This is a genomic window from Rhodococcus sp. O3 (genome assembly GCF_048897285.1).
Lineage (GTDB): Bacteria > Actinomycetota > Actinomycetes > Mycobacteriales > Mycobacteriaceae > Rhodococcus.
Map to the genome: position 1 here is coordinate 57,672 of NZ_JBMBTE010000006.1, position 42,686 is coordinate 100,357.

General features: G+C 68.0%; 38 protein-coding genes (1 of these 38 only partly in view). 14 read left to right on the top strand and 24 right to left on the bottom strand.

Annotated elements, in window-relative coordinates; all coding sequences use genetic code 11:
* The 3 genes in view from ACN675_RS03755 to ACN675_RS03765 are tightly spaced (at most 37 nt apart) and all read left to right on the top strand, a layout consistent with a single transcriptional unit that may run on beyond the window.
* Nucleotides 1-1,931 carry the 3' portion of a DEAD/DEAH box helicase gene (locus ACN675_RS03755; RefSeq protein WP_420749573.1) on the top strand. It extends 574 nt beyond the left edge of the window, so the window shows 1,931 of its 2,505 coding nt (coding positions 575-2,505); its start codon lies beyond the left edge, outside the window; its stop codon occupies nucleotides 1,929-1,931.
* Between the two features lie 3 nt (nucleotides 1,932-1,934).
* The gene (locus tag ACN675_RS03760; protein ID WP_420749574.1) at nucleotides 1,935-3,395 is read left to right on the top strand and encodes an amidohydrolase family protein; all 1,461 of its coding nucleotides are present in this window, start codon (nucleotides 1,935-1,937) and stop codon (nucleotides 3,393-3,395) included.
* Nucleotides 3,396-3,432: 37 nt separating this feature from the next.
* Nucleotides 3,433-4,188, top strand: coding sequence for a LysR substrate-binding domain-containing protein (locus ACN675_RS03765; RefSeq protein ID WP_420749575.1), 756 nt, complete (start codon nucleotides 3,433-3,435; stop codon nucleotides 4,186-4,188).
* 25 nt (nucleotides 4,189-4,213) lie between these two features.
* Here ACN675_RS03765 and ACN675_RS03770 read toward each other — a convergent pair whose 3' ends face one another.
* The 9 genes from ACN675_RS03770 to ACN675_RS03810 form a co-directional block, all read right to left on the bottom strand.
* A complete protein-coding gene (locus ACN675_RS03770; RefSeq protein WP_420749610.1) occupies nucleotides 4,214-5,677 on the bottom strand; it encodes an MCE family protein in 1,464 nt (487 codons plus the stop codon).
* The gene (locus ACN675_RS03775) at nucleotides 5,677-6,810 is read right to left on the bottom strand and encodes an MCE family protein (RefSeq protein WP_420749576.1); all 1,134 of its coding nucleotides are present in this window, start codon (nucleotides 6,808-6,810) and stop codon (nucleotides 5,677-5,679) included. Before ACN675_RS03775 ends, ACN675_RS03770 begins: the two co-directional genes overlap by 1 nt.
* Nucleotides 6,807-8,069: an MCE family protein gene (locus ACN675_RS03780; protein ID WP_420749577.1), complete on the bottom strand. Its 1,263-nt coding sequence runs from the start codon at nucleotides 8,067-8,069 to the stop codon at nucleotides 6,807-6,809. Before ACN675_RS03780 ends, ACN675_RS03775 begins: the two co-directional genes overlap by 4 nt.
* Nucleotides 8,066-9,097 (bottom strand): MCE family protein, encoded by a 1,032-nt coding sequence (locus ACN675_RS03785; protein ID WP_420749578.1) that lies wholly within the window; start codon nucleotides 9,095-9,097, stop codon nucleotides 8,066-8,068. Before ACN675_RS03785 ends, ACN675_RS03780 begins: the two co-directional genes overlap by 4 nt.
* A 1-nt stretch (nucleotide 9,098) precedes the next feature.
* Nucleotides 9,099-10,121 carry an MCE family protein gene (locus ACN675_RS03790; protein WP_420749579.1) on the bottom strand — a complete coding sequence of 341 codons (1,023 nt, stop codon included), beginning with the start codon at nucleotides 10,119-10,121 and terminating at the stop codon, nucleotides 9,099-9,101.
* Nucleotides 10,118-11,371: an MCE family protein gene (locus tag ACN675_RS03795; RefSeq protein WP_420749580.1), complete on the bottom strand. Its 1,254-nt coding sequence runs from the start codon at nucleotides 11,369-11,371 to the stop codon at nucleotides 10,118-10,120. Before ACN675_RS03795 ends, ACN675_RS03790 begins: the two co-directional genes overlap by 4 nt.
* Before the next feature lie 10 nt (nucleotides 11,372-11,381).
* Nucleotides 11,382-12,227, bottom strand: a complete 846-nt coding sequence (locus ACN675_RS03800; RefSeq protein ID WP_420749581.1) for an MlaE family ABC transporter permease — start codon at nucleotides 12,225-12,227, stop codon at nucleotides 11,382-11,384.
* Between the two features lie 6 nt (nucleotides 12,228-12,233).
* Nucleotides 12,234-12,947, bottom strand: a complete 714-nt coding sequence (locus tag ACN675_RS03805; RefSeq protein WP_420749611.1) for an MlaE family ABC transporter permease — start codon at nucleotides 12,945-12,947, stop codon at nucleotides 12,234-12,236.
* Nucleotides 12,948-13,245: 298 nt separating this feature from the next.
* Nucleotides 13,246-13,851, bottom strand: coding sequence for a TetR/AcrR family transcriptional regulator (locus ACN675_RS03810; RefSeq protein WP_420749582.1), 606 nt, complete (start codon nucleotides 13,849-13,851; stop codon nucleotides 13,246-13,248).
* A 272-nt stretch (nucleotides 13,852-14,123) separates the two neighbouring features.
* On the opposite strand from ACN675_RS03810, the gene ACN675_RS03815 reads away from it, so the two are divergent.
* Nucleotides 14,124-15,326, top strand: a complete 1,203-nt coding sequence (locus tag ACN675_RS03815) for a cytochrome P450 (RefSeq protein WP_420749583.1) — start codon at nucleotides 14,124-14,126, stop codon at nucleotides 15,324-15,326.
* Nucleotides 15,327-15,390: 64 nt separating this feature from the next.
* On the opposite strand, the gene ACN675_RS03820 is transcribed toward ACN675_RS03815, so the two are convergent.
* The 6 genes from ACN675_RS03820 to ACN675_RS03845 form a co-directional block, all read right to left on the bottom strand.
* Entirely contained in the window at nucleotides 15,391-17,838 is a 2,448-nt protein-coding gene (locus ACN675_RS03820; protein WP_420749584.1) for a CoA transferase, read from the bottom strand.
* Nucleotides 17,839-17,889: 51 nt separating this feature from the next.
* A complete protein-coding gene (locus ACN675_RS03825) occupies nucleotides 17,890-19,059 on the bottom strand; it encodes an amidohydrolase family protein (RefSeq protein ID WP_420749585.1) in 1,170 nt (389 codons plus the stop codon).
* A 93-nt stretch (nucleotides 19,060-19,152) separates the two neighbouring features.
* The gene (locus tag ACN675_RS03830; protein ID WP_420749586.1) at nucleotides 19,153-20,394 is read right to left on the bottom strand and encodes a cytochrome P450; all 1,242 of its coding nucleotides are present in this window, start codon (nucleotides 20,392-20,394) and stop codon (nucleotides 19,153-19,155) included.
* A 25-nt stretch (nucleotides 20,395-20,419) separates the two neighbouring features.
* Nucleotides 20,420-20,614 (bottom strand): ferredoxin, encoded by a 195-nt coding sequence (locus tag ACN675_RS03835; protein WP_420749587.1) that lies wholly within the window; start codon nucleotides 20,612-20,614, stop codon nucleotides 20,420-20,422.
* A 52-nt stretch (nucleotides 20,615-20,666) separates the two neighbouring features.
* On the bottom strand, nucleotides 20,667-21,314 hold the full coding sequence (locus ACN675_RS03840) for a TetR/AcrR family transcriptional regulator (RefSeq protein ID WP_420749588.1): 648 nt from the start codon (nucleotides 21,312-21,314) through the stop codon (nucleotides 20,667-20,669).
* A 213-nt stretch (nucleotides 21,315-21,527) separates the two neighbouring features.
* Nucleotides 21,528-22,364 carry an SDR family NAD(P)-dependent oxidoreductase gene (locus ACN675_RS03845; RefSeq protein WP_420749589.1) on the bottom strand — a complete coding sequence of 279 codons (837 nt, stop codon included), beginning with the start codon at nucleotides 22,362-22,364 and terminating at the stop codon, nucleotides 21,528-21,530.
* 587 nt (nucleotides 22,365-22,951) lie between these two features.
* On the opposite strand from ACN675_RS03845, the gene ACN675_RS03850 reads away from it, so the two are divergent.
* From ACN675_RS03850 to ACN675_RS03860, 3 genes are read left to right on the top strand one after another with little or no spacing between them, the layout of a single operon-like run.
* Entirely contained in the window at nucleotides 22,952-23,812 is an 861-nt protein-coding gene (locus ACN675_RS03850; protein WP_420749590.1) for a mycofactocin-coupled SDR family oxidoreductase, read from the top strand.
* 58 nt (nucleotides 23,813-23,870) lie between these two features.
* Entirely contained in the window at nucleotides 23,871-24,062 is a 192-nt protein-coding gene (locus tag ACN675_RS03855) for a ferredoxin (RefSeq protein WP_420749591.1), read from the top strand.
* 55 nt (nucleotides 24,063-24,117) lie between these two features.
* On the top strand, nucleotides 24,118-25,491 hold the full coding sequence (locus tag ACN675_RS03860; RefSeq protein WP_420749592.1) for a cytochrome P450: 1,374 nt from the start codon (nucleotides 24,118-24,120) through the stop codon (nucleotides 25,489-25,491).
* Between the two features lie 142 nt (nucleotides 25,492-25,633).
* On the opposite strand, the gene ACN675_RS03865 is transcribed toward ACN675_RS03860, so the two are convergent.
* Nucleotides 25,634-26,236 (bottom strand): hypothetical protein, encoded by a 603-nt coding sequence (locus ACN675_RS03865; RefSeq protein ID WP_420749593.1) that lies wholly within the window; start codon nucleotides 26,234-26,236, stop codon nucleotides 25,634-25,636.
* Between the two features lie 881 nt (nucleotides 26,237-27,117).
* On the opposite strand from ACN675_RS03865, the gene ACN675_RS03870 reads away from it, so the two are divergent.
* Together ACN675_RS03870 and ACN675_RS03875 are read left to right on the top strand one after the other, a co-directional pair.
* A complete protein-coding gene (locus tag ACN675_RS03870; RefSeq protein WP_420749594.1) occupies nucleotides 27,118-27,798 on the top strand; it encodes a hypothetical protein in 681 nt (226 codons plus the stop codon).
* Nucleotides 27,795-28,340 carry a twin-arginine translocation pathway signal gene (locus tag ACN675_RS03875; RefSeq protein ID WP_420749595.1) on the top strand — a complete coding sequence of 182 codons (546 nt, stop codon included), beginning with the start codon at nucleotides 27,795-27,797 and terminating at the stop codon, nucleotides 28,338-28,340. The genes ACN675_RS03870 and ACN675_RS03875 overlap by 4 nt, the downstream gene beginning before the upstream one ends.
* A gap of 9 nt (nucleotides 28,341-28,349) precedes the next feature.
* Here ACN675_RS03875 and ACN675_RS03880 read toward each other — a convergent pair whose 3' ends face one another.
* Together ACN675_RS03880 and ACN675_RS03885 are read right to left on the bottom strand one after the other, a co-directional pair.
* The gene (locus ACN675_RS03880; RefSeq protein ID WP_420749596.1) at nucleotides 28,350-28,727 is read right to left on the bottom strand and encodes a VOC family protein; all 378 of its coding nucleotides are present in this window, start codon (nucleotides 28,725-28,727) and stop codon (nucleotides 28,350-28,352) included.
* Between the two features lie 67 nt (nucleotides 28,728-28,794).
* Nucleotides 28,795-29,715, bottom strand: a complete 921-nt coding sequence (locus ACN675_RS03885) for a hydrogen peroxide-inducible genes activator (RefSeq protein ID WP_420749597.1) — start codon at nucleotides 29,713-29,715, stop codon at nucleotides 28,795-28,797.
* A gap of 82 nt (nucleotides 29,716-29,797) precedes the next feature.
* Here ACN675_RS03885 and ACN675_RS03890 point away from each other — a divergent pair, with 82 nt between their 5' ends.
* Nucleotides 29,798-30,487 carry a PhzF family phenazine biosynthesis protein gene (locus ACN675_RS03890; RefSeq protein WP_420749598.1) on the top strand — a complete coding sequence of 230 codons (690 nt, stop codon included), beginning with the start codon at nucleotides 29,798-29,800 and terminating at the stop codon, nucleotides 30,485-30,487.
* Here ACN675_RS03890 and ACN675_RS03895 read toward each other — a convergent pair.
* On the bottom strand, nucleotides 30,467-31,156 hold the full coding sequence (locus ACN675_RS03895) for a hypothetical protein (RefSeq protein ID WP_420749599.1): 690 nt from the start codon (nucleotides 31,154-31,156) through the stop codon (nucleotides 30,467-30,469). The genes ACN675_RS03890 and ACN675_RS03895 overlap by 21 nt on opposite strands.
* Nucleotides 31,157-31,270: 114 nt before the next feature.
* Here ACN675_RS03895 and ACN675_RS03900 point away from each other — a divergent pair, with 114 nt between their 5' ends.
* Nucleotides 31,271-31,534 (top strand): hypothetical protein, encoded by a 264-nt coding sequence (locus tag ACN675_RS03900; RefSeq protein ID WP_420749600.1) that lies wholly within the window; start codon nucleotides 31,271-31,273, stop codon nucleotides 31,532-31,534.
* A 31-nt stretch (nucleotides 31,535-31,565) separates the two neighbouring features.
* Here the strand turns inward: ACN675_RS03900 and ACN675_RS03905 are convergent, their stop codons facing one another.
* A complete protein-coding gene (locus ACN675_RS03905) occupies nucleotides 31,566-32,759 on the bottom strand; it encodes an aspartate aminotransferase family protein (RefSeq protein ID WP_420749601.1) in 1,194 nt (397 codons plus the stop codon).
* Between the two features lie 128 nt (nucleotides 32,760-32,887).
* On the opposite strand from ACN675_RS03905, the gene ACN675_RS03910 reads away from it, so the two are divergent.
* The gene (locus ACN675_RS03910; protein ID WP_420749602.1) at nucleotides 32,888-33,850 is read left to right on the top strand and encodes a TIGR03621 family F420-dependent LLM class oxidoreductase; all 963 of its coding nucleotides are present in this window, start codon (nucleotides 32,888-32,890) and stop codon (nucleotides 33,848-33,850) included.
* 71 nt (nucleotides 33,851-33,921) lie between these two features.
* The gene (gene hrpA / locus ACN675_RS03915) at nucleotides 33,922-37,815 is read left to right on the top strand and encodes an ATP-dependent RNA helicase HrpA (RefSeq protein WP_420749603.1); all 3,894 of its coding nucleotides are present in this window, start codon (nucleotides 33,922-33,924) and stop codon (nucleotides 37,813-37,815) included.
* A 38-nt stretch (nucleotides 37,816-37,853) separates the two neighbouring features.
* Here the strand turns inward: hrpA and nrdR are convergent, their stop codons facing one another.
* Together nrdR and ACN675_RS03925 are read right to left on the bottom strand one after the other, a co-directional pair.
* Nucleotides 37,854-38,330, bottom strand: coding sequence for a transcriptional regulator NrdR (nrdR, locus tag ACN675_RS03920; protein WP_420749604.1), 477 nt, complete (start codon nucleotides 38,328-38,330; stop codon nucleotides 37,854-37,856).
* A gap of 183 nt (nucleotides 38,331-38,513) precedes the next feature.
* Entirely contained in the window at nucleotides 38,514-39,017 is a 504-nt protein-coding gene (locus ACN675_RS03925; protein WP_420749605.1) for a LysM peptidoglycan-binding domain-containing protein, read from the bottom strand.
* A gap of 272 nt (nucleotides 39,018-39,289) precedes the next feature.
* Here ACN675_RS03925 and lexA point away from each other — a divergent pair, with 272 nt between their 5' ends.
* Nucleotides 39,290-39,997, top strand: coding sequence for a transcriptional repressor LexA (gene lexA, locus ACN675_RS03930; protein ID WP_420749606.1), 708 nt, complete (start codon nucleotides 39,290-39,292; stop codon nucleotides 39,995-39,997).
* A 70-nt stretch (nucleotides 39,998-40,067) separates the two neighbouring features.
* Here lexA and ACN675_RS03935 read toward each other — a convergent pair whose 3' ends face one another.
* Entirely contained in the window at nucleotides 40,068-41,210 is a 1,143-nt protein-coding gene (locus ACN675_RS03935; protein ID WP_420749607.1) for an acyl-CoA dehydrogenase family protein, read from the bottom strand.
* A gap of 114 nt (nucleotides 41,211-41,324) precedes the next feature.
* A complete protein-coding gene (locus tag ACN675_RS03940) occupies nucleotides 41,325-42,617 on the bottom strand; it encodes a uracil-xanthine permease family protein (RefSeq protein ID WP_420749608.1) in 1,293 nt (430 codons plus the stop codon).
* Nucleotides 42,618-42,686: the final 69 nt, after the last annotated feature.

Sequence of the window (42,686 nt, forward strand, 5' to 3'; positions counted from 1 at the left end):
GCAGACCCACCACGGAGGTCTCCGGCGCCGAACGTCCGGTGCCGCTCACGTACTCGTATTCGCTCGCCCCGATCGGCGAGGCCATCGAGGAACTCGTCACCACGCATCAGGCTCCCGTCTACGTCGTGCATTTCACGCAGGCCGCGGCACTCGAACGCGCCCAGGCACTCATGAGCGTGAACATGTGCAGCAAGGAGGAAAAGGAGGCGATCGCCGAGGCCATCGGCGCGTTCCGTTTCTCGACGGGCTTCGGCAAGACGCTGTCACGGCTGGTGCGCCACGGCATCGGCGTCCACCACGCGGGAATGCTGCCGAAGTACCGGCGGCTCGTCGAGCGTCTCGCGCAGGACGGACTGCTCAAGGTGATCTGCGGGACCGACACCCTCGGTGTGGGGATCAACGTTCCGATCCGCACGGTCCTGCTCACGGGTCTGACCAAGTTCGACGGCACCCGCATGCGCCAGCTCAAGGCCCGCGAATTCCACCAGATCGCCGGACGCGCCGGACGCGCCGGGTTCGACACGATGGGCACGGTGGTCGTGCAGGCCCCCGAGCACGAGATCGAGAACCATCGTGCGCTCGCCAAGGCAGGCGACGATCCCAAGAAGAAGCGGAAGGTGCAGCGCAAGAAGGCACCCGAGGGTTTCGTGTCCTGGGGCGAGGCGACGTTCGAGAAGATCGTGGCCGCACCACCCGAGCCGATGGTCTCGCGGTTCCGCGTCACCAATTCGATGCTGCTCAACGTCATCGCCCGTCCCGGTAACTGCTTCGACGCGATGCGTCACCTGCTCGAGGACAACCACGAACCCCGCAAGGCGCAGCGACGGCACATCCTGCGCGCGATCGAGTTGTATCGGGGTCTGCTGCAGGCCGGGATCGTCGAACGCCTCGACGCCCCCGACGAGGACGGCCGCTGGGCGCGGCTGACCGTCGACCTGCAGCGGGATTTCGCGTTGAACCAGCCGCTGTCGCCGTTCGCGCTCGCCGTCCTCGAACTGCTCGACATGGAGTCCCCCACCTACGCGCTCGATGTCGTGTCGGTGATCGAGTCCACCCTCGACGACCCGCGGCAGATCCTGTTCGCGCAGCAGCACGCCGCGCGCGGCGAGGCGGTCGCGCAGATGAAGGCGGACGGGATCGAGTACGACGAGCGCATGGAGCTGCTCGAGGAGGTCACCTGGCCGAAGCCGCTCGCGGAGCTGCTCGAGCCGGCCTTCGAGACCTACCGGGCCGGACATCCCTGGGTGTCCGAGACGCCGCTGTCGCCGAAGTCGGTGGTGCGGGACATGGTCGAGAAGTCGATGACGTTCTCCGAACTCGTCTCGCACTACGGGCTCGCCCGCTCCGAAGGGCTGGTGCTGCGCTACCTCGCGGACGCGTACCGGGCGCTGCGCCAGACCGTGCCGGATTCGGCGCGCACCGAGGAACTCGAGGACCTCACCGAATGGCTCGGGGAATTGATCCGCCAGGTCGATTCGTCGCTGCTCGACGAGTGGGAGCAGCTCGCCAACCCCGCCGTCGAGGCGGACGACCAGCAGCTCGCCTTCGGTGCGGACACGCCGCGCCCGATCTCCGCGAACACCCGCGCGTTCAAGGTGATGGTGCGCAACGCGATGTTCAAGCGGGTGGAACTCGCGTCCCGGAAGCGGTGGGACGAGTTGGCCGAGCTCGGTGACGGACTCGAGGCCGAGGACTGGGCGGATCTGCTCGAGCTGTATTTCGACGAGTACGACGAGATCGGCACCGGACCGGACGCACGCGGTCCGGGGCTGTTCTCCGTCGTGCAGGAACCGACGCTGTGGCGGGTGCGGCAGACGCTCGCCGATCCCGCGGGCGATCACGGCTGGGCGCTGATCGGCGAGGTGAACCTGGCCGAGTCGGATGCTGCCGGTGAGGTGGTGTTCGACGAGTTCGAGATCGTCGAGGGCTGAGCGATGCTGCTTCGTCGGGCCCGCCTCGCTCCCGGTGCGGACCCGGTCGATCTGCCGATCCACGACGGCCGTGTCGCCGGCAGTGCCACCTACGACCACAGTGTCACCGACGACGGTGCCGGGGAGGTCGTCGATCTCGACGGCCGCCTGGTGCTGCCCGGGCTGTGGGACTCGCACGTGCATTTCGACCAGTGGGCGCTGTCGCAGGCCGCGCTGGATCTGCCGGGTGCGCGCTCGGCCGCGGAGGTGGTCGCGCTGTTCGCGACCCGTCTCGGGCAATCACAACCGGATGTGGTGGTGGCGCACGGGTTTCGGGACGGCTTGTGGCCGGACGAGCCGAACGCCGCGCTGCTCGACGCGATCGCACCGCACCGGCCGCTCGTCGCGGTCAGCGCCGACCTGCACAGTGCGTGGCTCAATACCGCTGCCCTGCAGTATTTCTCGCTCGCTCCGCATCCGACCGGCCTGCTGCGCGAAGCCGAATTCATGCCGCTGATGAACGAGATCCAGCGCGTCGACCCCGACGTGCTCGACCGGTGGGTGGACGATGCCGCCCGCGCGGTCGCCGCCCGCGGAGTGGTCGGGATCGTCGACTTCGAGATCGCGGACAACATCGCCGCGTGGTCGCGGCGCATCACGGCCGGGACCGACCGGCTGAGGGTGCGCTGCGGTATCTGGCCGCAGTGGCTCGACGCCGCGATCGACGCGGGCCGGCGCACCGGCCACGAGATCCCGGGCACCGGCGGACTGGCCACGGTCGGGCCGATGAAGGTGATCGTCGACGGGTCGCTCGGCACCCGCACCGCCTACTGCCACGATCCGTATCCCGGCGGCGACCACGGCGTGCTCACCGTGCCGCCCGACCAGCTCGCGCAGTGGATGACGCGGGCACGCGACCACGGCATCGATTCCGCGATCCACGCGATCGGCGACCGTGCCTGCGAACACGTGCTGGACTGCTTCGAGGCGACCGGGGCGCGCGGCAGCGTCGAGCACGCACAGCTGGTCGCCGACGCGGATTTCGCCCGCTTCGCGCAGCTCGGGGTGACCGCCGGCATTCAGCCCGCGCACGTGCACGACGACGCCGAGCTCGCCGATCGGTACTGGGCCGGTCGCACCGCCCGCGCGTTCCCGTACGGCACGCTGCTCGGCTCGGGCGCGACGCTCTCGCTCGGTTCGGACGCCCCGGTGGCGCGGCTCGATCCGTGGCTGACGCTGGCCGCCGCCGTCGACCGCACCCTCCCCGACGGGCGGGTGTGGCATCGGGAGCACGAGTTGCCGTGGCCGGTCGCGCTCGCCGCGTCCACCGGCGGCCGGGAGCGGGTCACGGTCGGAGATGTCGCCGACCTGGTGGTGCTGGACACGGACACGCTTCCTGCGACCGGCGCGGCACTCGCCGAGACCCCGGTGTGGGGCACGATGCTCGGCGGTCGCTGGACGCACGGGCCTCTGTCCGAGAACTGAACCCCAAGACGACAGATCCGACCGGTACCCTGACCGGGTGAGTGACGAGTCTCCGCAGGTGTTCCGGCTGGCCTATGTCCCGGGGGTCACCCCGGCGAAATGGGTACGGGTGTGGACCGAGCGGATGCCCGATATCCCGATCGAACTGGTGCCGGTCCCGTCCACGTCCGGTGCCGCCTGCGTGCGCGAGGACCAGGCGGATGCCGCGCTGCTGCGACTGCCGCTCGAACGCGACGGGCTGTCGGTGATCGGCCTCTACACCGAGGTCTCGGTCGTGGTGGTCCCGACCGAACATGCGATCGCGGCCGTCGAGGAGGTGTCGGTCGCCGACCTCGAGGAGGAGACCGTCCTGCATCCGCTCGACGACGTGCTGGACTGGGCGAAGCTTCCGGGCGAGGAGGCCTTCGAACGTCCGGAAACCACCGAGGGCGCGATCTCGCACGTCGCCTCCGAGGTCGGGGTTCTCGTCACCCCCCAGTCGCTGGCCCGGCTGCACCACCGCAAGGACCTGACGTACCGGCCGGTGGTGGACGCCCCGCAGTCCCAGGTCGGCCTCGTGTGGCTGACCGACCGGACCACCGATCTCGTCGAGGAGTTCGTCGGGATCGTGCGCGGCCGCACCGCGAACAGCTCGCGGGGACGGCAGGACGAACCGGACAAGAAGACGAAGCGCCGCGGGGAACGGCAGGGTTCACAGCCCCGAAAGGCCGTGGGCGACAAGAAGCCGAAGACGCGGCGCGGCAACGCCGGGCGCCCCAAGAGCGCCGGCCGGGTCCGGAAACGGCGCGGCTGAGCATCACCCGGCCCGACGACCACGTTCAGCGGGGCATCATGTCCTGCCACGTGGCCGGCTCGGCACCGGCGGCGAGATCACCCTGCCGGTACAACTGCCCGTCCGGACCGAAGTACCGTCCGGTGCGCGGATCGTACTGCGCCGAAGCAGGTTCCGATACCACTCCGCGCGCGCTCGGGATCGGCGGGAGCGCCGCCTCCGGCGCCACGAGGGACCCGTCGGGATGGTATCGCGAATCCTGTGGCAGCCCTTGCTCTTCCAGGTTCGGGTCGTACGGATAGGGACCGACGACCGGCTGCTCGGTCGTAAGCGGCACGAATTCCCGGTCGCTGTTGCACAATTCGGCGGTCGCGGCGCGCTTGTCGGGATTGTTGGCGCAGGGAATGTTGCGGGCGCCGCGGACGGCGATCTGCGAATCCTGTGGGAGCTTGCAGTACAGGTCCTCCGGGGTGTCGACAGTGTCGGTCTCGTACGGAGGTCGCCACTGCGACGGCGGCAGGAACCCGACCGTGCAGGCGGGCGGATCGGAGATGCCGCCGATCCTGAAGTCCCCGAGGCCCAGTCCCGAGGCGTTCCTCGACGGTTGCACGGCCTGGATCATCGACACCGCCGGCGGCAACAGCACGAGCAGCTGTTCGAGTCCCGCGTTGTAGGTCACGGCGAGTTGGCCGACGGTGGTGAGATTCGCCAGCAACACCGGCAGCGTCAGGTCGACCGTGTCGAACAGGGCAGCGGTTTCCCGAGCGAAGCCCGGGCCGGTCCGCAGTACCGTGCGCAGCTCCGGATCGTCGGATACGACCTGTCCGGTGACCCCCGCCAGGCTGCGCGTCCACACGTCGATCGCGTCGAGGCTCTGCACCTGTGAATCGAGCAGGGGCACGGTGTCCTCGATCAGCGTCCGGGCGCGGTCCGCGACACCGTTCGCGTCTGCCGCGAGCGTCGACGACGAATCCAGCAGTGAACCCAGGTCGTAGCCGACTGCGCCCACACCGGCATGCATCTCGTCGAGCAGGTCGTCGAGTTTGCCGGTCGGGATGCTCCCGACGAGCACACTGAGGTTGTCGAGCATCGGTCCGACGGGCTGGGGCACGATCGTGTCGGCCACCTCGATCGCGGCGCCGTCCTCGAGAAAGGGCGCTCCGTCGCTGCGCGGCCTCAGATCGACGTACTGCTCCCCCACCGCGGACACACTCCGAACGTGCGCTTCCAGGTCCGCCGGGATGTCGTGGTCGTCGTCGAGCGAGAGTGTCGCGCGCACTCCGCCCGGAGTCAGGCCGACGGCGGTGACTCTTCCGACCTCGACGCCGCGGTAGGTGACGTTCGCGAACCGGTAGAGGCCGCCGGCGGTCGGCAGGTCGACGGTGACCCGGATGCGGCCGACGCCGACGAGCGACTGGGCCTGGATGTAGACGAACGTCGTGACGAGCAGCCCGACGAGCCCGAGCACCGCGAACGCGACGAGCTGGAACCGGACGAAGCGCGACAGGATCATCGGGTGCCTCCCACCGCGGCCCCGAGCGGATCCCGGGTCGGCTGCGCATAACCCGGATCGCCGACCGCCGCCTGCACCACCGCATTCGGATCACCCCACGGGGTGCCCAGCAGCAGTTCGCGCTGGAGCCGGGGCACGGTGAGGTCGACCGTCGCGAACAGGTTCAGGTAGTCGCCGCGCACCGCCCGGTCGATCACGGACTGGCCGTACGGGTAGACCGTCGCGTACGCGAGGGCCTTGTCGAGATCGGCACCGACGTCGGCGAGGGCACGCAGCGTCGGTTCGAGGTGCTCGAGGTTCGTCACCAGATCCTGCCGGGTATCGGTGACGGCGACGGTCGCGGTGTCGCTGAATGTCCGGAGCCTGTCGAGCGCGGTGGTGAACGCCGGTCGTTCCTGCAGCAGTGTCTCGAGGGCGGCGGGCAGCCGGTCCAGTACGTCCGCGACCACGTCTCGCTGCCCGGACACGGTACCGGCGAGGCGCTCGAGCCCGTCGATGGTCTCGACGATGTCGGCGCGCTGGGTGTCGAGCGTGCCGACGAAGGTATCGAGCCGGATGAGCAGGTCGCGTGCCGCATCCTCGCGGCCGCCGAGCGCGTCGTTGAGGTTGGTGACGATGTCGCCGATCTGGCCGAGACCACCCCGGTTGAGCACCACCGCCGCGGCCGCGAGGGTGCGTTCCGTCGACGGGTAGGTGGCGGAGCGATCGAGGACGATCGTGGCACCGGGAGCCAGTCGTCCTTCGGGCGGTGAACCGGCCGGGGGGTTCAGCGCCAGGTGGCTCGATCCGAGCAGGCTGGTCTGCCCGACGGTCGCGACCGCGTTCGCGGGGACGGCGACGTCCTTCTCCACGGATACCTCGATGTCGGCGTGCCAGCCGTGGACTGTCATCCGGCCGACGCTGCCGACGACGACGTCGTCGATCATGACCGGCGAATTCGATTCGAGGGTGCCCACATCGGCCATCTCGACGGTGAAGGTGTACGAACCCTCCCCCCGGCCCGGTGTTCCCGGCAGTGGCAGCGAGTTCACCCCGTCCCACGTACAGCCGGACACCGTCGCCGCGACGACTGCGGCAGCCAGGAGCATCGCGGGCGTACATCGCGGGACGGCGGATGTTCGAGTTCTCATCGCGGCGTTCCTCCTCCGGGAAGCAACAGGTCGAGCAGGCTCGACGCGGGCGTCGCCGCCGGGGTGTGCGCGCCCCCGACCGCTGCAACGCCCCCGGCCTCCGGAATCAAGTGGGGTTCGGTGTAGATGAGGTTCTCGGGCCGCGCGGACGGTCCCTTCACCGGGTTGATCGGTGTCGGAAGATAGTTGAACGTCAGCTGATTCAGCAGCGGGCCGAGGTACCGGACGCACTTGTCCGCCGATTCCTGCGATGTCGAGTTCTCGACGGCGGCGATCCCGGCGCACACGAACTGGATCGGGTTCGAGAAGTTGTTGACGACGAAAACCCCTGCCTCGGTGGCGGTATCGGGATTGTAGATGTTGTAGAAGTTGGCCATGCTCGTCGGGAAGATGTGCAGCAACTGTTCGACGTCGTCCTTGTTGTCCACGAGGTTCTGTGTCACGCTCACCAGACGCTGGATCTGTTCGCCGGCACGGTCGCGGTTGTTCGCGACGAATCGCTGCACGTCGCCGACCGCGACGGACAGGTTCGTCACCGCCGCATCGAGGTCGGTGGTGTTGTCGTCGAGCACGCTGGTCAACGTGGCGAGCCGGTTCTCGAACCGGACGATCTGCACGTTGCTGTCCCGCAGTGTCGTCACGAACGTCTGCAACGCCGCGACGATGTCCGCGATGTCACCGCTGCCGTCGGCGAGAACCCTTCCGGCGCCGGACAGTTGCTCGATGGTGCTGCGGAGCTTGTCACCGTTGCCGGCGAGCGCGTCGGCGGTACTGTCGACGAATCGTCCCACCGCGCTGGACGAGAGGTCGCCGTCCGGGCCGAGTTCCGCCGCGAGGCGGGTGAGCTCGGTCTTGACCTCGTCCCACTCGACGGGAACCGCGGTGCGTTCGAGGGGGATCGTGGCGCCGTCGGCCATCGTCTCACCGGAGGTGCGGTAGGCCGGCGTCAACTGGACGTAGCGGGCCGCGACCAGGCTCTGGGCCACGATCACCGCACTCGCGGCCGCGGGTATCGGGACGCTCCGATCCACGGCCATCACGATCTCGGCGGTGGTACCGCGAGGCTCGATCGAGACGATGTGCCCCACCTCGACGCCCGCGACCCGCACCTGGTCGCCCTCGTAGATCGCGGTGGCGGTCGTGAATACCGCACGGATCGTTCTGGGGCCGAACAGCTCTCGGTACCCGATCGCGGAGGCGACGACGATACCGCAGACGAGAACGGCTGCGGCGAGCAGAACGATCGTGCGGCGTGTCATCGCGGCTCCTGACCGGGGACGGGGAACACGGCCGGCGGATCGACGCCGAGGGCCTGGTCGACGAACGGCTGGATCATGTGCCCGTCGACGAGGTTGGCGACGAACGCGTTGTAGAACGGGCCGCCGGAGACGGCCTCCCCCTGGGTCAGTGCGACCTTCGCCAGTCCGGGAAGCGCCGCGGCGATGTTGTCCCGGTTCTCCTCGAGCAGCGCCGCGACGGAGTTCAGCCGATCGAGCGTCGGGGCCAGTTCGGCTTCGTTGTCGGCGACCAGGCTCGACAACTGCTCGGACACCGCGGCGGTGTTCGCGAGCAGGTCCACGATCGCCTGCCGCCTGTCGGCGAGGACGGCGACCAGGGTGTTCGCGTCGAGGATCAGGGTGTTCACCTGCGCGCTGCGGTCGGCCAGGATGCCGGTGACATCGCGCGTCGCGGTGAGCAGGTCACGCAGAGACTCGTTGCGGTCGTTGAGCGAGCGCGACAGTTCCGTCAGTCCGTCGAAGGCCGGGCCCAACTGCGGTTCGATGCGCTCGAGGGTCGTGGACAGCAGATCCAGGGAGCGGTTCACCGCGTCGGTGTCGATGCCGGACACGTTCGTCGTCAGGTCCCCGACCGCATCGGTGAGCGAATACGGCGACGAGGTGCGGTCGGTGGGGATCACCTCGTTCGGGCGCAGCAGACCGGGCCCGTCCGACACCAGCGTCAGGATCCGTTTGCCGAGCAACGAGCCGGTCTTGATGTGGGCGACGGTGGCCGATCCCAGCCGCACCGACGAATCGACGGAGAACTCGACCAGCGCATCACCGTCGAGCAGCGACACCTTCGACACGGTACCGACCTCGACACCGGAGACGACGACGTCGTCGCCGGCTCGGAGCCCGCCGGCTTCGACGAAGGTCGCGCGGTACGGCAGCGTGGTCGCCGCCGTGATGAACGCCTGCGCCTGCAGCCCCACGAGCAGGATGCACGTGAGCAGGACGGTCCCGATGATGCCGTTCCGGATCAGGTTGGTGGATCGATAGCGCAGCATGTCAGGGAGCGCACCTTCCCGAGTCCTGTTCGATCCACGGCAACTGGACCGTCTCGCCGTTCTCGTCGGTCACCCGCACCGAGATGGCGCAGATGTAGTACTGGATGAAGTTTCCGTACGCGCCGACCCGCACGAGCTTGCGGAAGTTCTCGGGGGCCTTCTCCAGCGCGGAGTCGAGACGTTGCTTGTCGTCGTCGAGAAGTGGTGCCAGCCGCGCGAGTTCGTCGACGGTGCCCGCGAGCGGTGGCCGTGCCTGGGTGAGCAGGTCCGTCATCGACGCCGTGCCGGTGTCGAGGGCTTCGATCGCGGCACCGATGGGGTCGCGTTCCGCCGACAGTTCGCCGACGAGCCGTTCGAGGCGGTCGATCGTCGCGGCGAAATCGCCGCCACTGTCGGACAGCGTGGTCATCACCCGGTTCAGATTGTCGATCAGGCTCTGCACGATCTCGTTGTTCGCTGCGAGTTCGTTCGAGAAGGAGGACGTCCGTGCCAGCAGTGACTCCACGGTGCCTTCCTGGCCCTGCAGGATCTGCAGCAACGACGACGTGAGTGCGTTGACCTCGGTCGGATCGACGCTGTCGATGACGGGTTTGAATCCGCCGAGCAACAGGTCGAGATCCAGGGCCGGCGCGGTCTGCTCGACCGGGATCTCGGCGCCGGCGGGGAGAATCTGCGTCGACCCCGGCCCTTCCTGGAGCGCGAGATAGCGGTCCCCCACCAGGTTCAGGTACCGCACCGCCGCCGTCGTGCCGGTGGTGAGCACGAGGTCGCGGTCCGCGTCGAAGGTCACCGCGACCGAGTGGTCGTCGCGCAACGACACGTCGGCGACGGTGCCGACGCGGATACCGGCGATCCGCACCGGGTCGCCGGAGCGAAGACCCGACGAATCCTCGAACACTGCCGAATAGGTGGTCGTCGCACCGGTCCGGTACTCCCCGAAGACGAGGACGAGGAGGCCGGACAGCACCAGCATCACGACGGCGAAGGCCCCGAATCGGAGGATCGGGCCGTTGCGGCTGCTCATCGCGGCCCCCGGTCCGGTAGCGCGGGAAACAGATTCGGCAGGGCGGGAATCGGGTTCGGCAGGGCCGGGATGCCGAACGGTGTCGCCGGTGCCGGATCCGGTGCTGCCGGTCCGGCGACCCGCCCGAGCAGCGCCTCCGACAGACCCTCGACGGTGACCGCCTGTCGTCCGGAATCGAACGGGTCGGCACCGACGTCGGCGACGACGAACGGCGGACGGCCTTCGTACGGCACCGGCAGGACCGAACACTGGGGACCACCGGAGGCGGCGACCTTCGGCAGGTCTTCCGGATACCGGTACGGGTCGGTACCCCACAGGAAGTTCGCGGACAGCCCGAGCCCTTCCACGTCCACCGGTTTCGAATCGGCGAGGAAGGCCAGGCCCGTCAGGGAGCAGGTCAGCGCCTCGTTGTATTCGTCGGTGAGTGTCGTGGTCGGCACCAGCAGATCGAGCAGCGTCGTCAGCCCGTCCCGATTCTCGGCGAGAACGGGTTGTCCGGCGTCGGACAGCCCGATCATCCCGAGGAGGAAGGCGTCGAGATTGTGCTGTTCGTCGACGACGGTGTCGCCGATGGATGCGGCGTTCGCGCCGGTCGTGATCAGGTCGGGTGCGGTGTCCGCGTAGGTGGAAGCCACCGCCGGCGCCAGCGCGAGGTCCGTGGCCAGCGCGGGCAGCGCCGGTTCGATCGCGCCGAGAACGGAGTCGAGGTCGACGAGCATCTGCCCGAACCGGTCGCCGCGGCCGTTCATCGCGGCGGCGACCGCCCCGAGCGTCTCGTTCAGCTTCTCCGGCTGTATCCGGTCGAGGACGTTCACGAGTTGTTCGAAGACGGTGTTGATTTCGACGGTGACGTGCTCCGATTCGAGAACCCGACCCGCCTGCAGAGGTACCGGAGACGGGTTGTCCGGTGGGAGGAACTGCACGAATTTGGCTCCGAACACGGTGGTCGACGCGATGTCGACGGAGACGTTCGACGGGATCGCCGCCATCTGTGCAGGATCGAGCGCGAGGGCGATCTCGGCCAGGCCGTCGGGCCGGGCCGTCACGGAGTCCACCCTGCCGACCGTCACGTCGCGCATCTTCACCTTCGCGTCGGGATACATCACCAGTCCGGCGCGGGGCGAGAGCACGGTGATCCGCACACTGCCGGTGAAGCGGCCGTCGAACATGGCGGCCGCACCGGCGACGATGGTGGCGAGCACCGCGATCGCCGCGAGCCCGGCAAGGGGCCGGAGCACGTTCGGTCCCATTTCCACCTCGCTATCCGGACAGGTTGAAGTTGCCGTTGGCGCCGTAGACCGCCAGCGAGACGAGCAGGGTGACGGAGACGACCGCGATGAGCGACGTGCGCACCGCGTTACCGACGGCGGTGCCGACCCCCGAAGGTCCACCGGCGGCGAAGAACCCGAAGTACGTGTGTATCAACAGGATTGTCAACGCCATGAGGAACGCCTGCAGGAACGACCACAGCAGATCGATCGGATTCAGGAACGTCGCGAAGTAGTGGTCGTAGAGTCCGGCGGACTGACCGAGCAGGAACACGGTCGTGAATCGGCTCGCGAGGAACGAGGCGACCACGGCCAGTGCGTAGAGCGGGGTGATGGCGATCAGGCCTGCGACGATGCGCGTGCCGACGAGGTAGGCGATCGGTTCGATGCCCAGCGATTCGAGTGCGTCGATCTCCTCGTTGATCCGCATCGCACCGAGTTGTGCGGTGGCGCCGGCACCGAAGGTCGCGGCGAGACCGATCCCGGCGACGACCGGCGCGGAGATCCGCACGTTGATGAACGCGGCGAGGAAACCCGTGAGCGCTTCGATGCCGATGTTCCCGAGCGAGGCGTAGCCCTGCACCGCGAGGGTGCCGCCGGTCGCCAGGGTGAGAAATCCGACGATGACGACGGTCCCGCCGATCACCGCGAGAGTTCCTGCACCCATGCTGGTTTCGGCGATCAGCCGAAGGGTTTCCCGCCGGTAGCGCCAGGCCGCGACGGGGGCGCCGAGGAGAGCACGGACGTAGAAGATCGCGTGATCGCCGACCCGGCCGAGTCCGTCGACGGGACGCCGCAACAGGTTGACGGTGCGCGCGTACTCGGAACTCGGGGGCACGTGTCGTCACCTGGCCGTCAGTTGGATTCCGATGGCCGTCACCACGACGTTGACCACGAACAGTGCCATGAACGCGTACACCACCGTTTCGTTCACGGCGTTTCCCACCGCTTTCGCACCACCCGAGACCGTCAGCCCGCGATAGCACGCGACGAGTCCTGCGATGAGACCGAACAGCAGTGCCTTGACCGAGGAGATGATCACCTCGTCGATGCCGGTCAGCAGGGTGATTCCGGCGGCGAATGCCCCGGGGTTGACGTCCTGGACGAACACCGAGAAGGTGTAGCCGCCCATCACCCCGATGATGCAGACCAGTCCGTTGAGCAGCATCGCCACGAGACCGGATGCGAGCATCCGCGGTGTGACGAGGCGCTGGACGGGGTCGATTCCGAGAACCTCCATCGCGTCGATCTCCTCGCGGATCGTGCGCGAGCCGAGATCCGCGCACATCGCGGTCGCTCCCGCACCCGCGACGATCAGCACGGTGACCATCGGTCCGACCTGCGTGACCGCGCCGAATGCCGCACCCGCCCCGCTCAGGTCGGCGGCGCCGAGCTCGCGCAGGAGGATGTTGAGCGTGAAGCTCACGAGCACCGTGAACGGAATCGCCACGAGCAGCGTCGGCAGCAGCGACACCCGGACGACGAACCAGGACTGTTCCAGGAACTCTCGCGCTTGAAAAGGACTGCGGAACAAGAACTTCACCGCGTCGGCCGACATCGCGAACAGTCCCCCGACCGCACGAGCCGGTTCCGACCAGTCGCCCGAGAGGAGTCCGCGCACCCATCCGCCCGGCACAGGCCACTCCCGTGGCGCACCGGAGACACCCCGTCCCCAGGATGATTCTCTGATTTCGGATCGCATCGTTGCCCTATCTGCGAACGACATTCTCGCTTGTCGTAAAGCTTACAGTTGATTCGTCAGAACTCAAGGACCGAAGCTCCGCGAGTTGTGAGCAACGATTCTGGCGCACAACTGATCCCACGAACTGCACCGCTGCGGTGACGACGTTCGGCGCTCACTCCACCACGACCGCGACAAGATCCCGATCGAGCGAACGGGAGTACTCGGCGACGACGTCCCCGAGCGGGATCGTCCGATCGAGCAGCCACGAGATCTCCATTCCGTTGATGAACGCGATGATCTCGACCGCCCGCACCGACGCGTCGACGTCCTCCCGGTACCGGCCCGAACGCTGGTGGGAGCGGATCGTCTCGGCAACGATGTCGACGGACAGACGCCATCTGTCGAGCAGCCGACCGTGCAGGGGCGCGTCCGGCATCAGGTTCTCGACCAGCATCACCACGAACGTCCCCACCAACTCCGGCGACTCCTCGATGCGGCAGGCCGTCTTCCGGATCTCCTCGGCCAGATCCCCGGCCGGATCGGCGCGCGCGTGATCGTCCGCGTCACGTGCGTCGAGTACCGCGTTCAGCAGTTGCTCCTTCGACGAGAAGTGGTACAGCAGGCCGGCGGGGGTGACCCCCACCTCCTGCGCGATCTGCGCGAGCGTCGTACCGCGCCAGCCGTTGCGCGTGAGGATGCGCTGCGCGGCGGCGACGATCTGCAGCCGGCGATCCTCCCCCTTGGACAGGAGCGCGTCGTAGGACCTCGTGACCTGCACAGCACCCTCCCGGTCGATGGTCGGACCCACGGGGGATCACGGGAATGCCGCACTCCGAAAGCGCCGCATTCCGAAAACGTTGCCGTCTCGCACCTTTCGGGCCTCCCCGTCCCGATCCGGTGCTGGATGAGAACTCTACTCTCAGAATCAGAGAATAATGCTTGCATCGCAAGACTCGGGGCCCGACACTGGTAGCAGTCGATGAAATCGTTCCGACTGCAGTCCTGCCCAGCGCGCACGCGAATACGAATCCTCCGAAAGGTGGCAGACCTGTGACGACCAGCGCAGCCAGCGACATTCGATACGACCCGTACGACGTCGAGATCAATGCCGATCCCTACCCGATGTTCAAGCGTATCCGCGAACAAGCGCCCCTCTACTACAACGAAACCCACGATTTCTACGCGCTGAGCCGCTTCTCGGATGTGAATCAGGGCCTCGTCGACTACCAGACGTTCAGCTCCGCTCGCGGGGCCATTCTCGAACTCATCAAGGCGAACATCGCGATTCCGCCCGGCGTGCTGCTCTTCGAGGACCCTCCGATCCACGACATCCATCGAAAACTGCTGGCGCGGATGTTCACTCCGCGCAAGATCCAGGCTCTCGAGCCGAAGATCCGCCAGTTCTGCGCCGAGGCACTCGATCCTCACGTGGGATCGGGCCGCCTGGATTTCGTCGCCGATATCGGCGCACAGATGCCGATGCGGACGATCGGCATGCTTCTGGGCATCCCGGAGGAGGACCAGGAAGCGATCCGCGACTTCGCGAACGAGCAGATGCGGACCGAGGAAGGCGGAAGAATGAAGGCCGCGTCCGACGGCATGGTCAGCGGCGACATCTTCGGCGCCTACATCGACTGGCGCGCCGAGCATCCGTCGGACGACATCATGACCGAATTGCTCGAGGTCGAGTTCGAGGACGAGACCGGGACGGTTCGTCGGCTGACCCGGGACGAACTCCTGACCTACGTGAACGTCGTCTCCGGGGCCGGCAACGAAACCACGACGCGGCTCATCGGCTGGGCCGGCAAGGTACTCGCCGAGCACCCCGACCAGCGACGACAACTCGCCGAGGATCCGACGCTGATCCCCAAGGCCATCGAGGAACTGCTGCGGTTCGAGCCACCGGCACCGCACGTCGCGCGCTACGTGACCCGGGACGTCGAGTTCCACGGCACCAACGTTCCCGAAGGCAGCGTGATGATGTTCCTGATCGGCGCCGCAAATCGCGATCACCGCCAGTTCGGTCCCGACAGCGACGTTTTCGACATCCATCGCGAACCCCGCCAGCATCTGACCTTCAGTGTCGGCACGCATTTCTGTCTCGGTTCGGCACTGGCCCGGCTCGAGGGCCGGGTCGCACTCGAGGAGATCCTGAAGCGTTTCCCCGAGTGGGAGGTCGACGCGGCGAACGCCGCGCTGTCGCCGACGTCGACGGTGCGCGGCTGGGACACGCTGCCCACCATCGTTCCCTGACTGCGGACAGCGAAACGCCGCCGGTTCCGGCGGCGTTTCGTCGTCTCCGGGGTACATCGTCCCGTCACCACACCGGTGTGCGCCCGAGGACACCGTCGTCTTCGAGCGCGGCGATCTCCGCGTCGTCGAATCCGAGTTCGGCGAGGATCTCGTGATTGTGCTCGCCGAGCAGCGGTGCGCGGCGGGTGTGGAGGTCGGACGGTCCTTCGGAGAATCGCGCCGCCATCGTGCTGTACCGCGCCGTGCCGAAAACCGGATGGTCGAGTTCCTCGAAGAATCTCCGGTGCGCGAGCTGCGGTATCTCGCTCTGCCGGTGCGGTTGCATCACCTTCGCCACCGGCACACCGGCACCCCACAGCACCTCCACGATCTCGTCCGCCGTCCGGACCCGGCACCACCGCGCCAGCTGCTCGTCGAGAAGGTCGTGGTGGCGACGCCGTCCCTCGGCGGTGTCGAGTTCGGGATCCGCTGCCCATCCGGGATCGCCCAGCGCGGCACGCAGGAACGACCATTGTTCGTCGGTTTCGACCGCGACGGCCACCCAGCAGTCGGGTCGCCCGAACTCGTCGAGTTCCTCGGTCCGGTACAGGTTCTGTGGCGCCGCGACCGGACCGCGATTCCCGTCACGCTCGAGAAGCGTTCCGTACGCGGAGAACTCGATCACCTGCTCCGCGGCGATGTTCAGCGCCGCATCGACCATCGGTGCCTCCACCAGCGCGCCCTCACCGGTGCGGCGGCGTTGTTCGAGCGCCACGAGCAGCCCCACGAGTGCATGGACACCGGCGTTCGGATCGCCGACCGAGTACGGCTCGACCGGATTCTGATCGCGATGACCGGTCAGCCAGCTCAGGCCCGAACTGTCCTCGATGACGTAGGCGAACGCCGGGTTGTCGCGCCACGGACCGTCGAGCCCGAATCCCGGCATGCGGACCAGGATCGCGTCCGGACGCAACGTACGAACGGTGGCGAAATCCAGCCCGATCTGGTCGAGTACACGTGGGGTGTAGTTCTCGACGATCACATCGCACGTCGCGATCAGCCGGCGCAGCACCTCACGACCACGTTCGGAGCGGAAATCCAGGGCCAGGCTCCGCTTGCCGGTGTTCAGAGCGGCGAAGATCGGCGACTTCTCCCACCAGTCGTCCTCGGACACCGGCACTCCCGCGATCAGCCGGGTACCGTCCGGGCGCGAGGCCGATTCCAAGTGGACGACATCGGCGCCGAGCATCGTGAGGACGTGGGTGCAGGACGGTCCTGCCCAGAAACTCGTCATGTCCAGCACGCGCAGGCCGTCGAACGGCCGAACCGGGCCAGGGCCGGCCGAACCGGCGGCGCGGTTGTCCACCGGCCGTGGCGTCCCGACCCGCAGGCGACAGTCCCGCGTGTGTTCTCCGAGGGCGGGCGACGGTCGCGGTTCGGGCAGCGTGCCGGGCTCGATGCGGTACGGGCGAACCGGTTGGACGAAGTCTCCCCGGGGGTTGTCCGTGAACGTCCCCCGGACGCGGTAGTGATCGATTCCGGTGACGTTCTCCCCGTTGCCGACCGGACCGCTCGGAATCCGCAGGGCTGCGGCGAAGTCGAGGATCTCCTCGACGGGCCGCTCCGCGATCCACGCCCGGATCTCCGGGGCCATCTTGATGGCCTGTTCGGTGATGGACAGCGGTGATTCCTCGTCGATCCATTCCGGGTGCCCCACCATGACGCACAGATCGAACCACTGCTGCGCGGTTCCGCACCCCAGCGCGACCAGACCGTCCTGCGCGGTGGCCACCCCGGGTACGGTCAGCCGCCGCTCGGTGCGGAACGGGCGATCGAGTCCGTCGAAGAACGAGACCGGATGGTAGGTCAGGCAGAGGATCTGGGTCTCGAGCATGGACACGTCGACCAGTTCTCCGTCGCCGGTGAGCCGGGTGCGCGCCCGCGAGGCCAGCGCGGCCGCAGCGGCCGTCGCACCGGTCAGCCATTCCCCGATCCTGCCGCCGATGTGCACCGGTGCGCGGTCGGGAGCGCCGCGCCCGAGCCCGATGATCCCGCCGGACCACGCCTGGACGGTGAATTCGGTGGCCGGCCGGTTGCTCCACGGGCCGTCCAGACCGAACGGAGTGATCGCGGTGACGGTCAGGTGCGGATGCGCCTGCCGGAGCTGCTCGGGGCGCAGCGACGGGTGTTCGGCGACCGCCGATCCTCGTGACCACACCACCGCGTCCGCGGTCTCGAGCAGCGCGTGGACCGTGTCGAGGTCCTCCTCCAGGTCGGGATCCGCGACGACGCTGCGCTTGCCTCCTGCCAGGAACGCGAACAGCGCTCCGTCGCTGCCGGATTCGATCCGGGTACCGGAGGCGCTCCAGGTCCGCAACGGATCGCCGCCGGGTGGTTCGACCTTCACCACGTCGGCGCCGGCATCGGCCAGCATCTTCGTGCAGTAGGCACCGGCGATGCCCGTCGACAACTCCACCACGACGTGTCCGCTCAGCGGGGCCGAGCCGGCCCCGCCTCCATCGTTGCCGTCCACGAATCTCTCGGTCCTCCTCCGGTCTCGAAGCACTGGGCCGTTCGGGCACCGTCACAGACCGAGGAAATCGATCACGTTCCCGCTGACGATGCGGGCCGCGGCTTCCGGACCGACCGCCTCGACCACGGCGGCGAGGGACTTTTCCGAGTATCCGAACGTGCTCTCGTTGTGCGGATAGTCGGACGACCACATGATCTTGCCGATTCCGATCTCGTCGGCCATCGACAGTCCCAGCGGATCCACCATGAACGAGGCCCACATGTTCTCGTCCCAGTAGTGCCGGATGTCGTGTTCGACGGGACGGTCCAGCATGTGCCGGAACGAGGCGAGCAGGTGCTCGGCGTCCTGGATGGCGGCCGGCACCCAGTTGATCCCGCCTTCGAACCAGCCGATCCGCAGTGCCGGATGACGATCGATGATGCCGCTGAAGATGTACTTGGCGAACATCTCCCGGAACGGGGCGACGTTGTGCATCATGCCGACCGCGACGCTGTTGATCTCGCACGGGCTCGACAGCGGCGCTTCCCCGATGTGGTGCGAGAGCGGGACTCCGGACGCCTCGATCTCGTCCCAGACCGGGATCATCGCGGTGCTGCCGTAGTCGATCTGATTGCCGTCGTTGTCCTTGCCCGCCGAGAGTGGAAGCAGGAAGGTCTTCAGGCCGAGCGATTTCAGTTCGGCGAGCGTGCGCCGGGCACCGGCCGCGTCCCACCAGTTGATGAGTCCGACCCCGTAGAACCGGCCGTTCGACCGTTCCTGCAGTTCCGCGATGTACTCGTTGTATATCCGGAAGGACAGTTCGCGAACTTCCTTGTCCGGGTAGAACAACAGCGCGAGGAGTGCATTGGGGAAGGCGAGCTCGACATCGATGCCGTCCTCGCCGAGATCGCGAATCCGGGCTTCGAGGTTCGTACTTCCGGACCCGTCCAACGGGTCGTACTGCATGAGTACGTGACTGAAATCGCCCGGGAGGAACGACTTTCCCTTGCGCCCGAGCTGGTACGCGCCTTCCTCGTACCAGACGCGCGGTGCCCGGTCCTTCATTTCTTCCGGAAATCGCTCGAAGAAGATGTCGTCGGCGAGCGAGATGTGGTTGTCGGCCGAGAAGACCTTCGTCCCGGCGGGCAATCCCACCCCACCCGCGGCGTGACCGCGCCGGTCCTTCGGTGGACCGAATCCCTCGGGTGGATACAGCAACGAGCTCGCGTTCGGAACCGGCATCGTGACCCTCCGTTTCGGATCGATTGGTTCACACATTTCGCGACGCGACATCGGTGTGATGCCCGTCGAGGTTTCGTCGGACCGGACGGGTGGTCACCACGCGACCGGCAGAGAGTAGACGCCGAACGCCAGACGGTCGTGCTTGAACTCGACGTCCTCGAACGGAATCGCCAGGCGCAGAGTCGGAATACGGCGAAGCAGCGTGCTGTAGACGATCTGCAGCTCCGCCCGCGCGAGCTGCTGTCCGACGCACTGGTGCGGCCCGAACCCGAACCCGACGTGCATGCGAGCCGGCCGGTGCACATCCAGTTTCTCCGGTTCGGGGAATGCCTTTGCATCCCAGTTGGCCGGTGCGAGGTCGACGATGATGCCCTCCCCCGCGCGGATCGTCTCGCCGGCGATCTCGATGTCCTCGACCGCGACGCGGCGCTGACCGTTCTGGATGATGCTCAGGTAGCGCAGCAGTTCCTCGACCGCGTTGGCCAGGATCTTCTTGTCGTCGGTGTCGCGGACGACGGCGAGCTGCTCGGGGTTGCGCAGCAGCGCCAGGGTGCCGAGAGCGATCATGTTGGCGCTGGTTTCGTGCCCGGCGATGAGCAGACCGGTGCCGAGCTGCGCAGCCTCCTTCATGCTGATCTCCCCGGCCCGGACGCGTTCGCCCAGTTCGGACACGACATCCTCGGCGGGTTCGTCGATCTTCGACTCGATCAGCTTGATCAGGTATTTCGCCAGACCGGTCCGGCCTTCGGCGGCCTGCTCGGCGGTCGCGTACCGGTCGACGCCGATCGTGGCGTGTGCCTGGAAGAACTCGTGGTCCTCGTAGGGCACACCGAGCATCTCGCTGATGACCAGGGACGGAACCGGGAGCGCGAGGGCCGTGACGAGATCCGCGGGCCGAGGTCCGGCGAGGATCGCGTCGATGTGCTCGTCGGTGATCCGCTGGACTGCGGGGCGCAGCGCGTCGACCCGCTTGAGAGTGAACGGCTTGGTGAGCATCCGCCGGAAGCGCGTGTGTTCCTCCCCGTCGGAGGTGAACACCGAGCGCGGGCGCTTGTGCACCGTCGAGAGCATGCCCTCGTTCCAGTGCGGGAAGCCCGGCTTGCGGTCGTCGACGCTGACCCGCGGATCGGACATCAGCTCCTTGAGTTCGGCATAGCCGGTGACCAGCCACGGCGTGCTGCCGTCCCAGATGCGAACCCGGCTGAGCGGGCGCTGCGCGCCCATATCCAGCACCCGTGGCGGCGGCGCGAACGGACATTCCGCGGCCCGGTCCATGGGATACTCGGGAATGTCTGCGGCTGTGACGCTTTCGGGTCCTGCCAGCGTGTCGAACATCTCGCTCCTCGTGATCGGTCGTGGGTCATTCCTCGATGCGGATGGCCAGTGCGGGGCACATCGACGCGGCCTCGCGAACACCGCCGGCGAGGTCCTCCGAGGGGCTGTCGTCGAGGAGTACGACGATGCCGTCGTCCTCTCGCTGGTCGAACACCTCGTCGGCGTGCGCGACGCACTGCCCGGCGGCTATACATCTGTCCTGGTCCACGTAGACCTTCATGGCGTCTTCCTTCGTGGGTACGGATGTGGGCCGTGGTGCCCGAAACCGGAGGTCAGCCGGTAGTGACGGGTGCCAGCAACAGGCCGGTGATCGCGTCGATCAGGCTGGTGCCGGTCGCGGTCCAGTCGGAGCCGGTGCCGCCGTCCGCGAGCGTGCGCTCGAGCTGAGCGCTCGTGTGCACGATGAGCAGGCGGGCCATCGCGAAGCGTTCGCGGCGAACATCGGGCGGCAGGTCCGGCAACGACCGTTCCAGTCCCGCGATGATGGTCAGCAGCGACTGCGAAGTCAGCGACTCCTCCGAGACCACGTCGCGGAACGAGGGGTCGGGCATGAGCTGTGCACTGAATCGTGCGTACCACGTGGGGTTTCCGAGCGAATCGAGATGCTCGGTCAGCGGGCGCACCAGGCAGGTCACCCAGTCCCGGACATCGGCGGAGTCGCCGACCTGCGCAACCATCCGATGGCAGAGCCGTTCGACGTGCGCGTTGTGCTTGCGCACGATGGCCCGGACCAGGTCGGCTTTGGTTCCGAAGTGGTATCCGACAGCAGCGTTGTTGCCCTGTCCGGCCTCTTCACTGATTTGCCGGTTGGAGACGGACGCGATGCCCCGTTCGGCGAACAACCGCTCGGCGGCCGCGAGAATCGCCCCCCGGGTCGCGCTGACACGCTCGGCGCGAGCTGTTCGATTCGCGGTGGTCATCGCATCCGCTCCTTGTGTGCCCCACCCAGCGAGGCGTCGGCTCTCGTTCCGGGTGAGGACGTTGCGATCGGGGGCGGCCACCCGAGCCTTCACTCGGGTGGCCCCTCGATCCCATCCCCCGTGATCCCCGTCACAGTAAAACCGACGGTTGCAGCTAAGTCAAGCAGTTGATTTAAATTGCCGATCCGCGGCGTGATGCCTGCCGGTCTCCGCTCAGGACGTCGACGCAGGGGCGGCCGGTGCGGGAGCAGGCTTCCGGCGCAACGGTTTTCCCGCGGTGGTGCCACCGTCGACGGGAAGCACCGTCCCTGTGAGATAACGCGACCGATCCCCCGCGAAGTACAGCGCGGCTTCGGCGACGTCCTCCGGGGTCCCGTCCCGTTCGAGCGGGCGATCCGTCTGCATCGAGGCACGGACCGCACGCGTGAGCCGTTCGCTGCGCTCGTCGGCCATCGCACTCATCGACGTGGTGAGCAGGGCCGTGGGAATGCTGCCCGGCGCAATACAGTTGACGCGGATGTCGTACTGCGCCAATTCGATCGCCGCCGACTTCGTGAACTGGATGATCGCGGCCTTCGACGCTCGATAGGTCATCACGCCACCGCCGGCCTGGATCCCGCCGATCGAGGACATGTTGACGATCGACCCGCCACCGTGCTCGGCCATGAACGAGGCCGCGTACCGAGTGCCAGCCATGACACCGAGCAGGTTCACTGCCATGACCCTGCCGAAGTCGGCGAGGTCGTCGTGGAGGAAACCCTTGTGCATCTTGCCCGGAATGCCGGCGTTGTTGCACATGACATCGAGTCCGCCGAAGCGTTCGACCGCGAATTCGACCGTGGCCGCGACCTGCTCGATGTCCCCGACGTCGGTGTACCGGAACACCGAGGCCGGGCCACAGGCACGGACCAGCTCCTCCGCACGCTCACGTTCCACGTCCGCGACGACCACCCGAGCACCCTCGGCGACGTACCGCTCGACGATCGCGCGGCCGATCCCCGATGCTCCACCGGTGACGACGGCAACCTTGCCGGTCAGTTCGTTGACCATCGATTCGATTCCCTTTCGATTCGGAAGACCGCCCTGGACGCACATTCGCAGCGATCCGACCACCTCGGACGCATCCCACATCGCCGAGACCGCAACGCCGCTGACATGCGTCGGCGCCGGAAGCGAGTTTCACCTGCATCGATCCCTGAACGCGACGCAGAGCCCCACCGGCCGCGAGGGTACGGGAAAGAATGTTCCCCAGGACGAGGAATCCGGTCTTTCGCAGGCATTCGACCGTGGAAGGCACGATCTTCCGCTTCCACGGCGCGGAGACCATTTGCTGCGCGAACGAATATGGGACCGGCCACATTTCGGGCTCCGCCGCCCACGCCCCGAGGGGAAACGAATGTCCGAATCCTTGCCCGACCTCGCCTTGCAGAGTATGATTCTCATCACTCGGAATTACCATTCTGTTCCGAGGCGAAGGTGATTCGACCGGGGCATGCCCCACACAGCTTCCTTTCACGACCGCGCGGCGGACACCCGCATATCTCGAGGCACACGACCGACAGCCGAGCAGCATCCTCCGGTTCCGCCCGGCGCCACGGCCGGCGGCCGAGAGACCACAGACACAGGAGGGAAAGATCGTGGGACGAGTTGAAGGCAAGGTTGCGTTCGTCACCGGCGCCGCGCGCGGTCAGGGCCGGAGCCATGCGGTTCGCCTGGCCGAGGAGGGCGCGGACATCATCGCCGTCGACCTGTGCGAGGACATCCCGACGATCGGTTACGCGATGGCCCGCCCGGAGGATCTCGAGGAAACGGCCCGGCTGGTCGAGAAGACCGGACGCCGAATCGTGACCGCGCAGGCGGACGTGCGCGATGTGGCGCAGTTGCGTGCGGCGCTCGACGCGGGCATCGCCGAGTTCGGGAAGCTCGACATCGTCGTCGCGCAGGCCGGCGTCGCGGGAATGAAGGGCGAGCCGCAGATCCAGGCCTGGTGCGACGTCATCGACACGAACCTGATCGGCACGATCAACGCCATCCAGGTGTCGCTCCCCCATCTCGGCGACGGCGCCGCCATCGTCGCTACCGGGTCGACTGCGGCCCTCATGGACACCGCGAAGGTCGACAACCCGGGCGCCGACCTCGGCGGTATGGCCTACGTGCACTCGAAGCGGGCACTGACGCACTACGTCTACGACCTGGCCACCCACCTCGCGCCGCGCGGCATTCGCGCGAACGTCGTCCACCCGACGAACTGCAACACCGCGATGTTGCAGAGCGAGCCGATGTACCGCTCGTTCCGTCCCGACCTCGAGCACCCGACCCGCGCGGATGCCGAACCGGCCTTCGGGGTTCAGCAGGCGATGCGCATCCCGTACGTCGAGCCCGAGGACATCAGCAACGCGATCGTCTACCTCGTCTCCGAGGAAGCCCGCTACGTCACCGGTGTGCAGTTGCGCGTGGACGGCGGCGGCTACCTCAAGTGGTACGACTACCACGTCTGATCCCCCTGTTCATCTCCCCTACGGGGCACGGATTCACGACAACTCGAAGGACAAGTCAATGAAGGTGAAAGTCGATTCGCAACGCTGCCAGGGTCATACGCTCTGCGCGATGAGCGCCCCGGGCGCCTTCGAACTGAGTGAGATCGACGGCCACGCGTCCGCGGTGTACGACCGAGTCCCGTCCGATCAGGAAGAGCAGGTGCGCGAGGCGGCACGATCGTGCCCCGAACAAGCCGTCTCCATCTTCTGACCCCGACCGAACAGACGTGCGCCGTGAACCGCGACCAGCCGAGGGAAGCCACATCGTGACCACCGAGAACATCGTCACCGACGAAGATCGCAAGAAGAACCGATACCACTTCGACCGCCACAAACCCGAGTACCGGCATCGGTTCGAATCGATCACCCAGGATATGCACGAGACCTGCCCCGTCGCCTGGACGGACACCTACGACGGCCACTGGGTCGCGAGCAGCAGCGCCGCGGTCTTCGAACTGGCCCGCTGCCCGCACATCTCGAACGATCACGACATCAACAACGAACGCAAGGGCTACAAGGGCATCTCGATCCCGACCGCCCAGCGCGCGTCACTCGTGCGCGGCGGCATCCTGGAGATGGACGACCCCGAACACCGCGAATACCGTTCGGTGCTCAATCCCTATCTGTCGCCGGCCGCGGTGCAGCGGTGGAAGCCGTTCATCGACGAGGTCGTCCGCGCGAGCCTCGACGAGAAGATCGAGCAGGGCCGCATCGACTTCGTGGACGACCTCGCCAATGTCGTGCCCGCGGTGCTGACCCTGGCGATGCTCGGAATTCCGTTGAAGCAGTGGTCGATCTACAGCGAACCGGTCCACGCGGCGGTGTACACACCGGAGAGTTCTCCCGACGCCCCGCGCGTCGCCGAGATGCACCGGGCAATGGGACTGGACCTGCTCACCAACATGCACGAGATCCGCCAGAATCCGCGGCCGGGACTGGTCAACGCGCTCCTCGAACTGCGCATCGACGGTGAGCCCGCCCCCGACCTCGAGCTGCTCGGGATGCTGGGGCTGATCATCGGCGGCGGTTTCGACACCACGACGGCGCTCACCGCACACGCCCTCGAATGGTTGTCCCAGAATCCCGAACACCGCGACGAACTCAGCCGCGAACGTGACTCTCTGCTCGACTCCGCAACCGAGGAGTTCCTTCGCTACTTCACGCCCGCGCCCGGTGACGGACGTACGATCGCGGCGGACTTCGAAGCAGCCGGCACCGAGTTCAAGGAAGGGGAGCGTCTGTGGCTGTCCTGGGCGATGGCCAACCGCGACCCGTCCCTGTTCCCCGAGCCGAACCGAATCATCATGGACCGCAAGGCCAATCGCCATTTCAGTTTCGGACTCGGAATCCATCGGTGCATCGGGTCCAATGTGGCGCGCACGGTGTTCAAGTCGATGGTGACCGCGGTCCTCGATCGTATGCCCGACTACCGGTGCGATCCGGAAGGCACTGTCCACTACGAGACGATCGGCGTCATCCAGGGCATGCGCAATCTGCCGGCCACCTTCACACCGGGACCACGGCTGGGTCCCGGCCTCGACGAAACACTCGAGAAGCTCCAGCGTCTGTGCGACGAGCAGCGTCTCGCGGAGCCGGTGACGGTACGCCGCGACGCAGCGAAGATCGGTGATTTGCAGTGATCGACCGTCCGAACTGAACACCCACCGAACACGCACACTGCCGCCCCGCCTCGACCACCTCCGGACTCGACCACTTCCCAGGAGATGGTCGAGGCGATCGTGCGCGAGGACGAGTCTCGATCGCCCCGCACCGGCGCGGGAATCACCCGGCGGGCAGAAGGTCCGATCGCACGCGAGGCCGCGACAACCGTCCGGTACAGAATGTCTCGGCGGCGGCCACGTCGGTTGCGCTCGCCCCCGCCGCGACGAGCGCCTGGGCCTTGAACGCCCTCGCAGCCAGACTCAGGCGGTGCTGCACGAGCCGTACCTCGCTGTCGAGCTCGGGCGGAATTCGATCGCCCCACAGCGTCACTTCCGTGGGGTGGTGCCCCAGAGCGGCGTGGACCCCGGCCCGGACCCGGGTATCGGAGCTGTACAGGTCCGCCTCGACGGCGACGGTGTGCGGGTACAACCCTTTGCGGCGGGTCGTCAGGACGGATTCGAGATCGCCCGTGCCCACCCCCAGGATCCGCAGCGGACGCAGATCCGACGAATCCTGAACGAAGACCGTGACGTTCCATCCGGCCATGACGCGATCGAACAGCCAACCACCGGCGAACCGGACGACGTCCGCGGTATTCAGCGCGACGACGTCGAGGCGGTATCGCGAGTCGACAGTGTCGGATTCCGCTGACGACCCGTTCTCCCGCGACCCCTCGTCCCCCGAGCCCTTCCGGTAAGCCGAGTCGAACTGCCGAGCTGTCATGGAAGTTCCTTTCTGCCTGACGAGACCGAATTACCGTGACGAACGACCGGTCCGACGCCTGCCGATGGACGCAGTGCACTCCATCGACCTTGGTGTCCCGGGTACTTCCGAACTGCATCCCCACCGGCCCTCGGCGACACGCGCACCCCCGTGCGCGTCGCACGACAACGGTGTGGCACGGCAACCCCCTGCGGACCGCAGAACCTAGTAAACACACAGTAGGTTGGTTTGACAGATGTGACAAGGGTCTCATTCGAGACAGTTTCGACACCTGGGTCCACCGCAGGCGCGCCGACTCGATCTCGTGCCGGGTCGTCGCGTCCGCGCTAGGTTGAAGCTCCAACCATTGCCCGCAACAACGCTTTACGAGCGTTCGGCAGCGGCGCCGATACTCATCGCCGGCGCTGCGCGAACAGACGAGAAATCGACCCCTCCGCCCGGCCGCCCGCCGGTCACCGCCCCGGGAGGGGGCGCGTCGGACGGGCCGGTCCGCCGGGTAACCGCGTTCGGACGATCGCCCACTCGTTCGACACCGGCGTCCCGCGAATAGAACTACAGCAGTGACACTTTCGGCTCGCATCCGTAGTTCGGGCCACGGCCCGACCGAACCGGTCACGCATCACTCTTCGAGATCGATGACCGATCGCGTTGCTGTCCAACAGCATTCGCGTACCGGTGCGCCCTCCGGCATCCGACGGAACAGTCCGCAACTGTGGCACATCACAGCGCGAGTGCGATTCTCCCTGCGTTCCGGATCATTTCGTGCTGACATGTGGGATGTCGGCGAGACACATTCGTGGGACCGAACGTTGACGCCGGCCCCGAGAATGCGGAAGCGTACAGGCGGAGCGCCCGTGCCGTGCCGAGCCGAGGAGGTACACATGCCGGACCACGTGCCGTCGTCGACCGACGCCGAGTCCCTGCTCCTCGCCGCCGAAGAAGCCGAAGCCGAAGCGGTCGCAGCCGAAGCGCGCGCTCGCGCCGCGCGCCTCCGCCTGCAGGCACGTACGGCCGGTTCGGACGACCCCGAGGAGACGACCGAGGCGGAATCGACCGGGACCGGAAGCACAAGATCCGGCAGCCGACGACGGGCGCTCGCGGCGGTGGCCGCGAGCGTGGCGATCTGCACAGCCGTGGCGGCCTGTGCCTACATGCTGTGGCATCACGCCGAGGCCGGCGATCGCGACCGCCGCGCGGCGGAGTTCGAGGCAGCGGCACGGCAGGGTGTCGTCACTCTGACCACGCTCGATTTCGACGACGCCGACGCCGATGTTCAGCGGGTCCTCGACAACTCGACCGGTGAGTTCCACGACGACTTCCGGAACCGGGCCCAGGACTTCGTCGACGTCATCGAGCGGTCGAACGTCGCGACCCAGGGCACGGTCGACGCAGCCGCGGTGGAGTCGATGACCGACGACTCCGCGGTCGTGCTGGTCGCCGCGACCTCGAAGGTGACCAACGCGGCCGGTGCCGATCAGGAGCCGCGGGTGTGGCGGCTCAGCGTGACCGTCACCCGCGACGGTGACCAGCTGAAGATGTCGAAAGTGGAGTTCGTGCCGTGAACAACGATTTCGAGAATGATTCCGCCGACCCCGTGAGCACCACAGCCGGGAAGCTGCGACGCCTCGTGTCCGCTCGAATGGTGCTGCCGCTTCTCGCGATCGTGTCCGTCTCGGTGGCGTCGGGGCTGTACTTCGGCCTGTACCGGACGGATGCCCGCACCGGCGACGACGCGGCGCTCGCGGCGCTCGACGCCGCCACCGCCGGATCGGAGGCACTGCTGTCCTACTCTCCGGACACGATCGACGCGGATCTCGAGACCGCAAAGTCGTATCTGACCGGGGACTTCCTCACGTACTTCACGGAGTTCACCGATCGGGTCGTCGCGCCGGCCGCGCGCGAGAAGTCGGTGACCGCGACCGCCTCGGTCGTGCGCGCGGCGGTCTCTGACCTGCAGGCGGGTGCGGCCACCGTGCTGGTCTTCACCAATCAAGTGACCACGAGCGCCGACAGACCCGACCCGACGGCGATGTCGAGCAGCGTGCTCGTGTCGCTGACCGAGGTCGACGGGAGGTGGCTCATCTCCGCGTTCGATCCGGTGTGACCGGTCTGCTCATCCGGTGACGACGAGACAGAACACGTGGCCACCCGGGTCGCGGTAGGTGCGGAACGTCGGGCTCGGATTCGGTCCGATCACGCGGACCGCGCCGTGCTGCAGTGCCCAGCGCTCCGCGGCCTCGAGGTCGGTAACCGCCAGGTCGAGGTGGGCGCGCAGCGGCACGGTCTCGGCGGGCCAGCTCGGGGGGACGTGTCCGGGTGCCCGCTGGAACGCCAGTCCTCCTCCGGCCGGTGCCCGCAGCTGAACCCAGTCGTCGTCGGTGGCGTCGGAATCCGGTTCCCAGCCCAGCAGCGCGGCGTAGAACGCGGCCAGACCGCGCGGGTCGGGAGTGTCGAGTACGAACACCTGCAGACCGATCTCGGGGCGTGACATGCCGCCATGGTGCTCCCCGCGCCGCCGGACCGCAGCTGTTCGGCAGAAGGGGCGATCGGGTGCCCCGCTACCGGACGCCCTCCGGGGCGACCTCCCGAAGCACATCGGCGAGCGCGCGATAGTCCTCGGCGCGCCCGCTCGACGAACGGAACACGAGACCGATCGTGCGGCCCGGAACCGGTTCGGCGAATCGCGCGACCGCGAGATCGCCGGTGGCGCACTCGACCGCGACCGACGACGCCGGAATGAGCGTGACGCCGAGCCCGCCGGCGACGCAGCGCACGACCGTGGCGAGGGAGGTCGCCCGGGTGTCGCCGGAGAGCGGATGCGCGTCCACAGAGCGGCACAGGTCCAGGGTCTGGTCCCGGAGGCAGTGGCCCTCGTCGAGGAGCAGCAGCGGGAGTTCGTCGAGCACGGTCAGCGGTACGTCGTCCCGACCGGCGAGCGCGTGGTCCGGGGGTACGACGAGCACGAAGTCCTCGGCGTAGAGCGGTATCTCGATCAGGCCGGTCGATCCGGACGGCAGCGCGAGCACCGCGACGTCGAGGGTCCCCGCGCGCAGCGACTCGAGCAGCCGGGCCGTCTGGTCCTCGATGACGTGCAACGACAGCGACGGCATGTGGGTCCGCAGTTCGGGCAGCAGCGTCGGCAGCACGTAGGGCGCCACGGTGGGGATCAGGCCGAGACGCAGTGGTCCGGTCAGCGGATCGGTGACGCCCGCGGCGGCGGCGACGAATCCGTCGGCCGCGTCGACGATGGCCTTGGCCTGATTCAGGAGGCGCGCACCGTCCGGGGTCACCAGCACGCGGCGGGTGCTGCGTTCGATCAACTGCACGCCGAGACCGGACTCCAGGGCCGCGAGTCCCTGCGACAGCGTCGGCTGGCTCACGTTCAAGCGCGCAGCCGCCGTCCCGAAGTGACGGTGGGTCGCAACCGCGACGAAGGCACGGAGCTGCGACAGGGTCGGCTGATACTGCTGATCGGACACGCCTATCAGTATATCCCGACCGATAGATTTCCCTTTAGACTCGGGCGCGACGAACGAATACAGCGGGGGTTACTGTTCGTTCATGACGATTCAGGTCGACGTCGTCCGGGTCTTCACCGACGACCGCGGAGAACACGGCAACCCGCTCGGCATCGTGCTCGACGACGACGTCGACGCCGCCGACCGTCAGCGGATCGCGGCCGAACTCGGGTACAGCGAAACGATCTTCGTCCGACCGCCCGGACCCGGCGGGACGCGCGCCCAGGCCCGAATCTTCACTCCCGCGAAGGAACTTCCGTTCGCCGGTCATCCCACGGTCGGATTGTCCTGGTGGCTCCGCGATCGCGGAACCCCGATCGACACCCTCGAGGTCCCGGCCGGGCCGGTCGCGGTGCGCTACGACGGGGATCTCACCTGGGTGGGTGCGCGTGCGGACTGGGCACCGCCGTTCGTGCTCGATCAGCGGCCGGCCCCCGAAGACGTGGACCGGTGCAGCTCCGGAGACTTCGCCGATGCAGCCGAGTGGTATGTGTGGGCCTGGACCGGGGAAACAGCCGGAACCGTCCGGGCACGGATGTTCGCGCCCGCGTTCGGCATTCCCGAGGACGAGGCGACCGGGGCCGCTGCGGTCCGGCTCACCGCCCACCTCGGCCGGGACCTCGACATCACCCAGGGACGCGGATCGCGGATCCGGACGGCCTGGCTGTCGGACGGGCGAGTCGAGGTCGGCGGTCGCGTCGAACGCTGCGAGTCACGCTCCTTCGCCCGCTGACCGCCGCCCGGCCGCGAGATCCTCCTCGCTGAGGAGGACTTCGATTTCCCTTCCGAACTCGACTCCGGGTGCCAGCGGAAGGCGGTCGCCGCTCCAGAACCGGCCCGGGTCGTACCAGTTGCTGCCCCGCCGCCGCTGTTCGAGCAGGCCCATCTCCTCCATCGTCATCCCGACGACCTCGGCGCAATAGGCGCTCTCGATGCTCACGTCCGACGGCTTCCGGAGCCGCGGCAGGCGACCGGCGAACCAGCGGCCCGTCAGTTTCGCGGTGGACGGGAACGGCGTGCCGTCGAGCCGCGCGATCGACCGCAGCAACTGGTCCTCCTGCTCCGGGCTGATCTGCGTGGAGATCTGCCGGAGCCAGCCCCGCTGCCCGTACCGGGCGCTCCACACCTGCACCGCACTGCGCAGATCGTGCAACTGCACGCCGCGCTGGTGCCGGCCGGTCCACATGTCGGGCAGGCTCTTTCCGAGCTCGGCGTGCCACATCAGCGGCGGCAGGTCGTCGAGGACGACCGCCATTCCGACGTGATTGACCGGCGCGTTCGTCAACGCCTGGATCGCACGATCGGCTCCGCTGCTGCCCCGGAAGATCCACAGGTCACCGGTGCGGGTGATCGCCACCGCCTCGTCGAGCGTGATCCGGGATCGTGTCGCGCTGTGCTCCATGCCCGACAGCCTTCCATGCCCGGGTGACCGGCTCCCGCGACCGGTCCGGCCGGGGTGGCCGGGTAGGCGGGTGGGCCGGGCGACGGACACCGTCGTCCCGATAGGGTCTGGGCCATGGCACTTCGGGGCAGGCAGTGGTGGAAGCTGGTCGGACTGGCCGGTGTGGTCGGCGTCGCGGCGACCGGCGCGGTCGCGGTGCGTGCGGAACGCAAGCGGCGGGGTTACACCCCGGACGAGGTGCGCTCGGTGCTGCACGAGCGGTACGCGCAGGCGACGGCCGCGCACGACTCCGCGGGCGAGGTTCCGCTGACGGAGATTCCGGCGACACCGGTCACCCGGCTGCGCCGGACACTGCGCAGGCTGTTGCGCCGCCGCTGACGCAGTCAGCCCAGTGCCACCGCTGACGCAGTCAGCCCAGTGCGACCGCGAATCCGTCGACGAGATCCTGGACCTGCTCGTCGGTCATGACGAACGCCGGCGAGATCTGCATCGCACCCTGACCCGCTGCGCGACCCGAAATACCTTGTGCGCGCAGCGCCTTCACGAATCCCGGCGCCTCGGTCGGGTCGGCGAGCTGAACCGCGGCGACCGCACCGAGACCGCTGCGGATCTCCGCCACACGGGGGTGGTCCGCGAGCGTTGCAAGCTTGGTGTGCAAGGTGCTCTCGAGCCGTGCGGCCTCGTCGAGCAGCCCTTCGTTCTCGAGGATGTCGAGGTTCGCCAGCGCCGCCGCGGCCGACCCCGCGTGTCCGCCGTAGGTGTAGCCGTGGCGCCACCACACCCCACCGGCGAAGAACGGCTCGGCCACCCGCGGAGCGACGAACACCGCGCCCATCGGCAGGTAACCGGATGTCAGACCCTTTGCGGTGGTCATGATGTCGGGCTGCAGATCGAACCGTGAGGACGCGAACCACGATCCACCGATGCGACCGAATCCTGTGACCACCTCGTCGACGACGAACAGGATGTCGTGGTCGCGGCAGATGTCACGGATCTCGGTGAGATAGCCCTCCGGCGGCAGGTACACCCCACCGGCGCCGATGATCGGTTCGGCGAAGAACGCGGCGATGGTGTCCGCACCGACGGACTCGATGAGCTCGAGCAGCGCCTTCGCGTCGTCCCACGGCACCGTCGCGGTGTCGTCCCACAGCTGCCCGTATCCCTCGCCGTTGACGGGGATGCCGGCCAGCGACGTGCCGCCGATGTGCATGCCGTGATACGCCTTCTGCCGTCCGACGAGCAGCGTCTTGGTGGACCGGCCCATCTCCTGCCAGTAGCGGCGGGCCAGCTTCGCGGCGGTGTCGATCGAATCGGAGCCGCCGGAGGTGAAGAAGATCTTGCTGTCCGGGACCGGCGCGATCGCGGAAAGTCGTTCGGCGAGCGCGACCGTCGGCTCGAGCGCGAGATCCCCGAAGTTCGAGTAGTGCGCGACCTTGGCGAGCTGCGCGGCCACGGCCTCGCCGATCTCGGCGCGGCCGTGCCCGATGTTCGCGAACCACAGGCCCGCAGTCGCGTCCAGATAGCGGGTGCCGGCGTCGTCCCAGATGTAGGCGCCCTCACCGCGAGCGACGACGAACGCTCCGTCGCGTTCGATCGCGCCCATGTCGGCAAATCCGTGCCACAACGCGCCCACGATCCACTCCCGTCCACAACCGTTCGATGCCCGTCGGCCATCGTACGTACCGGCAACGATTCTGGCGCGCAGGACGTGCGTGCGCCACGCTGGAACGCATGACCGGATTCCGGTTCTCCGTCAACGTACTCGGCATCGAGTCCCCGGACGCCTTCGCACGGTCCTGCCGGGCCGTCGAGGAGGCCGGATACGACGCGCTCTTCGCCGCGGATCACCTCGGCGTGCCCGCACCGTTCCCGACGTTGGTGGCCGCCGCGCACGCCACCGAGCGGCTGCGGGTGGGGACCCTGGTGCTCAACGCCGGATTCTGGAATCCGGCGCTCCTCGCCCGAGAGATCGCCACGACCGACGCGCTCACCGGCGGACGGCTGGAGGTCGGCCTCGGCGCGGGCCACATGAGGTGGGAGTTCGAATCCGCCGGAATCGCGTGGGAACCCTTCGGCGCCCGCGCCGACCGCCTCGAAGCGACCCTTGCCGAACTACGGCGGCTGTTCGCGAATCCCGGCTACGAGCCGCAGGCCGCGATGCGCGACGCCTTCGGCATGCCGGTCCTCCGACCGGTCCAACGGCACGGGTTCGGCGGTGAGGGCCCGCCGCTGATCGTCGGTGGCACCGGCGACCGGATCCTCGCGATCGCGGCGGCGCACGCGGACATCGTCGGTGTCGCCGGCGCGTACCAGGTGCGAGGCCGTCCACCGGGCACCTTCCGGATCGGCACGGCCACCGAAGCCGACGACCGCGTCCGGTTCGCGCGGGCCTGCGCCGGGCCGCGCGCCGACCACCTCGAGTGGCACACACTGGTCCAACTGGTGCTGGAAACCGACGACCGGGAAGCGGCGGCGGCTTCCGTCGCGCACAGACTCGGATTGCCGGTGGGCGACCTGCTCGACACCCCGTTCCTGCTGATCGGCACGGTCGAGGAGATGGCCACGCAGATCCTGAACGCGCGCGACCGATACGGCTTCACCCACTTCACGGTGCACGCCCCGTACCGGGATGTCTTCGCTCGGGTGATCGCGCGGGTCCGGGAGACCGAGCGCCCACCCGCGCCGGCCGACTGACCGCTCGCCGTTCCCGAAGCCTGCCTGTGACGGGGCCCGACGATCGCGTTTCGCTAGGCTGTCTCTTCAGCATGTCCATCTCTCCTGCCCCGAACCGCCGCGACCTGAAGTCGGCCCTCGCCGAGGTGTCGCTCCGCGACGAACAACGTCTCCGCCGCAAGCTCGATCGCGCTCGTGGCGCCGACGCACTCACCGCGATCGCCGCCGAGGTCGAGCGGGCCCGCATCCGCCTCGCCGAGCGGGCCGCCGCGGTACCCGCGATCACCTACCCCGAGACGCTGCCGGTGTCGCAGCGCAAGGACGACATCGCGGCCGCCATCCGCGACCGGCAGGTGGTCGTCGTGGCCGGCGAGACCGGTTCGGGCAAGACCACGCAGATCCCGAAGATCTGCCTCGAGCTCGGTCGCGGGGTGCGCGGCCTGATCGGACACACCCAGCCACGGCGCATCGCCGCGCGGGCGGTCGCCGAACGTCTCGCCGAGGAGCTCGACACCGAACTCGGCGAGACCGTCGGCTACACGGTGCGCTTCACCGACCAGGTGTCGGACTCGACACTGGTCAAGCTCATGACCGACGGCATTCTGCTCGCCGAGATCCAGCGCGACCCGATGCTGCGCCGTTACGACACCCTGATCATCGACGAGGCCCACGAGCGCAGCCTCAACATCGACTTCATCCTCGGCTACCTGCAGCAGCTGCTGCCGCGGCGGCCCGACCTGAAGGTGATCATCACCTCGGCGACGATCGATCCGGAACGGTTCGCACGACACTTCGCCGCCCCCGACGGGACCCCGGCACCGATCGTCGAGGTGTCGGGGCGGACGTTCCCGGTCGAGATCCGGTACCGGCCACTGACCGTCGAGGTCGGCGATCAGCTGATCGACCGGGATCCCGTCGATGCGGTGTGCGAGGCGGTCGAGGAGCTGCAGGCGGCCGGCGACGGCGACATCCTGGTGTTCCTCTCCGGTGAACGCGAGATCCGCGACACCGCCGACGCCCTGCGCGACCGCAAGCTGCGCAACACCGAGATCCTGCCGCTGTATGCGCGGTTGTCGGCGGCCGAGCAGCACAAGGTCTTCACCCCGCACACCGGCCGCCGGGTGGTGTTGTCCACCAACGTCGCCGAGACGTCGCTGACCGTCCCCGGTATCCGCTACGTCGTCGACCCCGGCACCGCGCGCATCTCGCGTTATTCGGTGCGGACCAAGGTGCAGCGGCTGCCGATCGAGGAGATCTCGCAGGCGTCGGCGCGGCAGCGGTCCGGTCGCTGCGGCCGCGTCGCCGACGGTATCTGCATCCGGCTGTACTCCGAGGAGGACTTCGAAGCCCGCCCGGAGTTCACCGAACCGGAGATCCTGCGCACCAACCTGGCGTCGGTGGTGCTGCAGATGACCGCGCTCGGTCTCGGCGACATCGCGTCGTTCCCGTTCGTCGAACCACCGGACCCGCGCGCGATCCGCGACGGCATCGCGCTGCTCGAAGAGCTCGGTGCTCTCGAGCCGGCCAAGCGCGACGAGCTGCCCAAACTCACCGCGACCGGCCGTGAACTCGCGCGGCTGCCCGTCGACCCGCGGATGGCGCGGATGATCGTCGAGGGCCACCGCAACGGATGTCTGCGCGAGGTGCTGATCGTCGTGTCGGCGTTGTCGATCCAGGACGTGCGTGAACGTCCCGCCGAGTTCCAGCAGGCGGCCGACGAGAAGCACGCCCGCTTCGCGGTCGAGGGCTCCGACTTCCTGGCGTTCCTGCGCCTGTGGGACTACCTGAAGGAACAACGGAAAGCACTGTCGTCCAACCAGTTCCGGAAGATGTGCCGCAACGAGTTCCTGCATTGGCTGCGGATCCGCGAATGGCAGGACCTGCAGGGGCAGCTGCGCCAGATCACGTTGAACCTCGGCTGGGAGACCCGCCACCAGGAGGTCTCCGAGGACTCGATCCACCAGTCGCTGCTCGCCGGTCTGCTCTCCCACGTCGGGCTGCGCGAGGGCGACAAGCGGGACTACCTCGGTGCGCGCGGATCACGTTTCGCGATCTTCCCCGGGTCGTCGCTGTTCAAGAAGCCGCCGCGCTGGGTGATGGCCGCCGAACTCGTCGAAACGTCGCGGCTGTGGGCGCGGATGGCGGCGCGCATCGAACCGGAATGGGTCGAGAAGTTGGCCCCGCATCTGGTCAAACGCACGTATTCGGAACCGCACTGGTCGATCAAACGCGAAGCGGCGATGGCCTACGAGCGCGTCACGCTCTACGGCATCCCGCTCGTGGCGCAGCGCCCGGTGCAGTACGGCGCGATCGATCGGGAGGTCTCCCGAGACCTGTTCATCCGGCACGCGCTGGTGCAGGGCGAATGGCGCACGCGGCACAAGTTCTTCCACGCCAACCGGGCGTTGCTCGAGGACGTCGAGGAACTCGAGCATCGTGCGCGGCGACGGGACATCCTCGTCGACGACGAGACGCTGTTCGCCTTCTACGACGAACGGGTCGGCCCGAATGCCGTGTCCGCCAGGCATTTCGACACGTGGTGGAAGAAGGCGCGCCAGCAGGATCCCGAACTGCTGACGTTCACGCCGGAAACGGTCGTCAACCAGGACGCCGCCGCGGTGCTCGAGGGGGACTATCCCGACGCGTGGCGGCAGGGTGATGTGCAGTTCCCGCTCACCTACCAGTTCGAGCCGGGTACCGAACAGGACGGCGTCACCGCCCGCATCCCCGTCGCGCTGCTGGCCGGGATCCGCCCGGTCGGGTTCGACTGGCTCGTGCCGGGCATGCGTCACGAACTCGTGACGGCATTGATCAAGACCTTGCCGAAACAGCTTCGGCGCCAAGTTGTTCCGGCACCGGACTTCGCGGCGGCCGCGCTCGCGTCGGTCACCCCACGCAGCGAGCCGCTCGTCAACGCGATGGCCCGTGAGTTGTCGCGTCTCGGGAACTGCCGCATCGAACCGAGCGATTTCGACGTCACGGCCCTGCCCGAACATCTGCGGCTGACGTTCGCGGCGGTCGACGAGCGCGGCAAGGTCCTGGGGCACAGCAAGAGCCTGGCGGACCTGCGCAAGAAGCTGGCAGTGCGCGTCGACGCGGAGGTGGCGCGCGCTGCGTCGAGCACCGAACGCGCGCCGGCGCTCGTGTGGACGGCGGAGACGCTCGGCACGCTGCCGGAGACCGTGACGCGCACGGTCGGGAGCCAGCAGGTGACCGGCTATCCCGCCCTGGTGAACGAAGGATCCGGTGTTGCGGTCCGAGTCCTGAGCACCCCGCAGGCGCAACGCGCCGCGACCCGCACCGGCCTGCGGGCGCTGCTGCTGGCGGCGGTTCCGACGCAGGCGCGTGCCGCGACCTCGGGGCTGACCAACGCGGAACGTCTCGCGCTCGGCCGCAATCCGGACGGTTCGTTCGACGCGCTGCTCGAGGACTGCCGGGCCTGCGCCGTGGACGAACTGGTCGCGGCGCACGGTGCGCCGATTCGGACCCCCGAGGAATTCGAGGCGATGGTCAAGACGGTCCGGGCGCAGCTGCCCGGCCGGGTCTCGGCGCTGCTGAAGCTGGTGGTGCCGGCGCTGTCCCGGGCCCACGAGGTCGGGGTGCTGCTGGACCGGGTGCGCGGCGAGGCCGCCGACGATGTGCGGGAGCAATTGGCGGCGCTGCTGTTCGCGGGATTCGTGACGGACCTCGGCAGTCGCCGTCTCGCGGACCTGCCCAGGTATCTCGCCGCTGCAGCGCAGCGCCTCGAGGCACTTCCGGCGAGCGCCCACCGCGACGCCCAGGGCATGGACGTACTCGACCGGGTGTACGCGGAATACGATCGGCTGCTCGCCCGGCTGCCCGAGGAACGCCGGGCCGGCGCGGACGTGAACGAGGTGTACTGGTTGATCGAGGAACTGCGGGTGAGTCTGTTCGCGCAGGGCCTGGGTACTCGGATTCCGGTCTCGGAGAAGCGAATCATGAAGGCCATCAGCTCGATTCGCTGAACGGTCGGGCAGCGGCGCCCGATCGGGCGCCGCGAGGGTCAGCCCTCGCCGGGGTCGGCGCTGCGCTGCGCCTGATGCTCGCGCAGTTCCTTGATCTCGCGTTCGAAGTCCTCCGCGGAGCTGAAGCCCCGGTACACGGACGCGAAACGCAGATAGGCGACCTCGTCGAGGTCCCGGAGCGGACCGAGGATGGCCAGACCGACTTCGTGGCTGGGCACCTCGGGAGAACCCTTGGCCCGCACCGCGTCCTCGACCTGCTGCGCCAGCAGGTTCAGCGCGTCGTTGTCGACCGCGCGTCCCTGGCACGCGCGCGCGACGCCGCGCACGACCTTCTCGCGGCTGAACGGCTCGGTCACGCCGCTGCGCTTGACGACGGACAGGACCGCGGTTTCGACGGTGGTGAATCGGCGGCCGCATTCGGGGCATGCCCGGCGCCGGCGGATCGCGGCGCCCTCATCGGCCTCGCGCGAATCGACGACCCGGGAATCCGGGTGCCGGCAGTACGGGCAATACATGTCGGTTCCTTCGTCGCTGCCGTGCGGGCCGCGACGTCGGCGTCGAACCGTCTTCCCGAGGTCATCCCCGCCCTGAGGTGGAGCTGCCCCGACGCGACCACACGGGGTGGTGTGGCTTACAGGAATCGACAATACCTGCCGGCCGGATTCGTCCCGGTCCGGTCCCCTGCCGAGCACGGCAGCTCACCCGCGGCCGATGACCGGAACGATGAGCTGCTGGCCCGGACGCACCGTGGCGCCGGACAGCATGTTGAGCTCGGAGATCTGCTCCACGACCTGGGCCGTGGCGGCGCCGGGAGCGATCCGGGCGGCGACGTCGGCAAGCGATTCGCCGATTCTGACGACGGCCACGTCGGTGCGCGGAACATGCGCCGCGACCTCGCTCGTCCGCAGGTACCCCACCGCGAGGATCGCGACGAGCGCGGTCGCGGTGAGGAGCACCGTCACCACCGTCTGCCGCAAGGCCTGGGGGAACGACAGCGGCGCCGGGCGCGTGCGGTCGGTGCACGCGACGGGAGCCGCTGCCGGACGCCGGTATTCGATGCGCCCCGCATTCGGGCGGGGAAAGGGCGGTCGGACCGGAAAGCGATAGACCCGGGCGTCCCGCTCGTGCGCGGGGCGGTCGACTCGCATCGGGCCGGTCGTGAACTCGTTCCACTCGGTTCGGCGAACTGCTGCTGCACCCATCGGATCCTCCGTGCTCGATCGGTCGCGGTACTCGATCGGCTGCGCGAACTGCGCATTTCTCGCTCGATCGCTCAAGTGTTCGATCTGGGTCGATCCTTCGTTCGATCAAAGGTTCGAAGAACATCTGTTCGAATTTCTACCACGCCATGATCGACTTGTCAGCTTTTCGGGCCGGAAATCTCGAACAGGTGTTTGATAACGCGCGCGAATGCGGATAGATTCGATACATCACAACCAGCACATCCGACACTCGACGCACGGAGGTCACGACCATGACGGACGCCAACTCCGCGAGCAGCCCCGCCCGGACGGTCGTCGCCGATTCGACGGCCGGGCTCACCGAGCGCCAGCGCCGCGTTCTCGAGGTGATCCGCGATTCGGTGGCCGAGCGGGGGTACCCGCCGAGCATCCGGGAGATCGGCGACGCGGTCGGGCTCAACTCCACCTCGTCGGTGGCCCATCAGCTGCGCACCCTCGAACGCAAGGGCTTCCTGCGGCGCGACGCCAACCGGCCGCGCGCCGTCGATGTCCGCGGCCTCGAGGACAGCGCGGTCACCCCCGACGACAGCACCGAGAGCACCACTCCCGCAACGTCGGCCGTGCCGTCCGCGGCGATGGTGCCGGTCGTGGGTCGGATCGCGGCCGGTGGCCCGATCCTCGCCGAGGAGTCCGTCGAGGACGTCTTCCCTCTCCCCCGCGAACTCGTCGGCCAGGGATCGCTGTTCCTGCTCAAGGTCGTCGGCGAATCGATGATCGACGCCGCGATCTGCGACGGTGACTGGGTGGTCGTGCGTCAGCAGAACGTCGCCGAGAACGGCGACATCGTCGCCGCGATGCTCGACGGTGAAGCCACCGTGAAGACCTTCAAGCGAGTGAAGAAGGACGTGTGGCTCATGCCGCACAATCCGATGTTCGAACCGATCCCCGGCAACGACGCCGTCATCCTCGGCAAGGTCGTCACCGTGATCCGGAAGATCTGAGCTCCTTACAACGCCGCCGGGGCGGTACCGCGATTGCGGTACCGCCCCGGCGTGGTTTCCGGAAGGTCGCTCAGACGTTCAGCGAACGGCCGATGACCTCCTTCATGATCTCGTTGGTGCCGCCGTAGATCTTCTGGACGCGGGCATCCAGGTACGCCTTCGCGACCGGGTACTCACGCATGTAGCCGTAGCCGCCGTGCAGCTGGAGGCACCGGTCGATGAGCTCGACCTGCTTGTCGGTGGTCCAGTACTTCGCCATCGCCGCTTCCGGCACGGTGAGCGTGCCGGCGTTGAGCGACTCGATGCACTTGTCGACGAACACGCGCGCGATCTGCGTCTCGGTGGCGAGTTCGGCCAGCTCGAACCGGGTGTTCTGGAACTTGCCGATGGACTTGCCGAACGCCTTGCGGTCGCGGCAGTACTGCAGGGTGTCCTCGAGGACCTGCTCCATGGCGGCCGCGGCGACCACCGCGATCGAGAGGCGCTCCTGCGGGAGGTTCTGCATCAGGTAGATGAAGCCGAGGCCCTCTTCACCGAGCAGGTTCGCGGCGGGCACGCGCACGTTGTCGAAGCTCAGTTCCGCGGTGTCCTGCGCGTCGAGACCGATCTTGTCGAGATTGCGGCCGCGCTCGAAGCCCGGCATGCCGCGCTCGACGACGAGGAGCGAGAAGCCCTGGGCGCCCTTCTCGGGGTCGGTGCAGGCGACGACGATCACCAGGTCGGCGTTGATGCCGTTGGTGATGAACGTCTTGGAGCCGTTGAGGATCCAGTCGTCGCCGTCGCGCACCGCGCGGGTCTTGATTCCCTGCAGGTCGCTGCCGGTGCCGGGTTCGGTCATCGCGATGGCGGTGATGATCTCGCCGGAACAGAAGCCGGGCAGCCACCGCTGCTTCTGCTCCTCGTTCGCGAGATTCAGCAGGTAGGGAGCAACGACGTCGTTGTGCAGCATGAAACCGACACCGCTGTAGCCGCCGCGCGTGGTCTCCTCGGTGAGGACGACGTTGTACCGGAAGTCGTCGACGCCGCCTCCGCCGTACTCCTCGGGAACGGCCATACCGAGAAAGCCCTGCGCCCCGGCCTTCTTCCAGACCTCACGGTCGACGATCTTGTCCTTCTCCCACTGCTCGTGGAAGGGTGCCACCTCCTGCTCGAGGAACTTCCGGTACGACTCGCGGAAGAGTTCGTGTTCGGGTTCGAAGAGGGTGCGTTCCATGTGCGCTCCTGTAGGTCACGGCGTACTTCGCCATTACCGTAGGCAAGCACCACCTGTTGTGACGCTGACAGGAGCGAGCACGTTTTGTGACAGTTGTCGCCGATGCCGCCGGCGTCACCCCCGAAGATTCGCCAGCTTCCGGAGGATCGGATAGGCGACGAGGATGCCGATCGAACCCCATGCGATGCCGCCGAGTTCGACCGATCCGATCGACAGTGTCAGGTCACCGATGCCCGCGACGAGGGCGGCCGCCACGACGGTGAGGTTCACCGGGTCGGTGAAGTCGACCTTGGCGTCCATCCAGATGCGGACGCCGAGGATGCCGATCAGGCCGTACAGGACCAGGGTCGCGCCGCCGAGCACACCGTCCGGGACGGTGAAGACGAGCGCGCCGAACTTCGGGGAGAACGCCAGGACGACGGCGGTGGCTGCGGCCACCCAGTACGCGGCGGTCGAGTAGACGCGGGTGGCGGCCATGACCCCGATGTTCTCGGCGTAGGTCGTCGTGCCCGAGCCGCCCCCGAAGCCGGCGAGGGTCGTGGCCAGACCGTCGGCCAGCAGGGCGTCGCCGGCGACGTCGTCGAGATTGCGACCGGTCATCGCGGCGACCGCCTTGACGTGGCCGACGTTCTCGGCGATGAGGACGATCACCACGGGCAGCGCGACCAGCACGACCGACAGCTGGAACGTGGGGCCGCGCAGTTCCGGGAGACCGAACCACGCGGCTTCGCGCAGCGCGGCGACCCGGTCGTCGGCCAGGCCGCCGGTGACCGCGGCGAACACCCAGCCGATCACGACACCGACGAGGATGGCGAGCCGGCCGAGCAGACCGGGGCCGAGCACGGTGACCAGCAGGATCGAAACCAGGGTGATCGCCGCGATCAGCGGCTGCGCCTCGAACGAGCCGACCGCGGTGGGGGCCAGGTTCAACCCGATGAGCGCGACGATCGCGCCGGTCACCACCGGCGGCATCACCGCATCGATCACGCGAGCGCCGAGTGCCTTGACCACGAGTCCGACCACGGCGAGCAGCACGCCGACGGCGACGATGCCACCCAGCTGCGCGGCGGGTCCGTCGGCGGCCGACGCGGTGAGCGGGGCGATGAACGCGAAGGACGAACCGAGGTAACTGGGCACCCGCCCCCGTGTGATCAGCAGGAACAGGGCGGTCCCGATGCCCGAGAACAGCAGGGTCGTGGTGACCGGGAAACCGGTGATCGTCGGCACCAGCAGCGTGGCCCCGAACATGGCGATGACGTGCTGCATGCCGATGCCGACGGTACGCGGCCAGGACAACCGTTCGTCCGGAGCCACGACCTCGCCCTGGGTGATGCGGCGGCCGTCACCGTGCAGTGTCCAGCCGACGCCCGCGCGTGTCCTCTTCGTGGTCTTCACCGGTTCGCTCACGAAACGGAATCGTAAGCCCGCCGGGTGTGGCGCGGGCTCGTCAGCCCAGGATGCGGGTGACTGCCGCGC

Bases quoted from the DNA above. Each gene is read 5' to 3' on its own strand.
- lexA (WP_420749606.1), top strand. From the start codon at position 39,290: ATGACGGACGCCAACTCCGCGAGCAGCCCCGCCCGGACGGTCGTCGCC.
- ACN675_RS03775 (WP_420749576.1), bottom strand. From the start codon at position 6,810: ATGAGAACTCGAACATCCGCCGTCCCGCGATGTACGCCCGCGATGCTC.
- ACN675_RS03890 (WP_420749598.1), top strand. From the start codon at position 29,798: ATGACGATTCAGGTCGACGTCGTCCGGGTCTTCACCGACGACCGCGGA.
- ACN675_RS03855 (WP_420749591.1), top strand. From the start codon at position 23,871: ATGAAGGTGAAAGTCGATTCGCAACGCTGCCAGGGTCATACGCTCTGC.
- ACN675_RS03895 (WP_420749599.1), bottom strand. From the start codon at position 31,156: ATGGAGCACAGCGCGACACGATCCCGGATCACGCTCGACGAGGCGGTG.
- ACN675_RS03805 (WP_420749611.1), bottom strand. From the start codon at position 12,947: ATGTCGGCCGACGCGGTGAAGTTCTTGTTCCGCAGTCCTTTTCAAGCG.
- ACN675_RS03925 (WP_420749605.1), bottom strand. From the start codon at position 39,017: ATGGGTGCAGCAGCAGTTCGCCGAACCGAGTGGAACGAGTTCACGACC.
- ACN675_RS03865 (WP_420749593.1), bottom strand. From the start codon at position 26,236: ATGACAGCTCGGCAGTTCGACTCGGCTTACCGGAAGGGCTCGGGGGAC.
- ACN675_RS03900 (WP_420749600.1), top strand. From the start codon at position 31,271: ATGGCACTTCGGGGCAGGCAGTGGTGGAAGCTGGTCGGACTGGCCGGT.
- ACN675_RS03760 (WP_420749574.1), top strand. From the start codon at position 1,935: ATGCTGCTTCGTCGGGCCCGCCTCGCTCCCGGTGCGGACCCGGTCGAT.
- hrpA (WP_420749603.1), top strand. From the start codon at position 33,922: ATGTCCATCTCTCCTGCCCCGAACCGCCGCGACCTGAAGTCGGCCCTC.
- ACN675_RS03785 (WP_420749578.1), bottom strand. From the start codon at position 9,097: ATGCTGCGCTATCGATCCACCAACCTGATCCGGAACGGCATCATCGGG.
- ACN675_RS03845 (WP_420749589.1), bottom strand. From the start codon at position 22,364: ATGGTCAACGAACTGACCGGCAAGGTTGCCGTCGTCACCGGTGGAGCA.
- ACN675_RS03790 (WP_420749579.1), bottom strand. From the start codon at position 10,121: ATGAGCAGCCGCAACGGCCCGATCCTCCGATTCGGGGCCTTCGCCGTC.
- ACN675_RS03835 (WP_420749587.1), bottom strand. From the start codon at position 20,614: ATGAAGGTCTACGTGGACCAGGACAGATGTATAGCCGCCGGGCAGTGC.
- ACN675_RS03840 (WP_420749588.1), bottom strand. From the start codon at position 21,314: ATGACCACCGCGAATCGAACAGCTCGCGCCGAGCGTGTCAGCGCGACC.
- ACN675_RS03830 (WP_420749586.1), bottom strand. From the start codon at position 20,394: ATGTTCGACACGCTGGCAGGACCCGAAAGCGTCACAGCCGCAGACATT.
- nrdR (WP_420749604.1), bottom strand. From the start codon at position 38,330: ATGTATTGCCCGTACTGCCGGCACCCGGATTCCCGGGTCGTCGATTCG.
- ACN675_RS03825 (WP_420749585.1), bottom strand. From the start codon at position 19,059: ATGCCGGTTCCGAACGCGAGCTCGTTGCTGTATCCACCCGAGGGATTC.
- ACN675_RS03880 (WP_420749596.1), bottom strand. From the start codon at position 28,727: ATGTCACGCCCCGAGATCGGTCTGCAGGTGTTCGTACTCGACACTCCC.
- ACN675_RS03905 (WP_420749601.1), bottom strand. From the start codon at position 32,759: ATGGGCGCGATCGAACGCGACGGAGCGTTCGTCGTCGCTCGCGGTGAG.
- ACN675_RS03935 (WP_420749607.1), bottom strand. From the start codon at position 41,210: ATGGAACGCACCCTCTTCGAACCCGAACACGAACTCTTCCGCGAGTCG.
- ACN675_RS03795 (WP_420749580.1), bottom strand. From the start codon at position 11,371: ATGGGACCGAACGTGCTCCGGCCCCTTGCCGGGCTCGCGGCGATCGCG.
- ACN675_RS03870 (WP_420749594.1), top strand. From the start codon at position 27,118: ATGCCGGACCACGTGCCGTCGTCGACCGACGCCGAGTCCCTGCTCCTC.
- ACN675_RS03910 (WP_420749602.1), top strand. From the start codon at position 32,888: ATGACCGGATTCCGGTTCTCCGTCAACGTACTCGGCATCGAGTCCCCG.
- ACN675_RS03780 (WP_420749577.1), bottom strand. From the start codon at position 8,069: ATGACACGCCGCACGATCGTTCTGCTCGCCGCAGCCGTTCTCGTCTGC.